The organism is Bradyrhizobium sp. USDA 3397, from assembly GCF_054060965.1.
Window position 1 is genome coordinate 4008316 of sequence record NZ_JBSSDS010000001.1, and the last position, 57671, is coordinate 4065986.

Sequence of the window (57671 nt, forward strand, 5' to 3'; positions counted from 1 at the left end):
GCAAAATTTGTGCAGCACCGTCTGGAAGGCGACCGAAGGCATGGTCGCCAGCTTGTCACGCAGCGCCAAGGTCCGCTCGGCCGTGAGTTCGGTCAGCAGGCGGTCCGGCAGCGGCTTGACCACGTCGTTATCCTCGTCCTCGGGCTCCGCAGCCTGACCGCCGACGGTGATGACGGCGCGCTGGATGACCGGCACCGAGGGCCCCTCGCCATCTGGATCAGGCGAGGCGGCGGGTTCGCCGTCGTCACCCTGCCCCGGCTCGACTACGGGCACTTCGTCCTCGGGCCGCACATAGCCGCGATCGACCGACAGCCTGCCTTCGGCGTCGATACCGACGAACACGCCCGCACGGGCAACGTCGACCGGCTGATAGCTGACGGGTCGATCGTCGAAGGCGGCGAGAGCCGTCTCGATCTCACCCAGTCGCTGGTCAACCCCGTCGGGGAGCTCGTCCACACTGTCATACTCGGCTTCGAGCCTGGCCTGTTCGGCGTTGAGCGCCTCGATGGTTGCCTGCTCTTCAACCGTGAGACCAGCGGACACGCCGTCCAGTTCACGCAGGCCACTGGTATGGCCGTAGGGGAAATCGGCCGCGGCGACCTCGATCCACTTCCAGCCTTCGGCGACGATTATTTCCGCCTCTGCCTTCAACTTCTCAGCAACCAGGCTGTCGAGCAGAGTGACGTCCTCCAACCAACCGCCGTCGTCGGACTGGAAGAGGTCGCGCAGCACCACTCCGCCGGCCGCCTCGTAGGCATCGAGGCCAACAAATACGGCCCTCCGGTCGGAGGCGCGCACCGTCTTCTCCGTCAGCATGCGGCGGATCTGATAGGGCTCCTTCTGCCACGACCCGGAGATCGCCTGCCAGACCTGCTCCTGGCGCGCGTGATCGGCGGTGACGGTGAAGGCCATGAGCTGCTCTAGCGACATGCCGTCCTCGGCATAGACGTCGAGCAGCGCGGGCGAGACCGCGGCGAGACGCAGGCGCTGCTTCACCACATTGACCGAGGTGAAGAAGGCAGCGGCGATGTCCTCCTCGGTCTGCCCCTTCTCGCGCAGCGCCTGGAAGGCGCGGAACTGGTCAAGGGGGTGCAACGGCGCGCGCTGGATGTTCTCGGCAAGCGAGTCGTCCTCGGCCAAAATGTCGGTCGCCGGATTGCGCACGACGCAAGGCACCGGCGCAGACTTTGCCAGACGCTTCTGCTTTACCAGCAGCTCCAGTGCCCGATAGCGGCGCCCGCCAGCGGGAATCTCGAACATGCCGGTCTCGGCGCCTTCGGCGTCGAGGACCGGGCGGACATTGAGGCTTTGTAGCAAGGTACGCCGGGCAATGTCCTCGGCCAGTTCCTCAATCGAGATGCCGGCCTTCACGCGTCGGACGTTCGACTGGCTGAGCACGAGCTTGTTGAAGGGGATGTCACGCGAGGATGAGAGGGTGATCTTCTGAACGGCAGTCGCCATGAGTGATACTCCGCGACGGGCGGCCCAAAGACTCTCTCTGGGCCTCCAACCCGTCACGAAGCGCAGCGCCGCTCTCTTCCTCTCAAGGGCAGCGCCGCAAACCACGATCGAGAAAACGGGAAACGCACGAAGCCGGAGATACGCCGTTCCGCATCTCCGGCTTTCCGGATATCAGGCTGCGCGGTCGAGCAACTTCTTCGCGCGCGCCTCCAGATCGAGTCGTGCGTCCTGATGGGTCTTGCCCCGCGCAACCGCTGTGATGCCTTGCACGAAATCGAACACGCTTTCGGGCTTTCGTCCTTCCTCGGCCAGCACCGTTTCGATGATCTTCGCCGTCTCGTTCTTCGAGAAGCCACGCTTGCGCAGGAGCTCGCTGCGGTCGTCGTCGGTGCGGGCAACGATCATCTCTCGCGCCGCCCTGATGCCGTTGACGAAGGGCATCGCTGAGGAATTGGCAAAGTTGGTCAGCGCCGGCACCGCCTCGTGCGCGAAGCGTGAGGCGGCGTATTTGGAGTGGCGAATGGTGATCTCCTCGAAATCCTCGACACCCCAGAGATTGCGGTTCTGGCAGACGGCGCGGAGATAGAAGCTCGCCATGCCGAGCGTCTTCGAGCCAACCTCGGAATTCCAGCAGTAGAAACCGCGGAAGTAGAGGTCCGGCGACCCATCACGCAGCCGGCCGGCCTCGATCGGGTTGAGGTCGTCGACCAGGAAGAGGAAGACGTCGCGGTCGGACGCGTAGAGCGTCGTCGTATCCTGGCTGACGTCGACATGCGGATTATAGATGCCGGTCGACCAGTCGAGAACGCCCGGGACCTTCCAGCGCGTGTCGCCCGTGCCATTGCCGGCGATGCGCTGAACGGCCTCAACCAATTCATGGTCGAAGATCCGGCCATATTCTGGGCCCGTAACGGCGCGAAGCTCAACGCGACCATCTTCGATCTCCAGCGTCTTGACCTGCTCTCCGCGATGAGAGCTGAGGCCAAATTGGAGGTTGATGCCGGCCAGCGGTGCCGGAAGCTGCCGGAGGTAGGCCGCTGGCGCTCCGACCAGGCTGGCGAGTTGGCCGAAACTCCAGTGGGTCGGTGCAATCGGCGTGTCAGAGCCAGGCAGCACCAGGGCCAGGCGCTCGGCATCGTCGCGGCTGGCTTCAACCCGGATTGCAGCGCTCTCGACGGTTCGGGTCCGACTTCGCTCGGTCCGTCCACTGCGGCATAGAGGTCCGACAGGGATAGATAGCGCTCGTCTGCTGGCCGCGAGAACCATTCCGACGATACTCGGCCGACGCGCGTCCCGCGGGTCACGTCCACCTTGTAGCCACCCACGCGATCGCGGCCGGCGCTCAAAACTTCGACTTGGGTCATGGGTCATCTCCACGACAGGCGCCGGAGGCCTCTCCTCCGTTCTTCAACCCGTCATGGCAAAGCCCGTCCGCCCTCTCACTCTAATGGGGGCGTTGCGGGGCTCCCTCCGCAGAAGGGGTCGGCCGAGACCGGTGGGCTCGGACGCAGGGGAAGGCCTTCCCCTCAAGGGTCTTCCCCGGCGTTCAGAATGTCATCAGAGCAACAGGTCGCGTAACCCGATGGATCTGCTCGGAAAGTTTAGTGCACCGCAAACGAGGCGAACGGAAAACTAGTCCGAGTTTGCGGGTACCTCAAACATTTCCATACGGCAGCTTGACTTGATGTCCCGCACATCGTCTGAACTATCCTTCAGAGATCACCACGTAAGCGATGAAACCAAACGACGCTCGATATCGGCAGCGTCAAGAATACGAAGATTAGCTCGAACCGGTATGTTGTTTTTGAGGAACTGATCTCAAATGCGATCGACTCGTTCCTGATCCGCAAGCACGAGGACGCCTCTGCAGCGGACATGCTGGTAGACATCGACGTCGAGTTTATTCGAGCTGACATGTTTGATGATCGCGAGTCCATGATCGTTTCCTGCAAAGACAATGGATGCGGGTTGGGAGACGATCAGCTAAAGGCGTTTCTGACCAAGGACACCTCCTACAAGGACGACCTTCCGATCTTCGGGATTGGTCAGTGCAAGGGTGCGGGACGAATCCAGTTTTTCCACCATTTCTCTGCTCTCGCGATCGACAGTACCTATCGCAACGAACACGATATTCTGAGGCGCCAATTGCGCTGGTCAGAGCCGCAGAAGCAGATCGACCCTGAAGATTTTAAGACCAGCATAGGAAGTGAAAGCGCGATCGGGACAATCGTACGGCTGGAGCAATTCAAGGATACCGCTCTCACGCGTATTCAGCGCTCAGAGCCGCCCAGCGCCCTGTTCTCCGCGCCGGTTCTGAAGAAGCAAATGCTGGTTGCCTTCCTTCAGAGGTTGGTCGGCCTCGCGAGTCGGCTCGGGAGCTTCGAGATCAGGTTCACCACTCGCCATTGGAAAGAGGGCGAGTAGAGCGAGCTGTTGAGGCATTCCGACTTGCCGAAAGTCACGGCCGAGCGGGAGGCAGAAGTTGAGGAACGTGATCCCAGGAGCGGCGATGGTTTGGGAACGCACCAGAGATTCAAACTCTCTCACTATCAGCTTGATGCGACCATCTTCGACCTTCCAAGGAATGCCATCGCCTTTTGCGCGAAATCTTCCCCGGTAAAGGATATCACCTCTTATTACCTGCGGACCCGAACGGAGCAAAACAATCCGGTCGGCGGATTTCACCACATCGTGCTGGTCGAAAGCGACCACCTCGATCAGCGCGTGAACGAGCAGCGCGACGACTTCGACAACATTCCTGATGAGATACCTAGCGGAGACATGTTTTCAGTCGAAAAGCTGTCTTACGCAGCAATTCACGAGGCGATTGATCCGATCATCGAGGAGATGGTCGTCCCCGCGGATTGGGACAAGGACGACGTTCTGAAGCAAGTCACTGACCAGTTTGGTGTCAGCGAGGCGATGCTCCAAGATACCTCGACACGCATCGTTTATGGCGAAGCGGCCCAGTCGGTCGCTGAGCGCGTTCTAAAAAAATATCAGGAAAGAATCATTGATGAGACCGCGGAGATCTTCAAACTCAAAGAGGAAATTATAAAGGCCGAGCCGGATTCGGAGCAGTTTCGCGCTAAGATCAACGAGCTTTCGTGGAAATATACGTCATCCCTCATAGCATTTGACATGGCGAACCTATCGCAATTGATAGTCCGCCGCGCTGCTATCGTACAGATTCTCGATCTTGCGTGCCGTAAGCAACTCGCGGGACAGGCAGTTGCGGAGGGTGGTCGCCGGAAGGACGAGAAGATCATCCACAGCATCTTCTTTCCGATGCGGAGAGACAGCACGGAGATCGCTGACCACGACATTTGGCTCCTGAGTGAAGAATACCACTACTACGACTACATTGCCTCGGACGTGCCGCTGTCAAGCATCCGCTGGAATGACAGCGAAAGTGTTTTCGAAACTGACATCGACCAGGAGTTTCAAAAGCTGCTTGCCAAGCGAGCGGATGACAATGGTGGCAAGCGGCCAGATATTGCTCTGTTCAGCAAGGAAGGCTCTGCCATCATCGTCGAATTCAAGGCCCCGGGATTATCGACGGACGAACATGTCGGCGACCTTTCAGAGTACGCTCATTTGCTTGCGGCCAAGTCAGGAGGCAGGCTGAGGAAATTCTACGGATATCTTATCGGCGACACTATCAATCCCCTGCGTCTGAGCGGAACTTGGACTCCGTTTTCAGTCGGCCAGGGATGGTTTCAATCAAGCGCCCTCTTGGACCCTCGCACTCGGCAGCCGCTGGGTGAGACCTATTTTGAATTGCTCCACTTCGGTGACGTGATTGAGCGAGCAAAGAAGCGGATTGGCGTATACCAAGACAAGCTCAAACTGAATCTGCATCGGGACCATCATTGAAGCCGCGTTGAGGGCGAGGCAATGAGCTGGGCGAGCGCGCACCATGTGATCTTCCGAAGCATCGTGCGTGGCTAGTGGTATTGGGGTTTGTCTCCCGCCAATGAAAGCTATTCCCTGAGTTGCAGGCCGGCGCTGGCGCCCGTAATTCGTGCCCCTGTTCTGGTCGGTACGTTCGCGGTCGTCGCGGGAATTTTCGTGCCACTGCTTCTGGCCTGCGAAAGGCCTCATGCGTCAGCGCCTGTAGTCGTCGCCGCCGCCATGCACCTTCTCATGACCGGGTGTAAATTTAGAACGGCGATCGATCGTCCTTCTCCCAGCGGGCACGACGCACCTGATACTCGTCTGTCTTGAAGACGACGCCCTCCACATGGTGCACGCTAACGCTGTCCGGCATCACGCGAAGACTTGGCTCCCGCGGATCGGAATCGACCAGTGCTCCCGCCAATGCCGGCATGGCATCGAAGTCGGGCCATGCCGGCGATCTTTCCTTTTCTTCATCAACCTTTGGCGCCGGCGGCACCTCCTCGAATACGGAGTAATCGACTTCCCACCCCTCCGCGGTACTTTGCCCCGTCCTGGCTCTGATCTCGGTCCCGCTCGGAATTTCCATCGCCTCAACGCGCGCAGCCTTGTGGAATAGGACGACGTTGAGCACGTCTCCGGCGACCTGAACCGACGGGAAGATAATGCCATCGATGGGCACAGAGGATTCCGTTGCGAGAAAATCGGCGATGGCTTGAGTTGCCAAATACTCGAAAGGCTCATCGTCGGGCATGACTGGTTGGGTGATACGGCTGCTCAGAGATTTCAGAAATTGCGCTCGTTCCAGCCGGCGCGCAAAATCGACGTCAAAGATGCTTCCACGCATCTGGACATTCTTGAGCGCCGTCAGATCTAACAGCCGGAGTTTTCGGATGATGTTGAATTGCGCCACGGCAACCTTGCTTCCAACCGGAGGCCGCACCTCGGCGATGGCGGCCTTGGGGTCGTTGGCGCCGTAGAACACGGAAATGCCCCGCGCGTTCATGCGACCTGCCGCAGCCAACAGCGCCGGCGGCGAACCGAGCTGGAGGTCGGGCCGGCACATCGCCGCCTCGAGTTTGTCCTCGGACTGGAACACCCGGGCACGAAAGAGTGTATGGAAACCCGTACCCGGCCCCGCATCTACGACAAGCGGCTGCCCCTGCCGCGTCCGTAAAGCATCGACCCCGTCGAAGATGGCCGCCAGATGCGTAGCTGCAGTGCGGCTGAAGAAGCGCGCCTCGGTCTTGAGAGATTTCTCGAACCGACGCCATTCCTCGCGCCAGACATCATCGCTGACTTTTTTCTCCTGATAATAGCTATCGCTCGCGAACTCCGTCTCTTCACCCATGGCCGCGCTGTCGAAATCGCTATGTTCCTCCTCCAGGATTGACTGGACGTCCTGGGCCGCGTCTTCAGGAATTTCGGCGGCGTTTTGAATGGCGTACACGACATCATCGCCATGTCGATTCCATTCGTAACTCAGCTCCTTGTCGCGCTGGAGCATATATTCGTAGTCGTTCGGTTGATCTGATGTTCGATAGTAGTGCTGCTCGAACGCGGTCGCCAAACGCTCGGCCATCTTGCCAAGGCTGTAGGTGCGACGTGTCTTGTCGCAATAGCTGCACTTGGCGCGTTTGCCCATTGCGCGAACTTCATCGCTTAGATACTGCTCGCCAATGCAGGCGTAGCATATGTGCTTCGCTGCGAGGTCGTCACTATCTACCGAATGCACGATATTTTCCACCTTGTTGCGCCATCGTCTCCTACCAAGTCGCTGCCCCCACAGGCAACCTGACCCTGTCCGCAATCCTCGATCCATTTGATTGCGCTACAGAATACGTCAAGCGCTGCGATACGCTGCTGGCATTGCCTCAAGCTGACGAGAATATCTCCGGGAACAAGGCGAGCGCGATCTTTCCTGACACGCTTTGGCGATCGTCTTGCGCCATTGTGCGTGCTTTGGCGATCTTGTTGCGAACACTGTCGATTTCAAGGAGAGCGTCCCTGTTGGTCAGTCGGGCGAAGGTGCGAATGAGGCGCACATAACGCTGTCGTCGATCGACATTGAGAAAGGAGTTGAGCACCTCGACAAGATTCTGCTGCCGCGACCCGACCGGCCGACCGTCGACCAGGGAAAGCATGCAGTTGATCAGTGCATCCACGTCGAGCTCGTGCAGCTCCTTGACGTCGCTCCCCGCAATCTCGACTTTGGCGACGAGTTCGGCAAAGAGGGCCTCACGCTCTTTCCATTTCGTACCTCTCTCTCCGAGCGCGCCGCGCCAGCGTGAGAGAAAGTCATGATGCCAAGGCGGCCTTGACGGGACCGCGTTTGCGCGCCCTCCCTCGATCCAATTGAGGTCGGAAAGCGCGACCAATTTCGAGCGCCACGCGTCTTCATCCAGCCAGAACGCGCGCAAGATGACTTCTTGCCTCTGTTTGGAAAGGGCTATCGTTTCATCGTCCATTGAGAACAAATTCTTGTCGTGGGAGTAGAAAATGTCCTCAAACGAACTGAGTAATCGGCCGCTCGTGGGTGGCTCAAAGTTCCAAGTTAGCCAAATCAGGCGAATGGACGCGTTCTCATAGAAATCCTCGCGTTGCACTATGATGGGGATTTGCGTGGTTGCAAGTTGAACCTCCACGACGAGTGGCATGCCATCATAGATCGCGCGTACGTCCGGCCGCCGTCGGCCATTCTCTAGGATGAGATACTCATCGACAACGACGCTTCCTGCGGTCGTGCGCGGATCGTTGGTCAATAACTCACCTACGATATGTTTTATTTTAGCATGCAGCGGGCTTTCCTGCGCTCCGTCAAATTGCTGCGCGCTAACGATATCGACGCTGGCCGGCGTCCCCGTCCACCAGGGACAAACTTGTGGGGCACCCGGGTGGTGTTTCCAGTAAGGCTGGCCGGTTCCGGCCTTCGCGCGGAGCATAGACGGCATGTCCGCATTTCGTGCAGACGAAACGCGCTTTCCTGTCGAGCCGCGCGCGCGTCGCCGCGCGACGGAGAAGCTGATAATCGTCCTTGCTCATCGCTATGAGCGCATCACTCGTGATGCTGTGCATCGATGCAAGGTCAACCACTCTCTTGAGTGTCCTTCGGAGAATCGCCTTGACCATCTACCGAATCCCCCTTCCTCCGGCGTGATCATTGAGCATTTGTGGGATCGCGCGCTACGGAAAATCGCCTGGGTCTCAAGGAAGTCCGAGCCGACGGCATGACCGACGGCGGGGCGAAGCCGCAACTCGCGGCGCCACCGGTTGTCAGCTGGGCAGCCGGCCGTCAGGTGTCCGCACCGGGAAGAATGGGTTCTTCGCCGAAGGGGCGGTTAATGATCGACAGCGCGTCGGGCGCGGTGAAGACGCGGTTGCGCGCATAGCCGGTACGCTCGTTCAAGATTTTATTCTCGACCAGTTGCTCTACCGCTTGCGAGGCTGCAGGCACCGTAATGCTGAGAAGCGAGGCCAGACGCTTGACGGTCAGCACCGGATAGTGCGGCAGAACATCGAGTGCGCGCAGGCTGGCTGAACCCTGGCGAAACTTCCGCCGCTTCCGCCATAGATCGCCAAGTGCTGACAAAGCGGCGCGGGTCTTCAGGAGCTCATCTGTGGTGCCGACAATCGCATCCGCCATGAACCCGACCGCTTCATGCCATTCGAGGCGCTGCTGAGCCGCCTTGAGCGACTCATAATAAGCTGTCTTGTGGGCTTCAATGTACGGCGACAGGTAAATCGGCATCATGCCTTCGGCGGCCATCATCAATGGCAAAAGCAGACGGCCAACGCGGCCATTGCCACCACGAAACGGGTGGACCGCCTCAAAATGTGCGTGCGCGACCGCCATTCGCACGATGAAGCTCTGGTACATTGCCTGCATGCCCTCGCAGCGCATGTACTTCATCGTGTCCTCAAGACACGCGGCAATGTCCGACGGTGGTGTCGGATTGTAGGTTGAGTAAGCGATATCGCCCCTGCCGCCGATCCAGACGACAACCTGACGAAGATCGCCGGGTTTGTCTTTGTATTCGGCGTCGCCGCGCATGACGGCGCGATGCAGATCCTGCACCAAACCGCTTGTGAAGATTTCCAGTTTCTCTTGTCTGGCCCGAGGCAGGAAGTCATCGAGCGCGAGCGCGTAATCACGCACCTGAACTACCGCCTCGCCCTGCTGGGAATCTTCGCTTTCTTCACCGGACAGCAATTCGTCAAGCGTGCTGTTGGTGCCTTCGATCGCCGAACTGCTGACAGCTTCCCGCCGCGGCAAGATGCGGCTTATAAGGTACGGGTCCTTTAGTTCGGCCGCGAGCGTCTCGGTGCGCACCAGGGCTGCATCCGCCGCCCTGAGCCGGGCAAGGACCGCCCCCACGGCAACGCCATCCTCAGGCGGGGGCAGCGGAACCACGCCGTAATGCGCGGCATGGGGGGCCGGTAGCCGCTTCAATTGTTCCCGCACGGCGTGAATGAGATTCTCGCGGTTCAATGGAAACCTTTCGCAGAGGAGCTAGTATCGGGCACCATAATAAAGGTTATTTATGTATACTTCAATAAAGCGGCTGGCGGGGGATCCTACGTAAGGTTTTTGAGTTCCATCTCTTAGGAACCGCTTGCACGTACTGTCGTTACGACTTATGTTCCGTAACGACAGTACGGGGACATTTCGTGGCCGATCCTACAGTAGTCAGACGAGTAAAACGGCAGCGCGACGTTCGCTTGGCTGAAGGCTGGCAGGAAGTCCGCGTGTGGGTGCCCACCGAACAAGACGCAAACGACATCAGAAACCTCGCCGCCGATCGCAGGGCAAAAGCCAAAGCGCTCGCCGGCCTCGACGAAGGAATTAAGAGCATGCCCCCAGAAACACTGCACCGTATTGCCGAGGCGATCGCATCCCAAGGCTCGGCAGCCTACACAACTCCCTCCGGGCCCGTACTGGACCTCCTCACCAAACTCGCGGAAGAGGACGACCTCGCGAGCTTCTCACGGGCCTTCATTCTTCTGGCGCGCGCCGAACCGGCTAACGCTGCTTTTGTCGCGGGAGCAGTGCCGGCAAAGATTTCCAACTTCCTGATCAAGCACCGCGGCGTCAAGGCGACCGCGCTGATTAAGTGGACGGAGTCCAATCCGGATTGGGCTGAGAAGCTCAAGAACGCACTGCGTGATCCCGATCTATTTGTTCGGGTCATCGAAGGCTTCGCCTCTGCGATCAAGCAAGGTGCCGCCGCTCACTAGATCTTTGACAAGGAACCGGCGGCGTTTCAACAAAGCGGCGCCGGTTTCCTTGTGACTCGGATGAGCCTTCACATTGAATGCGCCTTAGGGCGACTCGCCTTGCCATGCTAGACTGGGCGATGCCCTTTCCAGTCACCCCCACAACCGGAGACGATCCCCGCCAGTTTCTGGTCCAAGACCCGACGGGGGTTCGCCATCCGATTATCTCCTTGCTGGCAATCGACAACCACACACACCGCGTCTCTGGTCTCGGCACGGCGTTCCGTATCGACCCCTTCGGAGGATATCTGACCGCGCAGCACGTGCTTGAAACATGGCTCGGGCCTTCGCGCCCGCGGTCGACGGTTGTCGGTCTTCTCAACCCGGGGCTTGTCTATGGGCGTGCCCCGATCGGGGTCGACGGGATGGTGATGATTGCGTCCGCGACCGCCTTTCGCACCCCGCCAGAAGACATTGCCCTTGATCGGCTGCTCAACCGTGACTCGAGCCGCATGTCACTCGACTGCATGATGCTGTCGTTCAAAGCAGACAACACGCGCTTGAACGCAGTACGCGATTTCCTTCCCCTGCGGCTGACCGGGAAATGGCCCAAGGTCGGCGATGAGGTCATGGCGATGGGATTTCCCGAACTGCAATCGATACGGGACCGCGAGATCGACGCGGATGTTCTCGCCGAGCGCATGTATGGTTCTATTGGCCGCGTAACCGCAGTGCTGCCGAGTGGCCGCGAACATCGGCCTTGGCCGACATTTGCGGTCGACAGCCATTGGCCCGGCGGTATGAGCGGCGGACCCGTGTTCAACCAGGACGGAGAGGTGATCGGCCTCGTCAGCTCAAGCGACGAGCCGGGAAGCGACGGTGCGCAATCCTACGCCTTTTGGTTTGCGCCGATCCCGGGTCTTCAACGCAACCTCCCTCACGTCGACCCATCGAACCCAGGATGGGTGCGCGGTTGGGCGGTGGTGCGCAACGCTCCCTGGCATGTTGCGGCAATGACCAACGACCGCGCAAGGGCAGAGGAAATCTGCGCGACGCTGGCGTCGGACTATTCGGTTCGCTTTGGCTCCCTGAGGGCTGGCTCAGATGACTTTATTGGTTCGGCCGATTAGGCGGGTCAGCTAGATTGGAAGCCGACCAAGTATGCCGATTTCACCAAGTCGTGGGCTCGACCTTTCCCACGCACGCATTCAAGTCAACGATGCCGACATGAGCAAACCATTTGATCTTCTCAATCTCTATGCCCGCTTCAGCCGCGAGCGAAAGATTTCCGTAACGGCACCCCAGACAGCCCAGGAATTCCTCGCGGCGATCGGCGCGCAGCTCGACAAGGCATTGACCGATGACACCCTAATACATGGCCAACGAACAGCGGCAATGTTCGAAGCCATGGTGGTGGCGCTTGGTCATTACAAGCTGATGAAGGTCGAAGATACCGGGCGCGTCTATCCTGTCGGCAGATATCGGGCGCCCGATTTCCGGATCGTACTGGAAGACGACGAGCAATGGCTGGTCGAAGTCAAGAACGTCTACGAGGCGGATCCGGTCCGGCAAGAACGTCAGATCATGACACCGTCTTATTTGTCCTCGCTCGACAGCTACGCGCGGGCAACACGAGCCACGCTCAAGGTAGCCGTCTATTGGGCCAGATGGGGCATCTGGACGCTGGTGTCCCCGCACGATCTGCTGAACGAAAATGGCTACCTCAAGCTCGACATGAAACATGCCGTCCGCTTCAATGAGCTGGGCAGGCTCGGCGATATGACAATCGGCACAACGCCGCCGCTCACACTTCGGCTAACCGCCGACAAGCCCAACGCCATCGGCCCCGACGGAATGGCGCCTTTCACGGCTGGAGAGGTCACGATGCTCAGTGAGGATCGTGTCCTCACGCGTACGGACGAGCAAGAGATCGCGTGGATATTCATGAATCTCGGGGAATGGGCCGAGCAGGAGACCAAGGCCATTGTGACTGACGGAAGATTGTCGGCGATCGAGTTTTCTTGGCTGCCCGACGAACGGCTCAACGAGGACACTGAGAGATTTGAAATAATCGGCACGCTGAGCCGGATGTTTTCCCGCCACTATTCGCAACGGGCCAACGGAGAACCGGATTCAGTGCAAATTGAACTTGAACATCGGCCCAACTGGTTCGCGCCACTGATATCGTCCGACTACAAAAGTGATGCGTTGCCGCTATGGCGCTTCGTCCAGCAGCCGCTCGCGGTGAAGACGGCAAATAAGAGTTGAGGTATAGAAACGCCGCGCGGAGCTTGACGGCTCAGTTTGCTGTACTCCTGCCGATGAATCTCGGTTTCGTCGGATCACGCAGCGACTCTGCCTCGTGAGCCGACAACAGCGCCGAGAACCAAGAGTGCAGCATAAGACAAGCACCAGCCAATGATCGCAAATACAATGCCCGTGAGGGTCGTCGGAAGCGCGGGCGCATAGGCGCTCCAGGCTTGCGCCATGATCGGCTTGTCGTAGTCGACCGCTACCGCCAGGATGGCCGCAGGCGTGACGCCATTCGCCAAAGCCGATTGCTGCTCGTTCAGCCGCTCCAGCCTTCGAACATATTCCGTCATTCGCTGCGCCTGGTCGCGCACCAGTTGTTCTGGGTTTTTCGCCATGACACCGAGTGCGCCCGATCGGTCATAACCCGAGCGGCGGGAGTCCTCGTCGAAGTTGCGCACAATGACTGTCAGCTCGTCGGCTGCGCCACCGAGCCGCTGCCTATACTGTTGCAGAAGCTCAGGAATCTGCGCAAACAGCAAGGCACCCAGAAGCGACAAAACCGCAAAGAGTCGTTGCATTGCACCACTCCTTCTGGCGTCGAGACCACCGCTTTGAAGGTTTCAATAACCTCGATTCGGTCATTCGGGTCCAATCACAAGAAGTGGTTGTCGGCCCGCCCTTCCGCCCCAGTCGGCCGAGGGCGTTCAGCCCGTTTTGGAGACCTGTAGCGGGCTCTATGCACCGATTAGCTTCGCTCGAGAGCAATCGAAATGTTGGACGATGTGCTACAATATGCGGCGGGAATGGAAGCTGTGTCACCAGTCGAGAATTCAGGATGAACCCAAAGCGCAAGGTCGCGCAAATTGACCGTCTGGCTGGTGCAGTTGGCTACATCGCCACCGATTTCGAGAGGTTTGCCGGACTATTTCTGGACGCCCTGCTCGAGGTGCCTCTGAACCATCAAGGGACCAATCTGGTCGGCTATGCCGTTGGCGGCGTGGTCGACACAGTCAGCGACGACGGCCGGATAGTCGCCGAGTACTCTGATGCTCGTGGTTATTTTGAGCGCCCGATGGCCAAGGCGGATAACGATCTGAGAAAGGCGCTCAATCGCAAACCGTCCGCACGGGACATCTTCCTGCTGTCGGGCCAGCGAAAGCGGCCTCAAGTCGCCCAGGAGTTCGAAAGCGCCGTCAGAACGTGGCCGGAAATGGAGGGCAAGACTCTGCACCTGTGGGGCGCGGAGGAGATCGCGACCCAGCTGATCGAAAAGCTGATCTTCAGCGACACTGTTGTTCGAAGGCTCGCTCCATACCTGCCCGAGCTACAGAGGATCCAGGATGAAGAGGCGGTGAGCCGCCTGGTCCCCGCCCCGGATCGAAGCCGCATTGTTCGCCCAGATGTCGACGCCGACATCTCGCGGCGCCTGTCGGAAAGTCCAGTGGTGACCATCAGCGGTATCGCCGGGCTCGGCAAGTCAGCGGCAGCTGCCGCTTACGCCACGGACCACGAAGACCAGTACGACCTCGTGATCTGGCTAGACGCGGGGGAAGTCCGTCGGCCCGAGGATCTCCAGGCCCTCCCTTTGGTGCGAGGCGGCGAAACCCGGAACGTCACGGTGCTGCTGCGCACCGGGGCCTGTCTGTTAGTAATCGATGACGCCGAACCCGGTCTTTCGACGGTGCGCCTTGGTGAACTTTGCGGGCCCCGCTCACGGATCATCCTCACGCAGCGGTCGGCACAACCAGGCTCATACGAACTGCCAATGTTAGTTCGTGGGGAGGCACAGAGCCTGCTCGACCGGGATGGCGCGATGTGCCCAGCTGATGTGTTTGACATCATCTGGTCCACGGTGGGCGGCCATCCGCTGACCCTGGGTCTGATCAGCGCTGCCGTGCGGCAGGGCGCCACATGGGACGAGATCGTTCTTGACTGTCGGGCTGTCGGCGAACTGGAACATCATGGCCAGCGCCTCGCCGACCGGCTCCTGGGGCGCCTGCGTCCTGCCCTCGAGCGCGAGCTGTCTGTCTTCGCCTGGGCCGAGCAAGCAACTTGCGGGCAGGACTTTCTCGAGTATGTCGTCCAGCCGCTCGGCATTCGCAAGCTCCGCAGCCACGGGCTTACAGCTGCTGACCGAAGCGGGATTATTCGGCTCCACGATGTCGTGTACGCGGCGCTGAGCGGCGGCGGCTGGTGTCCCCCGGAGCGGCGCGTCGAGCTGGATGCCGCGCTGGAGGCCTATCTGCACGTCGCGGCGAGTGAGCCTGGTCTGCGTCTTTGGACGATCGGGCGCATCCTCCTCCCTAAGCTCAAGAAGCTGATTGCTGCAGGAGCTCGCTCCGCCGCGTTCCGTTACGCGCTGCTCACGGTATCGGATCATACCGAACTGCGGCCCGAACTCGCGGGCGACCCATTGGCCGACGCCAACGCGCTGGCAGGACGCACGCCGGCGCCTTTGGCGTTAATGGCAATTATCGAAGCGATCGAGCAGCTGTTCCTCTACGACAAGCTGGAAAGCGATGAGATCGCTAAGGCCCGGCTGCGGGAACGCCTGTCAGCCTTCGACACACTTACCGGACTTCCCGGGCTCACCGACAGGCAGGCTGCCGAAGTGCAGCATCACAAGGGTAAGGCGCTCAAGAGACTTGGTGACTCCGCCGCCGCGGCCGAACTCTTTGAGCAGGTGCTGAGCGGGCCCTCGCCCATGCACGAAACCCGCCTGCAGTTGATCGATATCTACCGGGGCAATCCCGCCAAAGTGGCTCGGGCGATTGAGCTGGTGGATGAAATCCTCGCTCGCGCTCCCGGCGAAGATAACGTGACTTACTCGGTTCTCCTGGGTGTGATCGAGCGCTTGCCATGGGGCTCAGGCAACTGGCGAGCAGGCCTTATCCGACGCCATGCAGACGCAATCGAGCGAACGATCGTCGAGGCAGCGAATGTCGGCGTGCTGCAAGCGATTCGTGCGTTCGCTGCGCTCGGGCGCTACCTCTCGACCGAAGAGCCGGTCATGTTTGGGCGCATCTTCAAGCAGCTCTCCGAGCCCGCGCTAGAAGGCTTGCAGACCGACAGCGATCGTTTTGCGTGGGCTGAGGTCTATTTCGAGGCAGCCCGCCTGCCGGGTGCCGACGCTTCCGGCTTCCATGCCAAGGCCCTCGCCCTCCATGAGTCCCTGGTCCGACCACAGCTTTTCCACCTCCAGCGGCGCGCCGAACTCCTGATCGAAATGGGTCGGCCGGCCGGAGGCGAGGCCGTCCTGCGGGAGCGGAAGGAGCTTGAGACGAGCGAGTGGCTCCAGAGGCTCATGGCGCGCGCGCGGCGTGCGCAGGGAGACGCAGCCGAAGCGTTGGTCTGGATCAACAAGGCACTGGATCGACTCCGGGCGGACCATTTTCGCAGCGAATTCTTGGAACTGCGTTATGACATCCGGACCGACCTTGGCGACGCTCACGCCACCGAGGATCTCGTCGAGGCTCGTGTAGCGAGTCAGAAGGACGTCGAAGCGGCCCGGCTAGATATGCGGCTCAACGACGCCGGACTTGGACGGCAAGTGGGATCACGACGATCTACTTGACCGACGCATCCCAATCCGTGTCGCCCGCTTCTCGACGCAAGTGGAAAGCGTTCGACACTGATTGACGGGTGTTGCTTTTAAGAACCAACGGGAAGCGCCTCGAACACGTTACTTCAACTACTTTCGCCGAGGAGACCGGTTCTGCATAATCGATCCGTGACAAGTTCCGGCAAAGGCATCGAGAAACGTTGAGCTAGGCCCCCCAAGCATCGATAATTTGTGCGAGCGGAAACGGGGCTTTTTCTTTCGACCACTCATGGAAAGGCGCCGCCGTCTGGCTATAGGGGCTGGGATCGGGCCTATCGAATTGCACTCGCGTCGGGATGTGGAACGCGCTGCCGAAGACAATCGCTTCGCCTGACGACAATATCGTTACCTGATCGAGCAAGCGCCGGGCTTGCATCGGGATGATGCGACGGAAATGGTCGATGTCGTCCGGATTCTGGAGACGATGGCTGATGAAGTTAGCGCACTGACTGATGATAGTCTGGCTAATCTCGCTCGGACGTTGGCTGGCGATGATGAGCGACAGGCCGAACTTGCGCCCTTCCTTTGCGATACGCTCAAAGGTCAGTCGCGCCAGTCGATGACCCCGATCTTCGTCCGCGCGAGCCGGTCGGGCATAATTATGCGCTTCTTCGAGGACGAGAACCCACGGATGTTTGTAGCGTGACGCAGCGGGCAAGCGTTCCCGCGCCTCCAGCAACACGCGCCCGATGACGGCACATGCATAGGGCAGCACTTCGTTGCTCAGCATCGAAAGATCGAGCACCGACACCTTTGGACCTGTCGTAGCCCCCAATCCGAAACGAGCGAACCAGGCGGACAAACTAGCGATAGCAGTGTCAGCGTCTTCATAGTTGAGGAACGCACGCCACCTTTGGTCATCAAGGCGGGTCTTCAAACGCAGCTTCAGCGTGGTGAGATGGGCGTCCACCCGGAAGGTGTCCTCCTTCGATACGGCGCGGTTGATCAGTGATGGATCGGTTAATGTCGAGCGCGCGATCGGAAGTGGAGAGTCCGCAGTGCGCGCGCCAGCCTCCGCTGTATCACGCCCACCGACAATCTTGGATCGGATGGCGTCCTTGAGCTTCTCTGCTTCGGCCGCGATCACAGCCTGATTGTTCATGACCTCGGTGTTGTAGTCGTTGGCGGAGCGATGTGAGGTGAACAGTCTGTCGAACGCCGTGGTGTCGATATCGGTGTTCGCAAGATGGCCGGTAACGGCGTCACAATAGGAACCCGCCGCCTTCTTCTTGATCTTTGTAAGTTCGTTGAGAAGTTGATCGAGCGCGCTCATTGCATTCTGCAATGAACCGAGACTGGCCGCAGCTGTGGCGTTGCCGCCCTTCGCAATCGCCCACCAGTCTTTCAACACGGGTTCCTGTGTCTGTTCCGCCGCGCTCAGCCATGCACAAATCTCCTCCGCGTTCAGGAACCAGAGCGGGACGCTGAACTCTTTGCCATTGAGATAGATGCGATCCGGCATACGAACCGCTGCTTTTGCGGCAGGAAAGGCTTTGGCGTATTCGCCATTAATATCGAGAATGAAGACATGCGGCTCCTCTGCTGCGCCGTCGAGCGCCTTCATGGCCTTCTGAATGAGGCTCGACACCGAGAATGACTTGCCTGACCCGGTGTTGCCGACGATGGCCAAGGGCCTCGAGAACAGGTCATTGTAGGACGCCCGGACGACGTTACGCGCCTGGCCCGTCGGAAATCCGATCTTCAAGTCGCAGTCAAAGTCCCTCGCATCATAACCCTCCGGCCTGTTGCGACGGGGCGGGATTTCGAACACGGCGCGCAAGATGTCAGGTGATCCGATTTCCGCCGGTGTATCGAGTGTTGGCAGAATGGATATACCCGGACTGAAAGACGGCTCATTATCGGCATGCTCGATGGTACCCAGCAACTGCACGCTGGCGGTCCGACGCGGCTTCATGAGTTCCAGGCTCAGTTCATCGCCGCTGGTGGGATCGAAGCTCTCACGTGCCTCAAGATCAGTAATGATGCCAATGACGGTTTCGCCCGCCCCCAACGAAAAGGTCAGATACGCGTTGATCGCGATCGCAGCCTGAACCCCATCAAGGGTCGCGCGCAGGGCCGATCTGGTTTCGGGCAGCAATTCCACCTTCACCCGGAAGCCTTGAACCGAGACAATATGGCCGACGAGACGTGGATTATCCATCTCACGCCTCCGGAGCGGGTTCAGCGGGCGTCGCGGACGAAGCTATTTGCTTTTCGAATCGCCGCAGGCGCAGGAAGTCGTCCAGCCATTGCACGTCGGGCATTACCGAGCGGGCGAAATCATCAAACGTCGCGTGTTTGAACTTGCTAGCAGCAAAGGCGGCATCCGTCGGGCACAAGACGAAGGCGCGCTTGCCGAGGTCCTTATAGCGGCGTACCCGCTCGATGACCGGGCTGGCTGGATTAGGTTCGACCACGAGCATCACCAACGACGGATTCATGAGCGCATTCTCAATGATGCGACTAACGTGATCATCGCCAAAGCCGTAACCGAGAACGAGCAGGAAGGTCTGGGGGACACCGAGGCGCACCTGAAAGGACCGGAAGAGATGCGCATAGGGCATCGTCAGGGTCTGCGCGAACTTGTTAGCAGTCGGCAGGATTCCAACCGATGGCGTTCCGCCGGTCAATTTGACGAGCACTGCTGCCTTTTCATCCCGGTTCAAACCTGCATAGGTTCGGAACGGGACGAGGTCGGGGTGCCGCGCGCGCATCTCACCGTCCTGTTCAAACCAATGAATGGATCCGTGCAGTTTGTAGAAGTGCAGGAACTTGTCGAAGCGCCGCACTCGCCCTTCGGCAACCTCACCCGGATAATAGACGTCGAGCCCATAAACCGATGGATCGAAGCGAGCGGCTGCTCGGCCGGTGAAGCCGTCGAAATATTGGATGCCTAGCAACTCCAACGCCTGCTCGAACAGCGTGTCGTAATTCAGCGTGAAGAGATGAGTTCGGCCAAGATTGCTGTCACGCGCGACGAGCTTGGACAAAAATGCGAGCTGCGGCGCGATCTCGCTTGCCGACTTCGCTTTGGCGGTGTCAGGCAAAGACAGGGCGCATTCCGAGAAGATCGACATGCGCAGCCGATCAACAAACCATTGGAGGTCATCAAGGCTTGGAGCTGGCGTGCCCGGCCAGGTGACGCCAGAAAATGGTGCGTCCTTTGAGTTACCAACGACGAGGGAATTGGCAACGAATGATAGCCACTGCTCGAACCCCATGGTGGGCTCATCGAGTAAGTCGGCCAATGAGACGGCATCCCGACGCGCCTTGATGATAGGGCCGACTGAGGCGGGCACGTCGGGGAGAGCCTCGATCGTCTCGAAGACGGCGGTTTCAAGATTCACCATGGTCTTCCCGCCAGCCGAAACCGACGTGCCAGATCCCGTCAGAACGACGAGATTCTCCATACGCAGCCATTCGGAGATCAGCGCCTGGAGGCGAATGCGCCCTTGCTTCTGATCAAGCCCAAGCAGCAGGTCGCCTGCGTTGCCGTCCTCAGTCAGGCCGATGAGCTGATACTCGATGGGTTCAGGCGCTCCTCCTGTCATGCATTTCCCCTACAAGTCGCCGCGCAATGGATTGATGATCTGAAGTCCAGCAAAGTCTTTTTCGTTGTCCGTCACCACCACGCAGTCATTGGCACCCGCGACAGCGGCAATGATCATATCGAGTCCGCTGCGAGGCCGTCCGACGGCCTTCCCTTCCGCCATCAGCCGCGCCCAGACCAGGCCTGCTTTGTCGTCGAACGACAAAATACGCCCCGCAAACAGCGCTTGCGGTCCCTCTTGACCAACGAACCAGGCGTCGAGCGCATCGCGCTTCTTGCCGTGCGGCTTCTCCAGAATACCGCGTCGGATTTCGGCGACTGTTAGCGAAGCAATGAACAAATCCTCATCGCGCTGCTGGCCTATCCAGGCCAACAGTGACTCTGACGGTTTCGGCTTGACGATGTTGCTGATGACGTTGGTGTCGAGAAGATAGCGCGTCACAGATCGGCCTTACGCCCTTCTTCACGGGGGCGCGTCAGGTCGAGATCGGCGCCAACGAGCGGCGAGCGACGCAACGCACTCAAGATGCCGCCGGGCTTCGGCGGCTCGCCAGAAACGGCCTGCTGCACCGCGCGTCGGAGATGCCCGGCGTCCGGCCCTTCCTCGGTCAACTTCCGGGCGAGCGTTCTGATGAGATCGCGATCGGTCTCGAGTGCTTGGAGCTCGAACCGCACGATGCCGCGCTTGGTCAGCCTGGATCGGTAATTTTCGATCGCCCTTTTCTGCGCACTATTGCTCACGGATCGCCTCCATGGTATATCTGGATATATAGCCGAATCTTCCGCTTGCCGCAAGACTGCGAGGCCTCATTTGACCTCAGCAGCAGTAATAGAGGTCGGTAGTGTTGTCCGACGTCGCGCTCAAACAGATTGCATCTAGCGGAGGCGATCACGCGAATATTTTTCGTGCGCTCCACTTTGCGATTTCCCGATCCGCTACGCTTCCTATCTCGGATCAGCGCACGACTACGACACAAGTCACTGATATCGCTAGATATTTTCTCTTGCGTTGCGGCCGCAACTCGCCATCTTTGTCGAGGTGCGGAGCGATCCGCGCAACGGCAAGGACGCGGCGATGGCGCGATCGAGAGGAACGACAGCCGAAAAGCTTCGCGTGGTCGCAGATGCGGCGCCCGAAGCCACGGTCGCATACGTCGCATCTACGCCCGATCCTCGCCTTATTAATTTGGTGCGATTGCTCGCCCGGCAAGCTGCGCGGGATTTCATCCAGGCCGAAACGGACCGCCGGAAGCGTGACCGCCTCCCGGACTAAGGAGGCGTCATGAAGATTGCACTTTACGCCCGCTACTCGTCCGACAATCAGCGCGACGCATCGATCGAAGATCAGTTGCGGCTCTGCCGCCTCCACGCCGAGAAGCAAGGTTGGACGGTGGTCGACAGCTACACGGACCGGGCGATCTCCGGTGCATCGCTACTTCGCCCCGGCATCCAGGAACTGATCAGCGACGCCATGCGCGGGAAGTTTGCGGTGGTGCTTGCCGAGGCAATGGACCGACTCAGCCGCGATCAGGAGGACATTGCCGGGCTCTTTAAGCGCATGGCCTTCGCCGGCGTGCGGATCGTCACCCTCTCGGAGGGAGACGTCACGCATCTGCACGTCGGGCTGAAGGGCACGATGAACGCCTTGTTCCTGAAGGACCTCGCTGACAAGACGCGACGAGGTCTGCGCGGCCGCGTCGCGGACGGTAAGTCGGGCGGCGGGCTGTGCTTCGGTTATGACGTCGTCAAGCAATTCGCCGCTAATGGCGAGCCGATCCGAGGTGACCGCACCGTCAACGGGGCCGAGGCGGCTGTCGTTCGCCGTATCTTTGCTGACTACCTTGCCAGCAAGTCCTCGCGCACAATCGCTTTCGAGCTGAACCGCGAAGGTGTGCCTGGACCGCAAGGCGCTGAATGGGGGCCATCGACCATTCACGGCAACCCAAAGCGCGGCGTTGGCATCCTCAACAACGAGCTCTATGTGGGTCGCCTCGTGTGGAATTGGCTCCGCTATCTTAAAGACCCCGATACCGGAAAGCGCGTTTCTCGGCTGAATCCTGAATCCGAATGGGTGATCCAAGAAGTCCCCGAGTTGCGCATTGTCGATCAGGAAATGTGGGATGCGGTCAAGGCGCGTCAGCAGACGCTCGCCTACGAGCCTTCAGCGCCTGGCGAGAACAGGCTTAATGAGCGCCATCGGCCCAAATACCTCCTCGCCGGCCTCGTGAAGTGCGGATGCTGCGGCGGCGGGTACACGATGATTTCGAAGGACCTGCTCGGCTGCGCAACGGCTCGCAATAAGGGAACGTGCAATAATCGTTTGAACATCCGGCGCGATGCGCTGGAGACCTCTGTGTTGAGCGGCCTTCGCACGCATCTGATGGAACCAGAGCTGTTCAAAGAGTTCTGCGATGAGTTTACCCGCGAGGTGAACCGGCTGCGGATTGACCGAGGAGCGGACCTTGCGGCGATGAGGAACGAGCTTCCGCGCATTGAACGTGAACTTGGAAAGCTGGTGGCCGCCATCAAGGCTGGAGGTCCGATCGAGGCCATTGTCGAGGACATGAAGCGGCTCGAGGCCAGAAAGGTGGAGGTACGAGAGAAGCTCGCGAACGCAGAAGAGCCGCCGCCTCTCCTACATCCCAACATGGCGGAGATCTATCGGCAGCGTGTGGCCGCGCTGTACGAAAGCCTGCAAAGCGAAGACGAGAAAGGGGAAGCAGCGGAGGTTCTCCGTACCCTCGTCGATCAGGTGACGCTGATGCCCGAGGCGGAGGAACTCGCGATCGTGCTGCGCGGCGACCTAGCCGCGATCCTGCGGTTTGCGGCAGGCAAAAAGAACCCCGACTTCCTTTCGGAGGCCGGGGCTCTGAACGGCTTGCTATCGCAAGCGTCGGTGGTTGCGGGGATAGGATTTGAACCTATGACCTTCAGGTTATGAGCCTGATGATTGCCGAAAGGGCTATTCTAACACGCTGGCCCGCACGCCAGTCCATCTCCCAGAAGTCTGCCTCGAGTGGGGTGGCTTCCTTGAAGATCGCAATCAGCTCTGCCTCGCGGGCCGGCGTGGCGTAGAGGTCGGCGAGATGCTCCATGTGCGCCCGCGCTTTTGCAGCGACCTCCTGGTACGGCACGCCGGCGTCCTCGGCGATCCAAACGCGATAGCAGTTCGTCGCAGCGGCCGCATCGGGTCGCGAGGCGAGTCGCGTTGCGATCTCCGCGTACCCACACACAGGGGGCAAGCGCCACCTTGAGTGCCAGCCGTTCCTGCGTCGAGCACGTAGTGTGTATAGGCCAGCGTCTCGACCGCCTGCGGGGTTTGTTCAAGGTCGCTCGGGACAGACTCGACCTATGACCCCGTCATTACGAATGCCTTCTTTTAGAACCAGACTGCCTTTCCGTCACCGCGGTAGCTACATGGTAGCTAGCAGTCGTGGGCTTCGAGCGAAGGCTAGGATAACTTATTGATTTCGCTGGTACAGTTGGGTGGGCTCGAACCACCGACCTCCTGTTCCACAGACAGGCGCTCTAACCAACTGAGCTACAACTGCATCCTTGCGCGCCGCGCCTTGGGCTGCCTGAAAAGGCTTGATGCCTGAGGGGGCTGGACGGGGCGGAAACTAGGTGCAACGGCCCGGTTTGGCAAGGCCGCAGAACCCGATATTTCCCCTCTTCAGCGCGAAGAAAACAGGTCGATTGGCCGGGCGGGATCACCTCTCCCCAGCGGGGAGAGGTCGGATTGCTCTGGTGCGCGAATGCGCGCCGGAGCGATCCGGGTGAGGGGCCGCGGCGGCCGGTGAGACCTGAGCCCCTCACCCGGACCGCGCCGGACGATGCTTCGCATCGCCGGGGGCGGGATCACCTCTCCCTTTGGGAGAGGTGGACGGAGTGCTGGGCGCGACCCGGTCGACCCATTTCCAAAAGAAAAACCCGGGCCTTTCGGGCCCGGGTTTCGCTGGCTTACATCGATCCGACCGCTCAGGCGGCGGAAGGGTAGTACTTGGAGGCGCTGGCCTTGATCGGCTCGGCGGTCTCATTGGCGACGCGCTGAGTGAGCTCGACCAACTCCTTGGCCTGGGCCTGGAAGGTCTCGAGCTGCTTGCGGGCGTGGCCGGTCCACAGCTCCATCGCTTCGGTCGGCGACTTGGCGCCGAACAGCTGCTGGGCGAAGTCGAGCTGAGCGCTCGAATTGGCCTTCATGAACTCGACCAGCTTGGCGGTGTACTCGCTCGCGCCCTTGGAGGCCGAGGTGAACACGGCCTCGACGGTGCCGTTGTGGGTCTCAGCGGCGTCCTTGAACTTGGCGTAGTTCTCGCGGGCCTGCGCCGCGCCCTTCTCTGCGAACGCACGCACCTGCTCGGGAACCTCGAACGGGATGATCGAGGCAGAAAACGGATCAGTCGCACCTGTCATGTTGGTCCCTCACGCTAATTGAAAAAATGGAGTGAGCCTTTCTGGCGCGCCCGCCGGCCCCGACCATGGGCCCTGCGCATTGAGCGGGTACGAAGACTGGAAACGCGAAACAAAGGTGATGGCTCGCCCAGCGCCAGCACTATGGCTGCCTATCATGTCAACATTGTGCATCGCAACGCGGCAGAGCGGTGCGATGCGAAATTTAATCTCGGGATGGGTGAGGTTCCGGAGGTCGGGAACCGGGGGTTGAGGTAGTGGGATGCGCCGGGCAACAAGCTTTTACCCTCCCCTGGAGGGCGAGGGTCGGCTCATATTGAGCGTAGCGAAATATGAGCCGGGGTGGGGTGATCTCTCCCCGCGGGGACCGCCCGTGGCGAGAGACTGTCACCCCACCTCGTCTCACATTCGCTACGCTCATGTGAGCCGATCCTCCCCCTCCAGGGGAGGATGGGCACCGCGGGTGCTGCGCGCGCCTATGCCCTCCGCTTCGAATCCCTTGGATGCAACGTTGGCTCGGCTTGCGGGGTTGGCGGGATTAAGGTTATCGCCGCTTGGGGGTCCGTCGCGGGGCTTTGAACCGTGGACCTAGTCGCGCCTTCCGGGCGATACTAACCCTTTCTTAAGGCTGTCATTCCCGGCAGCCGCCACTCGTGAAGCGTGAGATGCAGCCGGCCTGATGACGCGTTCGGATTTCCAGTTGCGAGGGGTGGGCGATCCGCGGCTGGCCGTGCATGCGACCTCTGCCCTGCCGGTCTGGCTGTGGTCGACCGACGGCGCGCGCGTGCTGTGGGCCAATCCGGTCGGCGCAAAACTGTTCGGCGCAGCCAACAGCGCCGGCCTCGCGGACAAGGTGTTCGGCCCCGCCGACAGCCACCGCCGCCAAATCGTCAGGCTCGCCCCCCAGCTGCCGGCGAACGGCGCAATACGGCTGCAGCGGCTGCGCGGCTTCGGCGCCCGGTTAGGGGCGCTGATGACCTGCGGCTGCGCGCGGCTCGACTTTGCCGATGGCGGCCATGCGGTGCTCGTCATCGCGATGGACCCGACGCTGCGCACCATGCCGCTGGTCGAGCGGCTGCATCGGCTGGTCGCCGGCGCCAAGGTGCCGATGGCGGCGTTCGCGCCGGACGGGCTGTTCGTCGGCGCGAGCGAGGCCGCGCGCTCCCTGCTCGGCTTTCGCGATCTATTCGAGGCCGGCCTCGACCGCGCCCGCAGCGATGCGCTGGCAAAAGGCCGCGCCGCGACGCCGATCGGCATCGGCCAGATGGTGCTGCAGCGGGTCGGCAGCGGCGCCGATATCGGCCTGGTCGCGCTGATCGAGCCGGCCGCCGCCACGGCGGCGCGCGAGGCCGCGCCCGACGTGACGCCCGCGCAGCCTCCGGCCGCGGTGCTGGAGGACGCACAGCCTGCACCGAACGAGGCGCCGTCTGCGATCGCGCTGTTCGACGCATTCGCCGAGCCTGCCGAACCACCCGCCGAGACGATTGCGCCGACGCCCGAGCCGGTCGTCCCCGCGGCGGCCAAAACTCCGGTTGAAAACCAGCCGCAAGCCATTGTGTCGCCGCAGCCCGCGCCGATCAATGCAGGCATGGTCGAGCCGACTTCAGACCAGCAGTCGGGCCAGCAAGAGCCGCCCGCACCGCGTCAGCATCCGCTGCGCTTCCTCTGGCAGATGGATGAAGAGGGCCGCTTTGTGCTCGGCTCCGATGACTTCATCCGCCTGATGGGCACGCACACGGCCGCCGGTTTCGGCCGCCCCTGGCGCGAGATCGCCGAGGAATTTTCGCTCGATCCCGAGGGGCGCGTGGCGAAGGCGCTGGAAAGCAAGGATACCTGGGCCGGCATCACAGTGAACTGGCCGGCCGACGGCGGCGAGCATATTCCGGTCGAGCTCGCGGGCCTGCCGGTCTACGACCGCAACCGTCAGTTCGCCGGCTTCCGCGGCTTCGGCGTCTGCCGCGATCTCGACGCGCTCAACCGGCTCGAGGCGCTCAGGCGCTTCGAGCTGCTGGTCGACGCGCCGCCCCAGGGCCGCTCCATTGAGGCCGTCGCGTCCGATGCGGAGGCCGAGCCTGAAGCGGCGGCGGAAACAGTGGCCGAGAGCGAAGCAGAGGCACCGCCGATCGCGCCATCCGAGCCTGAGCCGCAAGCCGAGCCCGAACCGCAAGCCGAACCCGACCTGCCAGAGCCCACAAGCGACGTGACTTCACACCCAACCGAACTGGACACGCCCGTGGAAACGCCTCCCAATGTCGTGCCGTTCCGCGTCGCCGGCGATACGCGGCCGCCGACGCTGACGCCGGTCGAGAACAGCGCGTTCAACGAGCTCGCGCGGCAATTGTCCGAGCGGCTCGAACGCGAGCGCGAGACCATCACGACCGACGCGGCCGGACCAGTGGCGGAGATCAGCGCCGAAGCATCGGAGCCGGAGCCGCCGCAGGCCGCAGCCGAATGGCTGACCGAGCCCGCACCGCCGCCGCGCGGGATGAGCGCGCGCGACCGCACACTGCTCGACCTGTTGCCGACGGGCATCCTGATTTACCGGCTCGACCGCCTGCTCTACGCCAATCCCGCCTTCCTCGCGCGCATCGGCTATGACAGCCTGAACGCGCTGGAGCATGCCGGCGGGCTGGATGCGCTCTATGTCGAGCCGGGCGTGTCGGCGGCCAGCAGCACCACGCAAGGCGGCACGCCTGTGACGATCAGCGCGACGGTCGCGAACGGCGAAGCGCCGCTGGCGACGACGGAAGCGCATCTCCACACCATCGACTGGGACGGCGACAGCGCGCATGCGCTGATCTGCGCGCTGCCGCAGGCGGCGCCGATCGCCGCGGCGGCTGCCGTCGCAGAGACCTTGGTGGCCGCAGAGCCTGACGCCGCGGACGCGGAGCCCGCGGCCGGCGATGCCGATGCCGAGGATCTCGCCGCCATCCTCGACACCACAGCCGAGGGCATCGTGATGTTCGATGCCGAAGGCAACATCCACGCCTGCAACCGCAGCGCGGAGGCGCTGTTCGGCTATGACGGCGAGGCGCTGCTGCAGCAGAATTTGCTGACGCTGTTCGCCCCCGAGAGCCAGCAGATCGTCGCCGATTATCTGGAAAGCCTTAAGAGCCAGGACATCTCCAGCCTGCTCGATCACGGCCGCGAGGTGCTGGGCCGCGAGAAGAAGGGCGGCGTCATCCCGCTCGCGATGATCATGGGCCGCACCCGGCCCGACGGGCCGAACTTCTTCGCCGTGTTCCGCGACCTCTCGCACGCGAAGAAGGGCGAGAGCGAATTGACGAAGGCCCGCCGCCTCGTCGACGGCGCGGCCAACGCCAAGGCCGACATGCTGGCGCGGATCAGCCACGAGATCCGCACGCCGCTCAACGCCATCATCGGCTTTGCCGAGGTGATGATCTCCGAGCGCTTCGGCGCGCTCGGCAACGAGCGTTATGGCGAATACATGAAGGACATCCGCGCCTCCGGCGAGCGCGTCATCGCCATCATCGACGACCTCCTGGAGCTGTCGCGGATCGAGACCGGCAAGCTCGACCTGAATTTCGCGAACTTGAACCTGAACGACCTGGTCGAGGCCTGCGTGACGGTGATGCAGCCGCAGGCCAACCGCGAGCGCATCATCATCCGCACCTCGCTCGCCCATGCGCTGCCGCAGGTGAGCGTCGATGCGCGCGCGATGCGGCAGATCACCATGAACCTGATCTCGAACTCGATCCGGCTCGCCAGCGCCGGCGGCCAGGTCATCGTCTCGACCGCGCTGACCGATCGCGGCGAGATCGCACTGCGCATCCGCGACACCGGCCATGGCCTTTCCGAGCGCGAAGTCGCCGCCGCGATGGAGCCGTTCCGCACCCCGCCGCCGGGCGATGCTGCCGACAGCTCGGCGCTGAGCCTGTCGCTGACGAAAGCGCTGGTCGAAGCCAACCGCGCCCGGTTCAACATCAAGAGCGCCGGCCACGGCACGCTGATCGAGGTGGTGCTCGCGCCAGCGCTGGCGGGGGCGTGAGGTGTTCTCCCTCTCCCGCTTGCGGGAGAGGGTCGGGGAGAGGGTGTCTCCACGACGGGACAATCCCCGAGAGGAAAGAGCCCTCACCCGACGCTTCGCGTCGACCTCTCCCGCAAGCGGGAGAGGTTGGCCCGCCGCACGATCAACCTACCTACTGCCGGTTTGCAGACGCGCTTAAGCCGCCCGCACCGTCTCCAAAAACCTGCTCACCTCGAGCTTCAGCCGGCTGCTGTCGTTCGACAGCGATTGCGCCGCGGACAGCACTTGCGAGGAGGCAGATCCCGTCTCGGTCGCGCCCTGGCGCACGCTGGAGATGTTGGCGCTGACCTGCGTGGTGCCGGCGGCGGCGCTTTGGACGTTGCGCGAGATCTCGCTGGTCGCGGCGCCCTGCTCTTCCACCGCGGCCGCGATGGTGGAGGAGATTTCGGACAGACGCTCGATGGTGCCGCCGATGGTCTTGATCGCACCGACGGAATCTTGCGTCGCGACCTGGATGCTCGAGATTTGCTGACCGATGTCGCCGGTCGCCTTCGCGGTCTGCTCGGCGAGCGCCTTCACTTCCGAGGCAACCACGGCAAAGCCGCGTCCGGCCTCGCCCGCGCGCGCCGCCTCGATGGTGGCGTTCAGCGCGAGCAGATTGGTCTGGCCGGCGATGGCGTTGATGAGCTCGACCACGTCGCCGATGCGCGCGGCCGCCTTGGACAATTCGCTGACGCGATCGTTGGTCTGCCCGGCCTGGGTGACGGCCTCGCCCGCCATGCGCGCGGAGGCCTGCACCTGACGGCTGATCTCGTTGACGGAGGCGGTCAGCTCCTCGGCCGCGGACGCCACCGACTGCACGTTGGTCGCCGCTTCCTCGGACGCCGCCTCGACCAGCGTGGCGAGCTCGGTCGAGCGGCTGGCGGTCGTGGTCAGCGACGTCGCCGACGCCTCGAGCTCGTTGGCCGCCGACGATACGGTCTCGACGATCTCGCCGATCGCGCCTTCGAAATCGTCCGCCATCCTGATCATGTCGGCGCGGCGGCGCTCGGCGGCGAGCTTATCCTGCCTGATCTTCTCTTCGGCCTCCTCCTGCGCCTTTCGCTCGGCGTTGACCTTGAACGTCTCGACGGCTTGCGCGATCTCGCCGATCTCGTCGGGACGGCCGAGGCCGGGAAGAACGATGGCGAAATTGCCGTTGGCGAGCTCGATCATCGCCGCGCGCATCGCGGTCAAGGGCCTCGAGACCGAACGTCCGATGAAGATGCCGAGGCCGAGCACGCTCGTCGCAATCAGCGCGATCGCGACCGCAATCCAGAACTGGATGCTGGTGCGCTCGGCCTCGTTGAGACGGTCGGCGTCGGCGCGGATGCGGTCGACCGATGTCGAGATCTGCTCGATCACCGGCTCGACCGAAGCGAAGGCCTCGGACATCGCCTTCGATTCGGCCGCCAGCTTCAGCGCGGTCTCCATCCAGGCGGAGAAGTCGCGCTGATAATCGGCGAGCTTCTGGCGCAGCTCGGCCTTGGCGCCGTCGGCGATGGCTGCCGCGTCGAGGCCTGCGGCAAATTCGGACGCGCGCTTCTTCATCTCCTCGCCATATCTCGCGTTCCGGCGCAGCATGAAATCCTTTTCATGCCGGCGCATCATCAGCATGATCACCTTGAGCTCGGAATTCTGGAACTGGTCGACCTGGCTTTCGATGCCGTGGACGGAAGCGCGCAGGCGGCCTTCGAGCCCGGACTTCTCGTCGAGGCCGAGCCGCTGCCGTTCCTCGACCACCGCGGCGAAGCGGGCCTGATAGGTCTTGAGCGACGCATTCATCGCGTCGATCTTCTGCGCCAGCTCGGGCTGGCCGAGCGCTGCGATCTTGCCGCGGAGCGTCTCGATGTCGAGCGCCACCTGCCGGCTGATCTCGACCTGGCGCTGCGCCCTGGCCGGATCGCTGCGCAGCAGAAAATCCTTCTCGGCGCGGCGCGCCTCGAGCAGCTCGACCGCGATCCTGTTGTTCAGCTCGAACACGGTGCGCGCATCCTCGGCCGCGTCGCGATAGACGCCCATCCTCCGCTCGCCGTAGAGGTGAATGCCGCCGATCAGGACGACGCCGATGACGCCAATGACGCCGATCGCGGTGATCTTGTGAGTGAGTCGCAGGGACGGGAGCCGCATCGTGAACCAAGCTGGTGGTGAGCGATGCTGTTGATGAAGCGATATCAGGTAAAAGCTTCCGTTAATTTGCGGACACGTATTAATACGTGTACTCCCCAAGAATGCTCGCTGCTATGCACGGTGAAATGCACAGGCCGGGGCCGGCCGCCCCCTGGCCGCCGCCGGTGCACAGGTCAAGACGGCACGCTGATCGGGGTGGTGCGCGCGCCAGCGCCGACAGGGGCGTAGCGTCAACCAGGCGAGTTTTCGGCGCTGCGGCGCCCCGCGTCGCGAGCCGCCGCGCATCGCTATGCGACTTGTTCCCGAGCGGAACCGAAGGCCGCGTCGCGGCTTGAACTCGTGGCGTTCCTGTTCGTCCATTTTCAACAACGCGAATTTGCACTCGCCACGTCACCGCAATGTCCGAGCGACTGAAATCGGGGGCATCCAAGAAGACCCCTCCCCAGGGGAGCGATGCTGTTTCCGACCGAAAGCCGCTGCCTTCAGGCGCTTCGGCCCGCATGAATGCCCGTGTGGTTCTCGCGCTCGTGCTGGTCGCGCTCGCGCTCTGGACCGCGGCTGGATTTCTGACCGCGCTGATCTGGGCCGCGATTCTCGCAATCGCGCTTTGGCCGCTCTACGTCAGGTTCGCCCAACGCTTCGGCGCAGGGCCGACCACGCTGACCGCCCTGGCCTTTACGCTCATGGTCGCACTCGTTCTGATCGCGCCCATGTCGCTCGCGATCTACCAGATCGCGCAGCAGGGAGAGGCGTTGGTCAGCTCGCTGAAGAAGGCCGGCGAGAGCGGGATCGAAGTCCCGGATTGGCTTGCCCGCTTGCCCGTCGCCGCTGAGAGTATCGAGCAATGGTGGCGCACCAACCTCTCCGACCCCAAGGCGGCAAGCGAGTGGCTGAAGACGGTCAGCGCCGACAATGCATCGGATCTGTTTCGAACGTTTGGCGGGCAGCTACTCCACCGGCTGTTCATGATGTTCTTTTCGCTGTTGGCTCTGTTCGTGCTGCTCCGTCATGGCCGGCTGATCGCGAGCCGCTTTCTGGAAACGTGTGACCGGCTGTTTGGCGAAGCCGGCGAAGGTCTCGTCGCGAAGATGGTCGCGACCACCCGCGGCACCGTGAACGGCACGGTGCTGGTCGCCGTGGGCGAGGGATTGCTGATCGGCGTCGGCTATCTGGTCGCGGGCGTGCCGAACGCCGTCGTTTTCACGATCCTCACGGCGGCATTTGCGATGATCCCGTTCGGCGCCTGGCTGGCCTTCTCGGCCGCGGCGCTGGTGCTGGTGTCCGGTGGCGGCAGCGGGCTGGCGGCCGCAGGTGTGTTCTGCTGGGGCTCGATCGTGATGCTTGCCGGCGATCATTTCGTCTGGCCCACACTGGTCGGCGATTCGGCCCGGCTGCCGTTTCTCCTCGCTTTCGTCGGCATCTTCGGAGGCCTCGCCGCCTTCGGCCTCCTCGGCCTGTTCCTGGGTCCCGTGATCATGGCCGCCTTGCTGACGGTCTGGCGAGAGTGGATATTCCGTCCCAATGTTCGGGAGCAGTCGGGCTGAGCCGTCCGGCTTCGCCAACCCTCGCACGCCGCGGAACTGAAAAGGCACGGCGCTTCAATCGCGCCGTGCCTTCGCATGCGAGTCGCGTTGGATCAGTGATAGATCTCGAACAGGCCGGCGCCGCCCTGGCCGCCGCCGATGCACATCGTCACCACGCCCCACTTGGCCTTGCGGCGGGCGCCTTCCTGCAGCAGATGGCCGGTGAGACGGGCGCCGGTCATGCCGAAGGGATGGCCGATCGCGATCGAGCCGCCGTTGACGTTGTACTTGGCGGGATCGATGCCGAGCTGGTCGCGGCAATACAGGCACTGGCTGGCGAAGGCCTCGTTGAGCTCCCACAGATCGATGTCGTCGATCTTGAGGCCGGTGCGCTTGAGCAGCTTCGGAATCGCGAACACCGGGCCGATGCCCATCTCGTCCGGCTCGCAGCCGGCGGTCGCCCAGGCAACGAAGCGGCCGAGCGGCTTGAGGCCGCGCTTCTCGGCGTCCTTGGCTTCCATCAGCACCACCGCGGCGGCGCCGTCGGAGAGCTGGCTGGCATTGCCGGCGGTGACGAACTTGCCGGGCCCCTTCACCGGTTCGAGTTTTGCCAATCCTTCCATCGTGGTGTCAGGGCGATTGCATTCGTCGCGATCGACGGTGTAGTCGACGATGCTCTCGGCCTTGGTCTGCTTGTCGACGACCTTCATCTTCGTCTTCATCGGGACGATCTCGTCCTTGAACTTGTTCGCCTGCTGGGCCGCGGCCATGCGGCGCTGCGATTCCAGCGAGAACTCGTCCTGATATTCACGGCTGAGCTTGTAGCGCTCGGCGACGATGTCGGCGGTGTCGATCATCGCCATGAAGATGTCGGGAGCGACCTTGAGCAGCTCCGGATCGATAGATTCCTTCGGCGTGGCGCCGCCGGGAATCGAGATGCTCTCGACGCCGCCGGCGACGATGCAATCGGCGCCGTCGGAGCGGATCGAATTGGCGGCCATCGCGATGGTCTGCAGGCCCGACGAGCAGAAGCGGTTCACCGACACGCCGGCGGTGGTCTTCGGCAGGCCGGCGAGCAGCGCGGCCTGGCGGCCGATGTTCGGCGCGCCATGGGCGCAATTGCCGAGATAGCAGTCCTCGACATAGTCCTTCTCGACGCCGGCGCGGTCCACCGCGTGGTGAATGGCGTGGGCCGCGAGCGACATCGGCGGCGTGATGTTGAACCCGCCGCGGCCGGATTTCGCCAGGCCCGTGCGCGCATAGGAAACGATGACGGCTTCACGCATTGTTTTCTCCCTTGTCGAACGATTTGGAACGGAGCGTCCTAGCGCCATTGGTACACAAAGTCAGGAGGTCGCGGGGAAAATAAAACGCCGCCTCCGGTGAAGGAAGCGGCGTTGTTCCGCGGGTCGGAATATGTCTGTGGAAGGCGATGGAATTCGACTCTGTCGGCTCGCTGTGTCACCTCTCCCCGGCGGGGAGAGGTCGGATTGCGCCAGCAATCCGGGTGAGGGGCCGCAGCAATCTGTGAGAGCCTAACCCCTCACCCGGATCGCATCTTACGATGCGACCCGACCTCTCCCTTCGGGAGAGGTGAAGCTCAGAACGTCAGCGCCTTGGCCTGCTTGACCTGCGGCAGGGCCTGCACCTTAGCGAGCACGTCGGCCGGCACCACGCCGTCGACCTCGACCAGCGCAATGGCATCGCTACCGGGGGCGACGCGGCCGAGATGGAAGGTCGCAATGTTGATCTTGGCGTCGCCCAGAAGCCCCGCGAACTTGCCGATGAAGCCCGGCTTGTCCTCATTGGTGACGTAAATCATCGACTTGCCGAACTCGGCATCGACGCGGATGCCCTTGATGTCGACGAGGCGCGGCTTGCCGTCGGCGTAGACGGTCCCCGAGACCGACCGCTCCTGCCGCTCGGTGGTGACCGTGACGGTGATCAGGCTCTCATAGTCGCTCTGGGCGGCGCGGACGATCTCGTCCACCACCATGCCGCGCTCCTTTGCGACGACCGGCGCTGACACCACGTTGACCTCGCCCAGCATCGGCCGCAGCAAGCCCGACAGGACCGCGGAGGTGATCGCCTTGATCTTCATCTCGGCGACGTGGCCCTCATAGGTGATCTCGACCTTGAGGATGCCGCTCTCGGTGAGCTGTCCCGCGAACGAGCCGAGCTTCTCGGCGAGCGCGATGAACGGCTTCAGCTTCGGCGCCTCTTCCGCCGTGATCGAGGGGAAGTTGACCGCGTTCGAGATCGCGCCGGTGAGCAGGTAATCCGACATCTGCTCGGCGACCTGCAGCGCGACGTTCTCCTGCGCTTCGGTGGTGGAGGCGCCGAGATGCGGCGTGCAGATCACGTTGGGATGGCCGAATAGCACGCTCTTGGTCGCGGGCTCCTCGACGAAGACGTCGAAGGCGGCGCCGGCAATGTGCTTGGTGTTGAGCGCCTCGACCACCGCCTGCTCGTCGACGAGACCGCCGCGGGCGCAATTGATCAGGCGCACGCCCTTCTTCATCTTGGCGATCGCGGCCGCGTCGATGATGTTCTTGGTCTTCTCGGTCAGCGGCGTGTGCAGCGTGATGAAGTCGGCGCGCCTGAGCAGATCGTCGAGATCGACCTTCTCGACGCCGATGTCCTTGGCGCGCTCCGGCGACAGGAACGGGTCGAACGCGATCACCTTCATGCGCAGGCCGAGCGCGCGGTCGGCGACGATCGAGCCGATATTGCCGCAGCCGACGACGCCTAGCACCTTGCCGGTGATCTCCACGCCCATGAAGCGGTTCTTCTCCCACTTGCCGGCCTGCGTCGAGGCGTCGGCCTGCGGGATCTCGCGGGCGAGCGCGAGCATCAGGGTGATGGCGTGCTCGGCGGTCGTGATCGAATTGCCGAACGGCGTGTTCATCACGATGATGCCCTTGGCCGTCGCGGCCGGGATCTCGACATTGTCGACGCCGATGCCGGCGCGGCCGATCACCTTCAGCCTGGCCGCCTTCTCGAGGATCTTGGCGGTCGCCTTGGTCGCGGAGCGGATCGCAAGGCCGTCGTAATTGCCGATGATCTCGGCCAGCTTGTCCTTGTCCTTGCCGAGATTGGGCTGGAAGTCGACCTCGACGCCGCGATCCCTAAAGATCTGCACGGCAGCGGGCGAGAGCGCGTCGGAAATGAGAACTTTGGGTTTGGTCATGGGATTTGTCCTTCACCGTCCCTGAGGGAGGATCGGCCCGAGGGCCGGAAATGCGTGAGTGACTTGGAAGCTTGTTGGTCTCCCTCTCCCCGTTCTTACGGGGAGAGGGTTGGGGTGAGGGGCAGCCACAGGCGAAGTGCTCGTGGAGAGAGCCCCTCACCCGGATCGCTGCGCGACCCGGCCTCTCCCCGTAAGGACGGGGAGAGGCGAAGAAGAAACTTACGCTGCCTTGGGCAGAGCGGCCTTGGTCTCGGCGAAGGCCCAGTCGATCCACTGCGTCAGCAGCTCGACGTCCTTTGCTTCCACCGTCGCGCCGCACCAGATGCGCAGGCCCGCCGGCGCGTCGCGGTAATAGGCGAAGTCGTAGCCCGCGCCTTCCTTCTCGACGAGGGAAACCAGCTTCTTGCTGAACTCCGCCTGCGCGTCCTCGGACAGCGAGGTGATCGCGGGATCGGTGAACTTCAGGCACACGGAGGTGTTGGAGCGGATCGAAGCGTCCTTGGCGAGGAAGTCGATCCAGGGCGTCTTCGCCTTCCAGTCCGCCAGCACCTTGGTGTTGGCGTCGGCGCGCGCGATCAGCGCCTTGAGGCCGCCGATCGACTTGGCCCAGTTCAGCGCATCGAGATAATCCTCGACGCAGAGCATCGACGGCGTGTTGATGGTCTCGCCGACGAAGATGCCTTCGTTTAGCTTGCCGCCCTTGGTCATGCGGAAGATCTTCGGCAGCGGCCAGGCCGGCTTGTAGGTCTCGAGCCGCTCCACCGCGCGGGGCGAGAGGATCAGCATGCCATGCGCGGCCTCGCCGCCGAGCGCCTTCTGCCAGGAGAAGGTGACGACGTCGAGCTTGGCCCAGTCGAGCGGCTGTGCAAACGCGGCGGAGGTGGCGTCGCAGATGGTCAGGCCTTCGCGGCTCGCGCTGATCCAGTCCGCGTTCGGAACGCGCACGCCCGACGTCGTGCCGTTCCAGGTGAAGACGACGTCGGTCTTGGGATCGACCTTCGACAGATCCGGGATCTCACCGTAGGCCGCATTTAGCTTGGTGACGTCCTTGAGCTTCAATTCCTTGACGATGTCGCTGACCCAGCCCTCGCCGAAGGATTCCCAGGCGAGCGTGGTGACGGGACGTGCGCCGAGCAGCGACCACAGCGCCATCTCGACCGCGCCGGTATCGGAGGCCGGCACGATGCCGATGCGGTAATCGGCGGGGACCTCGAGCACTTCGCGCGTCAGGTCGATCGCGAGCTTGAGCTTGGTCTTGCCGATCTTCGCGCGATGCGAGCGGCCGAGAGCTGCGTCCTTGAGATTTTGGGCGTTCCAACCGGGGCGCTTGGCGCAGGGGCCGGAAGAGAAATGCGGCACGGTCGGCCGCGAAGCGGGCTTCGCTACAGTCATGATCTACCCTTCCAGATAGTAAGCCTCCCGTTGGGGGGAGGTGTCCCGCCGCGGCTGATACGGGAATCGGGAAGGTCCGTCAAGGAAGTTCCGGGGCCTCACGCGCCAGTGATGGCGTTTCCGGTGCAATATCGGGGGATTCGACAACAGCGAGCGCATTCAGCAAGTCCGTGGCATCGCTGATCAATTGCGCCGCCTTGCGGCGGCTTCCGACCTTCAAAATGCATTTTTCATTGGCCTGCACGACGTAGTCGTTGCCGACCTTGATCATCGAATAGCTTGTCATCGAAATATCCCGAACCGAGCGAGCCCGGTGTCAGATGCCCCCGTAGCACCCTTCGTTCCTTCATCAATGTGAACGACGGAGCGGTAGTTTACCGGCTCTTAACACGACTGAATGAAAAGCCCGCTTTTCGCCGGCTGCGCAGCGCTCGCGTCGCACTGCCTCAAAAGCGGACAGTCATGCCGACGTGACTCGCCGCAAAGCCGAGCCGCTTGTAGAAGCGCTGCGCATCGACGCGCGTCTGATGCGTGAGCAACTCGACCAGATTGCAGCCGCGCGCCTTTGCTTCCGTCACGGCCCATTGCACCAATTGCTCGCCGATGCCGCGGCTGCGACACTCGGTGGCAACGCGAACATCCTCGAGCAGGCCGCGCGATCCGCCTTGCGAGCTCAGGCCCGGGAGGATCGCGAGCTGCAGGCAGCCGACCACCCTGCCCTCACTCTCGGCAACCACCAGCGTCAGATTCGGATCGCGCGCGATCCGCGCGAATGCGTCGTAATAGGCGGCCGGCAACGGATCCTCCACGCGCTCGCGCGCGCGGCCGAGATGATCGTCCGCGAGCATCGCCACGATCGCGGCGACGTCCTCGCGGCGCGCGGGACGGATAGAGACCGCTTCGGCATTCATGTCAGGCGACTCCGCACCTCAGCGCGCCGGCGGAAGGCCGAGAAACGCTTCGACGTCGCCGATCCAGCGGCGGACGGAGGCATAGCGGCCGAGGTCGAAGCCGCCTTCATGCGCGAGGCGCGTATAGGCGAGCAGCGACACGTCGGCGAGCGACACCTCGTCGCCGGCGAAGAAGCGGCTGGCGGCGAGATGCTGCTCCATGCGGTCGAGCGCCGCATAGCCGCGCTTGACCTTTTCAGGATCGAGCTCGGAGGAATCCTTGCCGAGATAGACCATGAGGAAGCGGCACACGGCGATATAGGGCTCGTGGCTATACTGCTCCCAGAACAGCCATTCGTCCATCTTGGCCGCCGTGAAGGCGTCGCGCGGAACCAGCGCGCTGTCGCGGGCGAGATAGCGGATGATGGCGTTGGACTGGGCCAGCGTGCGGCCGTCGTCGAATGCGACGGTCGGCACCTGGCCGGCGCCGTTCATCTTCAGGAATTGCGGCGTGCGCGTCTCGCCCTTGCGGGTGTCGACCTCGATCCACTGGTAGGGCAATGCGAGCTTGTCGCAGACCCACTTCACCTTGAGACAATTGCCGGAATTGCTGTCGCCGTAGATCTTCATCGCTGCCGCCCCACTTTCGGGACGACAGAGCATCAGGACGAAGCGAAGCTGTCAACAAGAAGCGGACGGCTCAGAACTTGTAGCCGAGGCCGAGGCGCGCGTTGTTCAGCGTCACCTGCGTGTTCATGACGGGAGAGAATCTCACATATTCATATTCGATGCGGGCGAACAAGCCGTCCCAAACGCAGTATTCGAGCCCGAGGCCGGCGGTCCAACCCACGGCGTAAGTGTTGGTCCTGTGCTGACCTTGCGTGCCCGACTGCGCAGGAACCGGGCCCCACGTTCCAAGTGTCGTCGTGGTGTTGCCGAAGAAATCCGTCGTCGTCGTGTCCTGTCGCATCGACACGCTGCTGGTCACGGTGCGCGACACGTCCATTCGCCCGACGGCAGCGCCCATGAAGGCATAGGGCATGAAGCTGCCGCCGTCCCAGCCCACACGGCCGCGGAGCGTCACCATGTCCTTGACCTGGGCCGCCGCGGCACCCGTCAGCGTGACGGCATAGTTGTTGGTGACGCCGGGGGCCCGCACCTCACCAGGCGGGTTGACGATGACGAGCGAGTTGGATCCCGACGTCAATGTCGCCATGTTGTTGAAGTAGCTGTAGGTGCCCTCGAGACTGAGAACGGCATCATACCATTGCCAGTTGCGGCCGACGAAGCCACCGAAATTGGTGCTTTGAGTGTTGGTCTTGTTCAGCAGCGACCACGTCGAGGTCGGCCCCTGGAGTACGCTGTCGCGGAAGATGTAATTGGTCAGGCCGACCACGCTCTGGCTGAAATCCGTGGCATCTGCGGTATAACCGCCATGACCGCCGACATAGAAGCCATTCCAATTGACGGAGGTCTTCGACAGACCGTCGGCGAAGCCGCCGCGCAGCACGGGCAGGTCCGGCATGTCGGCCGCTTGCGCGGCAGACACCGTCCCCAACATCGCCGCTGCCAACACCAGCCTACGCATCACCACGCTCCATCGGACTCGAACTGTTGCGATGATCATCGCCTGTTAACCTTAACCAATGGTTGCGCCGGGCGCTTTCTGCGCACCTCGCCATGAAAAATACGCAAAGCAAAACGGCGCGGGATGATCCCGCGCCGTTAAGGAGTCCTAACCGATCAGCTTGCGATCAGCCCTTGGTGACCAGCGGCGGCGGCACGTAGGCCGGCGGGCTGTTGAGATCCCAGCGCACGCCGAGCTTGACGTCGTGCGAGGTGATGTCCCTGACCTTGATCGTGGTCGGGCCCGAGGCGCTGTTGTCGAACAGGCGGTAGTTGCCGGGCGCGGCATCGCCGAGGTTCATGTAGCTGTAGGCCAGTTCGACGGTGAAGCCGGGATTGACCTTGTAGGCAAGACCGGCGTGAGCGGCCCAGGCGAGGTTCCACTTTCCGTTGTCGGCGAAGTAGGCGACGCTGTTGTTGAGTAGCGGGCTGTAGGACACGCCGTCGTCGCGGAAGCCGCTGAGCTTGTTGTAGGAGCCGCCGACGCCCGCGCCGATGAACGGCGTGACGCACCACCAAGTGCCGAGGTCGACATAGGCGTTGGCCATCACGAGCCACTCGGACTTGCTGCCGCTGTAGTTGTTGACGCCGACGAAGCCGGGTCCCACGACATTGTCGCTACCGTGCAGATTGGCCTTGCCCCGGTACTGGCCGATCACGTCGGCGCGGAACCAGTTGTTGAAGCGATAGCCGACGCCGAGGCCGAACAGCGGCGAGGAGTCGAAGCCGAGGCCTTCCGTCGTCTTCGAGTACCCGGCCGGCAGGGCGCTCTCGATGCGCTTGGCGCTCTGGTTGGTCATGCCGATGTCGCCGCGCAGATACCAGCCGCCGAAGTCGGCGGGCGGAGCCGGCGGCGCGTACATCGGAGGGGGGGCGGCGATCGGCATATCGGCGGCGAACGCCATCGACGAGATCAGGGTTGCCGCACCCGCGGCAAGGAGAGACTTAACGCTACGCATTGCTTCGTCCTTATGGCCGGTGAGGCTGAATACGAGCGCCTCACGTTCTGGAAACTCACGGGGGGACGATGCCAGCAAATGTTTAAGCGCCACTTAACCCTAATTTTTAAGGTTGATTTTTTCTCACCCTACACGCGCGCGCCGTGCGAGCGTTGCAAAAATGCCGCGCCAAATGCGACATCGGCGCCGAATTCCCTAACGATGTGTGAAGCCGCAACGCGGCAAGAGAGGATGCGTTAACGCGCGTTTCGCGGCAGCTTGGGCAGGAACACCGCGAGCAGCCCGATCGCCGGCAGATAGGCGCAGACCTGGTAGACGAACTCGATCGAGGTGTGGTCGGCGAGCTTGCCCAGCACGGCCGCGCCCAGGCCCCCGATGCCGAAGGCGACGCCGAAGAACACGCCGGAGATCATGCCGAAGCGGTGCGGCACCAGCTCCTGCGCGAAGACGATGATCGACGACGTCGTCGAGGAGATGATCAGGCCGATGGCGACGCTGAGCACCGCGCTCGCAACGAGCCCGGCATAGGGCAGCGCCAGCGTGAACGGCAGCGCGCCGAGGATCGAGATCCAGATCACGATCTTGCGGCCGAAGCGGTCGCCCAGCGGACCGCCGAGAAACGCACCCACGGCGTTCGCCGCGAGAAAGACGAAGAGATAGATCTGGGCCGCCTGCGTCGAGACGCCGAAACGGTCGATCAGGTAGAAGATGTAATAGCTCGACAGGCTCGAAACGTAGAGCTGCTTGGAGAACAACAGCACGACGAGCACTGCGAGCGCTACCGCGACACGGCGCGAGCTCGGCGCGCCGGGCTGGCTGTGGACGGGCGCCGCTTTCTTCGTCGCGATCTGCGGCGCGTACCAGCGCCCGATGCGCCAGAGAATCAGGATGGCGAGGAACGCGATGGAGGAGAACCAGGCGATGCTGCCCTGCCCGAACGGCACCACGATCAACGCGGCAAGCACCGGCCCCATCGAGGTGCCGAAGCTGCCGCCGAGCTGGAACACCGATTGCGCAAAGCCGTAGCGCCCGCCCGAGGCGAGCCGCGCGATGCGCGCCGATTCCGGGTGAAATACCGCCGAGCCGAGGCCGACCAGCGCGGCGGCGACGAGGATGACGAGATATTGGTGCGCGACGCTGAGCAGCAGCAGGCCGAAGAAGGTCGAGGCCATGCCGACCGCGAGCGAATAGGGCTGCGCCTTCTTGTCGGTGTAGTGCCCGACCACCGGCTGCAACAGCGAGGCCGTGAACTGGAACGCCAGCGTGATCATGCCGATCTGCGCGAAGTCGAGCGCGTAGGCGTCCTTTAGGATCGGGTACACCGAGGCGATCAGCGACTGCATGGTGTCGTTGAGGAAGTGCGAGACGCTGATGCCGGCGAGCACGATATAGGCCGGCCCCGCCGCCTTGGGGGCGGCCGGCGCCAATTCGGCGACGACGACGGGCTCGGTCAGCGTTTCCTCTGAGACGACGACAGGCTTGTTCAAGGCGGCAATCCGGCGCGGCAGATTGCCGCGAGGTGCTGATTACGACGCAAGCGGCGGCGGGACCATCGTCAATCGCAAATGGCTGGGATGCGTATCTTACCCTCTCCGCGAATCCGATATCGTAGGGTGGGCAAAGGCGCCCCTGCGCCGTGCCCACCATCTTTCCGATATGCGACAGACGCGTGGGCACGCTTCGCTTTGCCCACCCTACGATACTTGTAGCCCGGATGGAGCGCAGCGTAATCCGGGACCTTTATCGCCCGTCGCACGAATCCCGGATTTCGCTGCGCTCCATCCGGGCTACGATCGCGCCCTACGCCGCGGCCTGCCCCAATGCCGAAACGATGGTGTCGACGACGTCCTCGACGAGGTGACGGTCCTCGCCTTCGCCCATGACGCGGATCACGGGCTCGGTGCCGGAGGAGCGGATCAAGAGGCGGCCGTGGCCGTTGAGGCGCTTCTCGCCGTCGGAGATCGCCGACTTGACGTCGGAATCATCGAGCGGCCTGCCGCCCTTGTGGCGGACGTTCTTGAGGATCTGCGGTAGCGGATCGAAGCGGTGGCAGACCTCGGACACCGGGCGGCGCAGCTTCTGCACCACGGCGAGCACCTGCAATGCGGCGACAAAACCGTCGCCGGTCGTGGCGTAGTCGGACAGGATAATGTGGCCGGACTGCTCGCCACCAAGATTGTAGCCGCCGTTCAGCATCTGCTCGAGCACGTAGCGGTCGCCGACCGGCGTGCGCACCAGCTCGAGCCCCTGCCCTTGCAGGAAGCGCTCCAGCCCGAGATTGGACATCACGGTGGCAACGATGCCGGGACGCGAGAGGCGTCCATCCTCCTTCCAGCTCTGCGCGATCACCGCGAGCAGCTGGTCGCCGTCGACGACATGGCCGCGCTCGTCGACCAGGATGACGCGATCGGCGTCGCCGTCCAGCGCAATGCCGATGTCGGCGCGCATCTCGCGCACCTTCTTCGACAGCGCCTCCGGCGAGGTCGAGCCGCAATCCTTGTTGATGTTGAAGCCGTCGGGCTCGACGCCGATCGGCACCACGTCGGCGCCCAATTCCCACAGTGCCTCGGGCACCACCTTGTAGGCGGCGCCGTTGGCGCAATCGATCACGACGCGCAGGCCCTCGAGCGAAAGGTCGCGCGGCAGCGTGCGCTTGGCGAATTCGATGTAGCGGTCGTGCACGCCGTCGATGCGGCGGGCACGGCCGAGGCTCGCGCTCTGGGCGAGCCGCTTGTCGAGGGATTCGTCGAGCAGCTGCTCGATCTGCCGCTCGACGTCGTCGGAGAGCTTGAAGCCCTGCGGGCCGAACAGCTTGATGCCGTTGTCCTCGAACAGATTGTGCGAGGCGGAGATCATGACGCCGAGATCGGCGCGCATCGACTTGGTCAGCATCGCGACCGCCGGCGTCGGCATCGGGCCGACCAGCAGCACGTCCATGCCGACCGAGGTGAAGCCTGCCACCATGGCGTATTCGATCATGTAGCCGGACAGACGGGTGTCCTTGCCGATCACGACGCGGTGGCGGTGGTCGCCGCGCTGAAACGCAAGGCCCGCGGCCTGGCCGACCTTGAGCGCGAGCTCCGGCGTGATCAGTCCGTTGGCGCGGCCCCTAATCCCGTCCGTCCCGAAATATTTGCGGCTCATATCGTCCCCCAAGCAGCAACCAGGGACTCCCCTCTACAACCACGGGCTGCCCCAACGGGACCCGCATCCCTGATTTGCCGAGGTCTTATAAAGCTATCGCGGCTAACTTGGCTTCAAAAAATGTGATGAATCATTACGGAACCGGCGCCGCGACCGCCCCCGATAACACATTGTTAACATTGCAATTCCAGCGTGACCAGCGAAAAGCGGTGGAACTCGCCTTAATCCGAGCGCTTCACATGGCCGTCCGCGCGGCTGGGCGCCGGCTGGGTGACGTTAACGGGATCGGAGCCCGGGAAGGTCTCCTCCAGCCCTTCTTCGAGCGCCTCCTCGAGATCATGCTTCTCCTTGATCTCTTCCGGCGAAGGTCCTGCGTGCGGCTTCGTCATGACGCTCTCCCTGGCACTCTCCTTCCAAAACGTTCTGCAAACGATTTGGCTGTGCATCCAACCATGCTAGATGACCCCGAAATCTTCCGATGCAAGACTGTTTGGTACGTGACGGGCCGGGGAAACGACATGAAGCATATTACCTGTATCGACGATCTTCGCACGCTGCATCGGCGCCGCGTGCCGAAGGCATTCTTCGACTATTGCGACCGCGGCTCCTACGCGGAGGAGACGCTGCGCGCCAACCGCGAGGACATGCAGGCGATCAAGTTCCGCCAGCGCATCCTGGTCGACGTCTCCAAGCGCGACACCTCGACCACGATCCTCGGCGAGCCGTCGACGATGCCGCTGATCCTCGCGCCGGTCGGCCTGCTCGGCATGCAGCACGGCGACGGCGAGATCCACGCCTGCCGCGCCGCGCAGGCCGCCGGCATTCCGTTCACGCAATCGACGATGTCGATCTGCTCGATCGAGGACATCGCCGCCAGCGTCGAGAAGCCGTTCTGGTTCCAGCTCTACGTCATGAAGGACCGCGGCTTCATCAAGGAATTGATCCAGCGCGCGATCGCAGCCAAGTGCAGCGCGCTGGTGCTCACGGTCGACCTGCAGGTGATCGGCCAGCGCCACGCCGACATCAAGAACGGCATGACGGTGCCACCGGAATGGTCGCTGTCGAAGCTGCTGGACTTCGCCAGCAAGCCGGCCTGGGTCTCCGGCGTGCTGCAGGGCAAGCGCCGCACCTTCGGCAACATCGCCGGCCACGTGAAGAACACCGAGGATCTCAACCGCCTCGCCGAATGGACCGCCTCGCAGTTCGACACCTCCTTGAACTGGAAGGACGTCGAGTGGGTCCGCAGCATCTGGCCGGGCAAGCTGATCATCAAGGGCATCCTCGACGTCGAGGACGCCGAGGAAGCCGCCAAGACCGGCGCGCAGGCGCTCGTGGTCTCCAACCACGGCGGCCGCCAGCTCGACGGCGCGCCGTCCTCGATCGAGGTCCTGCCCGAGATCGCGGACGCGGTGGGCGACAGGATGGAGATCATGTTCGACGGCGGCATCCGCTCCGGCCAGGACGTGATGCGCGCGCTGGCGCTCGGCGCAAAGTCCTGCATGATCGGCCGCGCCTATGCCTATGGCTTAGGTGCCGGCGGCCAGGCCGGCGTCGCCAAGGCGATCGACATCATCCAGAAGGAGCTGCTCACTACGATGGGCCTGTGCGGCGTCAACCGGGTGGACGAGATCGACGATCACGTGATTGCGGTGTGAGCGCGTCTGCCGGGATGCCGCAGCAATAATCACGGTCGTCCCGGACAAGCGCGCCCAAAGCGCGCGCCGATCCGGGACCCATAGCCACAGGCAGGTGTGGCTATGGGGACTCGGATTGGCCTGCTTCGCGCAAAAACTTTTCCCTGTGGTTATGGGTCCCGGATCTGCGCTGACGCTTGTCCGGGACGACGGCGGTGTTTGAGGCGGCAGGTGCGCGTCTCACAGCCCCTCACATCGGCGGCGTCAGGCCGTCGCGGCCGACGCTGACGCGGTTGGTCTCGAACGAGCCGTCGGGCAATTGCTTCATGAAGGCGATCACCTTGGCGCCGGGCTTCAGCTCGGATTTGTCGCCGGGCACGAAGGTCACGACCGGCGTGTCGTCGGCGACGAACACCTTCTTCTCGCCGTCCTTGTACTTGACCAGCAGCGTGTGACCGTCATTGCCGACGACGCTCTCCGCGACGGTCGCATTGGTCATGCTGGAGTTGGGCTTGAGGTCCCAAGGTCGCGAACCTTCCCCGGTGCCGCGCATGCTTTCCGGAAACACGTGCACCTCGACGGCGTTCTGGCTGCCGTCCGGTCCCGGCACGGTGGTGGCGCCGATGAACGAGCCCGGCTTGATGTCGGCGAGTGAAATCTTCGTGACGCCCGACACGTTCACGTCGGAGGCGAGGCGAAGCTTAACCTCTTCACCGCTGCGCGACTTGACCTGCATAGTGTCGCCATTGACGCTTTCGATGGTGCCGCGCACGCGCGTCGGCACCGGCGCTCTCTGGGCGAAGGCGCAGTAGGTCGAGACGACCACCATCGCGACGGCGATCAGTGGACGTGTGAAGGTTGCACGTTGAACAGTCATGACGGTCTCCGTTGCCCCCAGGAATAGAGAACTCCGAAAGACCCTGCGCTATTCTCTCAAGACTTCGTGAGATCGGCCTCAACCAATGCGCGCAGCTCGGCGGTGACCTCGGGGCGCCGCCCGAACCACAGCTCGAAACCGCGCACCGCCTGATGCAGCAGCATGCCGAGCCCGTCGGCGGTCTTCAGGCCGCGCGCCGCCGCCGCGGCGAGCAGCGGCGTCACCAGGGGAACGTAGACGAGGTCGCCGACGACGGCATCTTGCGGCAGGCGCGCGAGGTCGACGTCGAGTGAAGGCTGGCCATGCATGCCGAGCGAGGTCGTGTTCACGAGAAGTTTTGCGCGCGGCAGCACGTCGCCGATCGCGTCCCACGGCAGCGGATGCACGTTCGATCCGAACTGTTGTGCCAGCGTCTCGGCCCGCGCCATGGAGCGATTGGCGACATGCACGCAGCTGATGCCGCGTTCCAGCAGGCCGAACACGACCGCGCGCGAGGAGCCGCCGGCGCCCAGCACCAGCGCCGCCTCGGCCATGTCCCAGCCGGGCGCGCTGGCGTCGAGATTGTTGATGAAGCCTTCGACATCGGTGTTGGTTGAGCGCAGCTCGCCGTCGGCGAACCACAGCGTGTTCGCGGCGCCGACGGCCCTGGCGCGGGCGTCGGGCGTCGACAGCGCCAGCACGGCTTCCTTATGCGGGATGGTGACGTTGGCACCGACGAAGCCGCGCAGCGACAGTCGCAGCACGAAATCGCGCAAATCCTCGGGCGGCACCGCCTCGATGACATAGCCGCCCTCGAGATCGAGCGTGCGCAGCCAGTGATGGTGGATCAGCGGCGAGCGCGAATGCGCGGCCGGCCATCCGATCAGACAGGCTGCAGGGGGCTTGGGCGCGGTCATCTTTCCCTCGGGTCGTTTCCGAGGCGATCCATTTCGCGTCGCGCCCGCTCTGTCAAGCGCGCGTGGTCAGCTCGCAGCGGTCTCGTCGGCGGCCCGGCCCTTGATGTCGGCGATGGCGCGCTCGAGGCTCGTGCGGTAGCGCGCGCGCGGCGGCGTGACGCCATGGGTGAGCAGCGCGCGGCGGACCGCGGGCGAGGCCCCCGTGATGAACAGCCGGATGCCCTGGCGGTGCGCCTTGGCGGCGACGCGGCCGATCACGTTGGCCGCGGTCGAATCCAGGAACGGCACCGCGGCGAAATCGACCACGAAGGCCTTACGCCTGTCGGCAATGCCGTCGAGCACGCTGCCGATCGCCGAGGCCGCGCCGAAGAAGAACGCGCCGGTGATGCGATAGACCAGCACGTCGCGGTCGACCGCAAGCGCGGGATCGTAACGCACACGGTCGCCGTTGCCGTCATCGGGGCGATCATCAGCAACCAGTGGCGTCCGCTCCTCGATGCCGGTCATCTCCGCCATGCGATGGATGAAAAGCACCGCGCCGAGCGCGAAGCCGACCAGGATGCCCTCGGTGAGATCGCGGAAGATCGTGAGCAGGAAGGTCGCGAGCAGCACCACGGCATCGCCCCATGACGAGCGCACGAGCGTCGCGAATTCGTGCTTCTCCGCCATGGTCCAGGCCACCACGACCAGCACCGCGGCGAGCGCGGCCAGAGGGATGTAGCTTGCGAGCGGGGCCGCGACCAGCATGAACAGCAGCAGGAACACCGAATGCAGCATGCCGGCGAGCGGCCCGCGCGCGCCGGCGCGGATGTTGGTCGCGGTGCGCGCGATCAGCCCGGTGACGCAGATGCCGCCGAACAGCGCCGAGCCGATATTGGCCGCGCCTTGCGCCACCAGCTCGCAATTGGAGCGGTGACGGCGGCCGGTCATGCCGTCGGCGACCACCGCCGACAACAGCGATTCGATCGCCGCCAGCAGCGCAAACGCGATCGCATCCGGCAGCACCGCCCTTGCCTTCTCCAGCGAGAATGCGGGCAGCGCCGGCGAGGGCAATTCGCGCGGGATGCCGCCGAAGCGCGAGCCGATCGTTTCCACCGGCAACGAGAATATCGCGCACACGAAGGCGGCGAAGACGACCGCGATCAGGATGCCGGGCCAGGAGGGACGCCAGACCCGCAACGAGGCGATGATGGCGATGCTGACGATCGCGACCAGCACTGCGGATGGATTGATCGTGTTGAGGCCGCCGGCGAGCGCGACGAGCTTCGGCACGAACTCGCTCGGCTCCTTCCCCGCGAGCGTGATGCCGAAGAGATCGCGGAGCTGGCTGGCAAGGATGATGACGGCGATGCCGGCGGTGAAGCCGACCGTGACCGGATAGGGAATGAACTTGATGTAGGTGCCGACCCTGAGCAGCCCTGCGCCGATCAGGAACAGGCCCGCCATCATGGTGGCGAGGATAACTCCGTCGACGCCGTGCCGCTCCGCAGTCGCCGCGACCAGAACGATGAAGGCGCCGGCAGGGCCGCCGATCTGGAACCGGCTGCCGCCGAGTATGGAGGCGATGAAGCCGCCGGCGACGGCGGTGTAGAGGCCGCGGTCCGGCGTCACGCCCGAGGCGATCGCGATCGCCATCGACAGCGGCAGCGCGACGATCGCGACTGTGAGGCCGGCGAAGACGTCGGCGCGGAAATCCGCAAGGCCGTAGCCTTCGCGAAAGACGGTGACGAGCTTCGGCAGATACAGTTCGGCAAAGGTCGGCTGACGCAGCTGGTGCAGCCGTCCTGCCTGATCGCTCGTGATGCTCATGTCAGCAAAGTGCTCCGCTGGCCCCACAATGCTCCGAAGCATCGTGCGTCCTAAGGTGCGACGATGCGCTAGCCCATCTTGATCCCGGGCACGATCAACGCGCGATCATGCTCCGACCCGGCGCGGCGGCCCCGGCTCTTTCAAGCGAACGCCACGTCCGCCGCCGTCGCTGCGGGCCTGCTCGCCGATCAGCTCGACGCCGGCCCGGTCGAACGCCTCGACTACCTTGATCAAGGTCTCGACCACGCCACGAACATTGCCGGTGGAGGCCTCCATCCGCTGGATGGTCGGCAGCGACACGCCGGCGAGCTCGGCCAGGGTTTTCTGGTCGATGCCGAGCAACGCGCGGGCTGCCCGCATCTGGAACGAAGTGATCACCTTGGCCTCAGTTACGAGCAGTTATAAGTGATATCTAGAACATATACAATGATATAAAATACATCATACGGTGGCGAAAGCAAGGGAGGCGTCGTCCATAGCCTCCGTCATTGCGAGCGTAGCGAAGCAATCCAGAATCTTTCCGCGGAGGGATTTCTGGATGGCTTCGCTGCGCTCGCAATGACGGAGTGTGGTGCAGTGGCATACGAGAATCTCATGTCCCGGACGCGCTGCAACGCACTTGGCGTTGCTGCGCGGAGCCGGGACCCAGAAATTCCAAGCACGCTGATACATGGGCCCCGGCTCTGCAGCGCACCGCTGAAGGAGCGCTGCGCTGCGTCCGGGGCACGAGATCGCCTACCCGATCACGCCGCGTGCTGATGTGCGGCGATGATCTGGTCGGCGGCGCGGCCGGTGACTTCGGCCATGTGGTCGAACTGGCGCGTGAAGCTGCCGGCGCCAGCGGTGGCCGAGCGCAGCTCCACGATCAGCTCGCCGATCTCCGCTTCCGGCATCATGGCGCGGACACAGTCCCAGCCGGTCCAGCCCTCGCGGGTGTCGAAGCCGAGAATCTGGCCGCGCCGCGCCGACAGGATCGCGTTGATCTTGGCGGTGGCGTCGGTCGGGCAGACGATCTCGACCATGTGGATCGGCTCCAGCAGCACCGGCTGGCATTGCGGCAGGCCTTCGTTGAGCCCGACCCGCGCGGCCGTGCGGAAGGCGAGATCGGAGCTATCGACGCTGTGATAGGAGCCGTCGGTCAGCGTCACCTGCACGTCGGTGACGGGGAAGCCGAGCGGACCGCGCGCCAATCCATCGACGACGCCCTCCTCCACCGCCGGGATGTAGTTGCGCGGCACCGCGCCGCCCACCACCTTCTCGGCGAACTTGAAGCCGTCGCCGCGCGGCAGCGGCGTGATGTCGAGCACGACATCGCCGAACTGGCCGTGGCCGCCGGACTGCTTCTTGTGGCGGCCGCGCTGGGTGATCGGCTTGCGGATGGTCTCCTGATAGCCGATCGCGGGCGGATGCGAGGTGATCTTGACGCCGAAGCGGTCGCGCAAGCGCTCGCTGGCGACGCGCAGATGCATCTCGCCCTGGCCCCACAGCACGGTGTCGTGAGTCTTGGCGTTCTGCACGATCATGAGCGAGGGATCCTCCTCATGCAGGCGCGTCAGCGCCTGGCCAAGCTTGACGTCATCCTTGCGGTCGGTGGCCGCGACCGAGATCGCGAGCACCGGCGGCGTCGGCTCGATCGTGATCAATGCCGCGGGCGCCGTCTTGCCGCTCGAAACTGTGTCACCGGTCTTGACCGGATCGAGCTTGGCGAGGGCCACGGTCTCGCCGGCTTCGGCCGAGGCGCGCTTGGTGTCGTAGGCGCCGTTGACGGCGAGGATGCCGGAGATGCGCCCAGCACCGCCGGATGAGGATTGCAGCGTGGCGCCGTCGTCGAGATGGCCGGCGAGCAGCCGCGTCAGCGACAACTTTCCGCCGTGCTGCGAATGCAGCGTCTTGAAGACATAGCCGAGCGCGTCCTTGGCCTCGGATACGCCAAGACGTTTTGCGGTCTCCGCAACGCCGGGCGCCTCGTGACGCAACGCCTTCATCAGGCGCAACACGCCGTTTTCGCGCACGGCGGCGCCCAGCAGCACCGGGCAAATCAGCCCTTCCCGCAATTCGCGGGCGAGATCGTCGAAGACGGCATCGCGCGGCGGCTGGATGTCCTCGAGCAGCTGCTCCATCAGCGCATCGTCGTGGTCGGCGAGCTTCTCCAGCATCGAAAAGCGGGCTTCCTTCTCGCGATCGAGATTGCCGCCCTCGAGCGCGATCACCTCGGAGGCCTTGTGCTCGCGATAGATGAAGGCGCGCTCCAGCGCGAGATCGACGAAGCCCTCGATCAGCTCGCCCTTCCAGATCGGGATCTGGCGCAACACCAGCGGCACGCGCGAGGCGGGCTGCAGCATCGCCAGCGTCTCGCGGATGCGCTGGCTGGCGCGGTCGATCTTGTTGAGGAACAGGAAACGCGGAATCTTCAGCTCCTCCAGCTCGCGCAGGATGATCTGAAGCTGCGGCAGCTTCTTCTCGTCGGCCTCGCAGACCACGATTGCGGCGTCGACCGCCGGCAACGCGGCGCGCATGTCGTGGGCAAACTCGACGGAACCGGGACAATCGAGGAAGGTGTAGCTATCGCCCATGAAACTCGTGGTGGCAGCAGTGAGGCCGACGGTCATCTTGTGATGACGGGCCTCGGGCGTGGCGTCGCCGACGGACGTTCCGGCATCGACGCTGCCGGCGCGCGGGATTGCACCCGTTCGCGCCAATATTGCTTCCAGAAGTGTGGTTTTACCGCTTTGGAAAGGGCCCACCAGCGCGATGCACCGTGGACCTCGGGGACTTCTGACGTCTTGTCCCATTTCGCCGCCTCCTTGGTGTGGAGCTCGGCCCGTGATTGGGTCGGCAAACGCCGATGCTCTGCCCCTCCCCGAGATTTGGCAAGCATCAAACGTCGCTGCGGTGCGTCGTCAGCAAAATCGCGCCGCTTCGCGCGGCGCGATCACACGCAGAAGTGTCAACGGCCCGGACGGAGTTCCAGGCTCTCGAGGCCGGCGGCGATGTTGAGGCCGACCTGGCCCTGCACGCTCAGCGGCTGCAGCGCGATCGAATTGTTTGAGCCGCCGACCAGCACGTTGCCCCCCAAGCCGACACCGACCGAGGCGCTGCCCTGCGCGCCGACGTAATTGCCGGAGAGGTCGCCGGGGCCGAGCCGGTCGACCGGCGCGAACACGCCCCAGGCCAAAGCCGTCTCCTGGGTGATGCCGATGTCGAGGCCCACTTTCCGGATGGTTGCGACGTAGCGGTCGTCGGGCAAGCCGTCGGCGCGCAGCACGCAGCCGAGATGAGTCACCGACCCCACGATGAAGCCGACGCTGGCGCCGCCGCGGCATTCGAGCACGCCGACCCGCGCCATCCGCTGCTGCGCGCCGGTGTTCACGACGGAGGCCGTGAGGCCGGCAGCGGTGAGTGCGGCGAAGAGGAACGAACGGCGCATGAATGTCTCCGGCGAAAAGTGTGATGCGAGCAGAGAGAGCGCCCCACCCGTGTTGCGGGTCTATGCCACAAGAGCCGCGGCCGTGCCAGATCGCGTGCAACTAAAACCGGATTCGCGGAGAGAGCCCCTCACCCCACCCTCTCCCCGTAAGAACGGGGCGAGGTAGTGAGAGAGCGACACGTCCCTCACAGTGCAAACTCGCCGGCCTTGCTTAACCTCTCCCCGCCCTTCTGCGGGGAGAGGTCGGATTGCGCAGCAATCCGGGTGAGGGGCCGCGCACAACGCGACCAGAAGCAAAAGTCCATCCGACTCAGCTCATAAAAACAACAAAAAAGGCCCGCCGCGGCGGGCCTTTTCATTGGCACTGTCTTCGGCTTTACCGCAGATTGCCGCAGAAGCGCTGGATGCGCTTGCAGGCGTCTTCGAGGTCCGAAGTCTTGGTCGCGTAGGATATACGGAACGCCGGTCCAAGGCCGAAGGCCGACCCCTGCACCACGGCGACGCCTTCGGTCTCCAAAAGCTCGGTGACGAAGTCCTCGTCATTGGCGATCACCTTGCCCGACGGCGCGGTCTTGCCGATCGTGCCGGCGCACGACGGATAGACGTAGAACGCGCCTTCGGGACGCGGGCACTCGATTCCCTTGGCCTGATTGAGCATGGAGACGACGAGGTCGCGCCGCTCCTTGAACACCTTGTTGTTGGCGGGGATGAAGTCCTGCGGACCGTTCAGCGCCTCGACCGCGGCCCATTGTGCGATCGACGAGGGGTTCGAGGTCGACTGCGACTGGATCGTCGACATCGCCTTGATGAGCTGCGCGGGACCGCCGGCGTAGCCGATGCGCCAGCCGGTCATGCAATAGGCCTTCGAGACGCCGTTCACGGTGAGCGTGCGGTCGTAGAGTTTCGGCTCGACCTGCGCGACCGTGGTGAACTGGAAGTCGTCATAGACGAGATGCTCGTACATGTCGTCGGTCATCACCCAGACGTGGGGATGCTTCACCAGCACGTCGGTGAGCGCTTTCAGTTCCGAACGCGTGTAGGCAGCTCCGGTCGGGTTCGACGGCGAGCACAGGATGACCCATTTGGTCTTCGGCGTGATCGCGCGCTCGAGCGCCTCGGCCTGGAGCTTGAAGCCGGTCGCGGCGGTGCAGACCACCGGCACCGGCTCGCCGCCCGCGAGCGCGACCATCTCGGGATAGCTGACCCAATAGGGCGCGGGAATGATTACCTCGTCGCCCGGATTGATGGTCGCCATCAACGCGTTGTAGAGCACCTGCTTGCCGCCGGTGCCGACGATGATCTGGTTCGGCTTGTAGGCGACGCCGTTCTCGCGCTGAAATTTCGCGATGATGGCTTCCTTCAGCTCGGGAATGCCGTCGACCGCGGTGTACTTGGTCTTGCCGGCCTCGATGGCGCGGATCGCCGCCAGCTTGATGTTGGCGGGCGTGTCGAAGTCGGGCTCGCCGGCACCGAGGCCGATGACGTTGCGGCCCGCCGCTTTCAGCGCGCGTGCTTTATCCGTGACCGCGATGGTCGCGGACGGCTTCACACGGTCGAGCGCAGCGGCAAGGAAGGACATCATCATCTCCTGGCGAGCGTCGTGAAGCCCTTCGCCTCACGACTCCAATTGTGGGAATGAGCCACCCTAAAACGTGTGCCGCTGGGCCGCAAGAAACTTCGGCCCGATCCCGGAAAAGTTTACGATTTGGAGTGGTTCAAGCCACGATTTCCCGCAATTTTGCGCAACATTGCCTCCGGAATTGCTCATATCCGACAAGGCCTGTCCTCGGAGCAATTCTGGATGGTGCACGTCTCCAGGAAACCGCTCGTCGTCATGCCCGGGCTTGTCCCGGGCATCCACGTTCTTCGTGCGGCAAGTGAGTCGTGGATGGCCGGGTCAAGCCCGGCCATGACGATGCGGAAACACTGGCGTCCTAATCTCGATCGTCTATGCGGTAGCCTACGTAGAGCGATGTGTCCGCAGATTGACGTACATGTGAACTGAACTGCATCGTCGCGGAAACGATCTTCCTTGCCATTGCAGTGCGGTAGGGTTTTCGAGTTTTTCTATCGGACGGCACTTGCGGCGGATTCGCATCGGCATCATTGTTTAGCCGCCTCGCGGGGCAACGGGCGCCGCGTCTTCTCGTCCTCGGATTTCGAACGCCAGAATGTACAAGCTCTATTCGATGCAACGCTCGGGCAACAGCTACAAGGTCCGCCTTGCGCTGGCGCTGCTCAACCTGCCTTACGAAGCAGTGGAGGTGGACATTCTGCGCGGCGAGAGCCGCACGCCGGATTTCCTGTCCAAGAACCCGTCGGGGCAGGTGCCGCTGCTCGAGGTCGGCGAGGACCGCTATCTCGCCGAGTCCAACGCCATCCTCTGGTACGTTGCCGTCGGCACGCCGCTCGCGCCGGAAAACCGCATCGACCGCGCCGAGGCGCTGCAATGGATGTTCTTCGAGCAGCACGCGCTGGAGCCCAATATCGGCGCGGCCTATTTCTGGCTGTCGCTGGTCAAGGGCGGCCGCGACCTGCAGACCCATTCGCTGGAGGACTGGATGGAGCGCGGCTATGGCGCGCTCCAGGTGATGGAGAACCACCTCAAGACCACCCCCTACTTCGCTGCGCGCCAACTCACGGTCGCCGACATCGCGCTGTACGGCTACACCCACCTCGCCGACCGCTGCGACTTCGACCTCCAGGCCTTCCCGGCGATCCGGGACTGGCTGAAACGCGTCGAAGCCACGCCCGGCTTCGTGACCATGGACTGGCGCCCGGCCGACATCGACGACCCCGCCAGCATCGCCGCGAACGCCTGACGACGCGTCCGCTCCGGCGAATAGCGGGTATAAAGGTAATATTTGCCGCAATCTGGCCATTTTCAGCGCTAAGGCCGCCGCAATCTTGCCGGTTGAAACTGGGAAAATTCTGGAAAGTCGCGGGTGATTCGCTCGCGTGTTGAAGGATTTAGACCATGATGCGGGCGTCCGGCACGGCAGGCTTTCAGAGCCCATCCGCTACCGTCGCGTCTTCCCGGCTCACCCATGCGGTCGCGGCTTCGCTCGCCGTCGCCGCGCTTTCGCTGTGCCTGATCGTCACCCTGACGGTGTTGTCGACCAAGGCGACCATGGCGATGGGCCTGCCGGTCTGATTCCCGTTTCATCCTGGACCAGCCTTCAGGGCGCCGTGCGGCCCGCGCCGACCGGCATCGCGACAGGACGTCGATGAAATCACCTGTGGTAGTCGTTGCAATCACCCTGACTGCGGCCATCCTGGTCGCCTCGCTGCTGATCATCGTCGGCACGCGCAAGGGCACGGGCACGTCGACGCTGCATGCGCCGACGCTGCAGCAGCGCGCGCACATGGTCTAAAATCATCCGAAAGCCTTACGCTTGCGCGCAAGCGCGCCTTAAGCACGCCGCGCGAAATCGCATCGCGGTCACGCAACAATCAGCCAGTGTTGCGGCCTTACCTCGTTCGGAAGGAGCGAGACAGGTCCATGCGGTTCGGATGGCGTGCGATCTCCGGTCCGGCGCTGACGGCAGCGACCCTGCTGCTGGCGATTCTGCTTGATCGCTTCGTCCCCGCGCCCTCGCCCGCCCCGCTGTTCGTCGCCATCGCGGCTCTCGCCGGCGCGCTCGCAGGTCTCGCCTCCGCCGTGACGACCGCGATTGTCGCGGTGATCGGCGGGGCGCTGTTCTTCCTCAACCGCCACGGCGTCTCCGGCCATGGCGCCGCCGATCTGGCGCCGCTCGGCCTCCTGGCCATCACCGTTTTCGGAACCGCCGGCATCACCGGGCTGATGCGCGAGCGGCTGCTCGGCAGTTTCGCGGCCGAGCGCCGCAGCCACGCCATTGCCGCGCGGCTGTCGGCCGCGCTCGACAAGGTCGATATCGGCATCGTGCTGCTCGATGCCGAGACCCGGGCCGAATTCATCAACCGCGCGTTCCGCGACTATTTTGCGGTGCCGGACGAGGTCGCCGAGGCGAAGCCACCCTTCATCGCGCTGATGTATCACGGCCGCGACACCGGCGCGTTCGCGCTGCCCGAGGACGAGCTCGGCACTTTCATCGCGCAGCGCATGGAGATGGTCCGGGTCGGCGATGCCACGCCGATCAACGTCGCGCTGCGCAACGGCGAGGTGCTGCGCTTCGTCTGCACCGCACTCGCCGACGGCGGGCGGATGCTGAGCTACACGCCGGTGACCGACCTCGTGCGCCACACCGATGCGCCGGCGCGCGCCGACTACTACCGCTCGCTGCGCGATCCGACCGGCCGCAAGCTGATCCAGTACTTGCGCGTTGCGGAGTAGAGCGTGTTGAATTCAAGCTCTGCTGGTCGCTGGAGGTTCACCTCTCCCCAGCGGGGAGAGGTCGGATTGCGCAGCAATCCGGGTGAGGGGCCACGGCGTTCACTGAGACCGTAACCCCTCACCCGGATCGCATCTGCGATGCGATCCGACCTCTCCCTTCGGGAGAGGTGAACCGAATTCTGAGCCGGCACCGATTCAACCAATCCCCATCTCCACGCGATTGATCGGCCATACGATCATCACGTATGAAGGGCATCCCTTCATCGCGCACCTCCGAGATCGCGGAAATTCACATGTCGCTCATCATTCGCGCCGTCACCAGGCAGGATTACGATCAATGGCTGCCGCTGTGGGACGGCTACAACGCCTTTTACGGCCGCTCCGGTCCGACCGCGCTCGCGCCCGAGATCACTGGGATGACGTGGCAGCGCTTCTTCGATGCTTATGAGCCGATGCATGCGCTGGTCGCCGAGGACAACGGCCGCCTGATCGGGCTGACGCATTATCTGTTCCATCGCAGCACCACCGCGATCGAGCCGTCCTGCTATTTGCAGGACCTGTTCACATCAGAGGCCGCGCGCGGCAAGGGCGTCGGCTCGGCGCTGATCCATGGCGTCTACGAACGGGCGAAGCTGGCGGGATCGCCGCGCGTCTACTGGCAGACGCACGAGACCAATCTCACGGCGCAGCGCCTGTACGACAAGGTCGCGGAGCGCTCCGGTTTCATCGTCTATCGCAAGATCTTCTGAGTCGTGCCGGGAGCCTGTGGATAACTCCACCTGTCACCCGCGCGTAACACAGCAAGGCTAGGCTGCCCCTGCGTCTGGTCAGGCCCCCCGTCACCGATCATGCGCCCCCAGCGGTCCCCGTCAGTCGCCGCGTCTGACAGGGGCCGCATTTTTTTGCTGGCAGCGCTACTTGGCAGCGTTACTTGGCGCCGCGCCCCACGGTCTGCATCACCTCGAAACCTTCGAACTGGGGATGGCCTAGATAAAGCGGCTTGTTGTCGCCCGCTTTATGATGTGCCGCGCGAAACGCTTCCGACTTGGTCCAGGCCTCAAACGCCGCATAATTCGCCCACACGGTGTGCGAGGCGTACAGCGTGTGGTCCTCGGCTTCCGGCCCGCGCAGCAGGTGAAACTCGACGAAGCCCGGCACCTTGTCGAGATGGGTGTCGCGCGTGAGCCAGACCTGCTCGAAGGCAGCCTCGGAGCCCTTGGCGACGCGAAAGCGGTTCATGGCGATGTACATGGGGTGGTGTCTCCTGATGCTCGGCTCATCATGTCGTCATTCCGGGACGCGCCGCAAGGCGCGGGCCCGGAATCCATTTTTCTGCAGAACGCGTCGAGAGATGGATTCCGGTTCGCGCTCCGCGCGCCCCGGAATGACGGCTTAGCCAACCAGTCCGCGCATCGGCCGTGCTCCTGCGCTGTCGGGGAACACCGT

At 63.2% G+C, this 57671-nt stretch carries 46 protein-coding genes, 2 tRNA genes and 2 pseudogenes (2 of these 50 only partly in view); 15 read left to right on the forward strand and 35 right to left on the reverse strand.

Annotated features, from left to right (window positions below):
• Nucleotides 1-1461, reverse strand: the 5' portion of a protein-coding gene (locus ACVWYQ_RS18380) for a ParB/RepB/Spo0J family partition protein (RefSeq protein ID WP_456726238.1). The gene continues 690 nt to the left of window position 1, outside the view; only the first 1461 of its 2151 coding nucleotides appear in the window; it begins with the start codon at nucleotides 1459-1461; the stop codon falls past the left edge of the window.
• Nucleotides 1462-1632: 171 nt separating this feature from the next.
• Nucleotides 1633-2825, reverse strand: a pseudogene (locus ACVWYQ_RS18385) (DUF932 domain-containing protein).
• Nucleotides 2826-3336: 511 nt separating this feature from the next.
• Between ACVWYQ_RS18385 and ACVWYQ_RS18390 the strand changes: the two are divergent.
• Nucleotides 3337-3885, forward strand: a complete 549-nt coding sequence (locus ACVWYQ_RS18390) for a hypothetical protein (RefSeq protein ID WP_456726239.1) — start codon at nucleotides 3337-3339, stop codon at nucleotides 3883-3885.
• Between the two features lie 24 nt (nucleotides 3886-3909).
• A complete protein-coding gene (locus tag ACVWYQ_RS18395) occupies nucleotides 3910-5337 on the forward strand; it encodes a hypothetical protein (protein ID WP_456726240.1) in 1428 nt (475 codons plus the stop codon).
• Between the two features lie 286 nt (nucleotides 5338-5623).
• On the opposite strand, the gene ACVWYQ_RS18400 is transcribed toward ACVWYQ_RS18395, so the two are convergent.
• The 3 genes from ACVWYQ_RS18400 to ACVWYQ_RS18410 all read right to left on the reverse strand — a co-directional run bounded on the left by ACVWYQ_RS18400 (nucleotide 5624) and on the right by ACVWYQ_RS18410 (nucleotide 9847).
• Nucleotides 5624-7105 (reverse strand): RES family NAD+ phosphorylase, encoded by a 1482-nt coding sequence (locus tag ACVWYQ_RS18400; protein ID WP_456726241.1) that lies wholly within the window; start codon nucleotides 7103-7105, stop codon nucleotides 5624-5626.
• 127 nt (nucleotides 7106-7232) lie between these two features.
• The gene (locus tag ACVWYQ_RS18405) at nucleotides 7233-8309 is read right to left on the reverse strand and encodes a DUF6035 family protein (protein WP_456726242.1); all 1077 of its coding nucleotides are present in this window, start codon (nucleotides 8307-8309) and stop codon (nucleotides 7233-7235) included.
• 341 nt (nucleotides 8310-8650) lie between these two features.
• Entirely contained in the window at nucleotides 8651-9847 is a 1197-nt protein-coding gene (locus ACVWYQ_RS18410) for a Fic family protein (protein ID WP_456726243.1), read from the reverse strand.
• A gap of 179 nt (nucleotides 9848-10026) precedes the next feature.
• On the opposite strand from ACVWYQ_RS18410, the gene ACVWYQ_RS18415 reads away from it, so the two are divergent.
• The 3 genes from ACVWYQ_RS18415 to ACVWYQ_RS18425 all read left to right on the forward strand — a co-directional run bounded on the left by ACVWYQ_RS18415 (nucleotide 10027) and on the right by ACVWYQ_RS18425 (nucleotide 12840).
• Nucleotides 10027-10593 carry a hypothetical protein gene (locus ACVWYQ_RS18415; protein ID WP_456726244.1) on the forward strand — a complete coding sequence of 189 codons (567 nt, stop codon included), beginning with the start codon at nucleotides 10027-10029 and terminating at the stop codon, nucleotides 10591-10593.
• A 209-nt stretch (nucleotides 10594-10802) separates the two neighbouring features.
• Complete coding sequence (locus tag ACVWYQ_RS18420) at nucleotides 10803-11702, forward strand: S1 family peptidase (protein WP_456726245.1); 900 nt, start codon at nucleotides 10803-10805, stop codon at nucleotides 11700-11702.
• A 97-nt stretch (nucleotides 11703-11799) separates the two neighbouring features.
• Nucleotides 11800-12840: a hypothetical protein gene (locus ACVWYQ_RS18425; protein WP_456726246.1), complete on the forward strand. Its 1041-nt coding sequence runs from the start codon at nucleotides 11800-11802 to the stop codon at nucleotides 12838-12840.
• Between the two features lie 74 nt (nucleotides 12841-12914).
• Here the strand turns inward: ACVWYQ_RS18425 and ACVWYQ_RS18430 are convergent, their stop codons facing one another.
• A complete protein-coding gene (locus tag ACVWYQ_RS18430) occupies nucleotides 12915-13403 on the reverse strand; it encodes a DUF2937 family protein (protein WP_456726247.1) in 489 nt (162 codons plus the stop codon).
• A 257-nt stretch (nucleotides 13404-13660) separates the two neighbouring features.
• Between ACVWYQ_RS18430 and ACVWYQ_RS18435 the strand changes: the two genes are divergently transcribed.
• On the forward strand, nucleotides 13661-16399 hold the full coding sequence (locus tag ACVWYQ_RS18435) for a hypothetical protein (RefSeq protein ID WP_456726248.1): 2739 nt from the start codon (nucleotides 13661-13663) through the stop codon (nucleotides 16397-16399).
• Nucleotides 16400-16592: 193 nt separating this feature from the next.
• On the opposite strand, the gene ACVWYQ_RS18440 is transcribed toward ACVWYQ_RS18435, so the two are convergent.
• Genes ACVWYQ_RS18440 through ACVWYQ_RS18455 form a run of 4 tightly spaced genes read right to left on the reverse strand, consistent with a single transcriptional unit; the run spans nucleotide 16593 to nucleotide 20717 of the window.
• Nucleotides 16593-18587, reverse strand: coding sequence for an ATP-binding protein (locus ACVWYQ_RS18440; RefSeq protein ID WP_456726249.1), 1995 nt, complete (start codon nucleotides 18585-18587; stop codon nucleotides 16593-16595).
• A 1-nt stretch (nucleotide 18588) separates the two neighbouring features.
• On the reverse strand, nucleotides 18589-19977 hold the full coding sequence (locus ACVWYQ_RS18445; RefSeq protein ID WP_456726250.1) for an SIR2 family protein: 1389 nt from the start codon (nucleotides 19975-19977) through the stop codon (nucleotides 18589-18591).
• Nucleotides 19978-19986: 9 nt separating this feature from the next.
• The gene (locus ACVWYQ_RS18450) at nucleotides 19987-20418 is read right to left on the reverse strand and encodes a PIN domain-containing protein (RefSeq protein WP_456726251.1); all 432 of its coding nucleotides are present in this window, start codon (nucleotides 20416-20418) and stop codon (nucleotides 19987-19989) included.
• On the reverse strand, nucleotides 20415-20717 hold the full coding sequence (locus ACVWYQ_RS18455) for a hypothetical protein (protein ID WP_456726252.1): 303 nt from the start codon (nucleotides 20715-20717) through the stop codon (nucleotides 20415-20417). The genes ACVWYQ_RS18450 and ACVWYQ_RS18455 overlap by 4 nt, the downstream gene beginning before the upstream one ends.
• A 541-nt stretch (nucleotides 20718-21258) precedes the next feature.
• Between ACVWYQ_RS18455 and ACVWYQ_RS18460 the strand changes: the two genes are divergently transcribed.
• The gene (locus ACVWYQ_RS18460; RefSeq protein WP_456727195.1) at nucleotides 21259-22917 is read left to right on the forward strand and encodes a recombinase family protein; all 1659 of its coding nucleotides are present in this window, start codon (nucleotides 21259-21261) and stop codon (nucleotides 22915-22917) included.
• Here the strand turns inward: ACVWYQ_RS18460 and ACVWYQ_RS18465 are convergent.
• From ACVWYQ_RS18465 to ACVWYQ_RS18480, 4 genes and pseudogenes are all read right to left on the reverse strand, one after another.
• A tRNA-OTHER gene (locus ACVWYQ_RS18465) sits at nucleotides 22874-22961 on the reverse strand. The genes ACVWYQ_RS18460 and ACVWYQ_RS18465 overlap by 44 nt on opposite strands.
• A pseudogene (locus ACVWYQ_RS18470) lies at nucleotides 22946-23313 on the reverse strand (thiaminase II/PqqC family protein); the annotation flags it as partial. The pseudogene ACVWYQ_RS18470 and the gene ACVWYQ_RS18465, both read right to left, overlap by 16 nt.
• Before the next feature lie 137 nt (nucleotides 23314-23450).
• Nucleotides 23451-23527 (reverse strand) — tRNA-His (locus ACVWYQ_RS18475).
• A 427-nt stretch (nucleotides 23528-23954) separates the two neighbouring features.
• Entirely contained in the window at nucleotides 23955-24389 is a 435-nt protein-coding gene (locus ACVWYQ_RS18480) for a phasin (protein ID WP_157287940.1), read from the reverse strand.
• A gap of 676 nt (nucleotides 24390-25065) precedes the next feature.
• Between ACVWYQ_RS18480 and ACVWYQ_RS18485 the strand changes: the two genes are divergently transcribed.
• Complete coding sequence (locus ACVWYQ_RS18485) at nucleotides 25066-28395, forward strand: PAS domain S-box protein (protein WP_456726253.1); 3330 nt, start codon at nucleotides 25066-25068, stop codon at nucleotides 28393-28395.
• Nucleotides 28396-28569: 174 nt separating this feature from the next.
• On the opposite strand, the gene ACVWYQ_RS18490 is transcribed toward ACVWYQ_RS18485, so the two are convergent.
• Complete coding sequence (locus ACVWYQ_RS18490; RefSeq protein ID WP_404543944.1) at nucleotides 28570-30543, reverse strand: methyl-accepting chemotaxis protein; 1974 nt, start codon at nucleotides 30541-30543, stop codon at nucleotides 28570-28572.
• Between the two features lie 500 nt (nucleotides 30544-31043).
• Between ACVWYQ_RS18490 and ACVWYQ_RS18495 the strand changes: the two genes are divergently transcribed.
• Complete coding sequence (locus ACVWYQ_RS18495; protein ID WP_246732555.1) at nucleotides 31044-32087, forward strand: AI-2E family transporter; 1044 nt, start codon at nucleotides 31044-31046, stop codon at nucleotides 32085-32087.
• A gap of 92 nt (nucleotides 32088-32179) precedes the next feature.
• On the opposite strand, the gene ACVWYQ_RS18500 is transcribed toward ACVWYQ_RS18495, so the two are convergent.
• The 11 genes from ACVWYQ_RS18500 to ACVWYQ_RS18550 form a co-directional block, all read right to left on the reverse strand.
• Nucleotides 32180-33352 carry a thiolase family protein gene (locus ACVWYQ_RS18500; RefSeq protein WP_271538953.1) on the reverse strand — a complete coding sequence of 391 codons (1173 nt, stop codon included), beginning with the start codon at nucleotides 33350-33352 and terminating at the stop codon, nucleotides 32180-32182.
• A 314-nt stretch (nucleotides 33353-33666) separates the two neighbouring features.
• On the reverse strand, nucleotides 33667-35256 hold the full coding sequence (gene serA, locus ACVWYQ_RS18505) for a phosphoglycerate dehydrogenase (protein ID WP_404543946.1): 1590 nt from the start codon (nucleotides 35254-35256) through the stop codon (nucleotides 33667-33669).
• Nucleotides 35257-35475: 219 nt separating this feature from the next.
• Nucleotides 35476-36648, reverse strand: a complete 1173-nt coding sequence (locus tag ACVWYQ_RS18510) for a phosphoserine transaminase (RefSeq protein WP_404543948.1) — start codon at nucleotides 36646-36648, stop codon at nucleotides 35476-35478.
• 79 nt (nucleotides 36649-36727) lie between these two features.
• The gene (locus tag ACVWYQ_RS18515) at nucleotides 36728-36934 is read right to left on the reverse strand and encodes a hypothetical protein (RefSeq protein ID WP_271538957.1); all 207 of its coding nucleotides are present in this window, start codon (nucleotides 36932-36934) and stop codon (nucleotides 36728-36730) included.
• 160 nt (nucleotides 36935-37094) lie between these two features.
• Nucleotides 37095-37559, reverse strand: a complete 465-nt coding sequence (locus ACVWYQ_RS18520; RefSeq protein WP_271538959.1) for a GNAT family N-acetyltransferase — start codon at nucleotides 37557-37559, stop codon at nucleotides 37095-37097.
• A gap of 18 nt (nucleotides 37560-37577) precedes the next feature.
• Nucleotides 37578-38168 carry a glutathione S-transferase family protein gene (locus ACVWYQ_RS18525; protein ID WP_404543950.1) on the reverse strand — a complete coding sequence of 197 codons (591 nt, stop codon included), beginning with the start codon at nucleotides 38166-38168 and terminating at the stop codon, nucleotides 37578-37580.
• A gap of 70 nt (nucleotides 38169-38238) precedes the next feature.
• Nucleotides 38239-39126 (reverse strand): outer membrane protein, encoded by an 888-nt coding sequence (locus ACVWYQ_RS18530; RefSeq protein ID WP_275508046.1) that lies wholly within the window; start codon nucleotides 39124-39126, stop codon nucleotides 38239-38241.
• 166 nt (nucleotides 39127-39292) lie between these two features.
• Nucleotides 39293-40123, reverse strand: a complete 831-nt coding sequence (locus tag ACVWYQ_RS18535; protein ID WP_157286559.1) for an outer membrane protein — start codon at nucleotides 40121-40123, stop codon at nucleotides 39293-39295.
• Between the two features lie 236 nt (nucleotides 40124-40359).
• Nucleotides 40360-41610, reverse strand: a complete 1251-nt coding sequence (locus tag ACVWYQ_RS18540; protein ID WP_404543953.1) for an MFS transporter — start codon at nucleotides 41608-41610, stop codon at nucleotides 40360-40362.
• 313 nt (nucleotides 41611-41923) lie between these two features.
• Nucleotides 41924-43267 carry a phosphoglucosamine mutase gene (gene glmM, locus ACVWYQ_RS18545; protein ID WP_157286558.1) on the reverse strand — a complete coding sequence of 448 codons (1344 nt, stop codon included), beginning with the start codon at nucleotides 43265-43267 and terminating at the stop codon, nucleotides 41924-41926.
• A 221-nt stretch (nucleotides 43268-43488) separates the two neighbouring features.
• Entirely contained in the window at nucleotides 43489-43656 is a 168-nt protein-coding gene (locus ACVWYQ_RS18550; protein ID WP_167361667.1) for a hypothetical protein, read from the reverse strand.
• A gap of 129 nt (nucleotides 43657-43785) precedes the next feature.
• Between ACVWYQ_RS18550 and ACVWYQ_RS18555 the strand changes: the two genes are divergently transcribed.
• On the forward strand, nucleotides 43786-44922 hold the full coding sequence (locus ACVWYQ_RS18555) for an alpha-hydroxy acid oxidase (protein WP_157286557.1): 1137 nt from the start codon (nucleotides 43786-43788) through the stop codon (nucleotides 44920-44922).
• Between the two features lie 229 nt (nucleotides 44923-45151).
• On the opposite strand, the gene ACVWYQ_RS18560 is transcribed toward ACVWYQ_RS18555, so the two are convergent.
• From ACVWYQ_RS18560 to ACVWYQ_RS18590, 7 genes are all read right to left on the reverse strand, one after another.
• Nucleotides 45152-45778 carry a hypothetical protein gene (locus ACVWYQ_RS18560; RefSeq protein WP_271538969.1) on the reverse strand — a complete coding sequence of 209 codons (627 nt, stop codon included), beginning with the start codon at nucleotides 45776-45778 and terminating at the stop codon, nucleotides 45152-45154.
• A gap of 56 nt (nucleotides 45779-45834) precedes the next feature.
• The gene (locus ACVWYQ_RS18565) at nucleotides 45835-46674 is read right to left on the reverse strand and encodes a shikimate dehydrogenase (protein ID WP_404543957.1); all 840 of its coding nucleotides are present in this window, start codon (nucleotides 46672-46674) and stop codon (nucleotides 45835-45837) included.
• A gap of 66 nt (nucleotides 46675-46740) precedes the next feature.
• On the reverse strand, nucleotides 46741-48483 hold the full coding sequence (locus tag ACVWYQ_RS18570; protein WP_404543960.1) for a SulP family inorganic anion transporter: 1743 nt from the start codon (nucleotides 48481-48483) through the stop codon (nucleotides 46741-46743).
• A 105-nt stretch (nucleotides 48484-48588) separates the two neighbouring features.
• Nucleotides 48589-48861, reverse strand: coding sequence for a helix-turn-helix domain-containing protein (locus ACVWYQ_RS18575; protein WP_338122806.1), 273 nt, complete (start codon nucleotides 48859-48861; stop codon nucleotides 48589-48591).
• Between the two features lie 365 nt (nucleotides 48862-49226).
• Nucleotides 49227-51275 (reverse strand): elongation factor G, encoded by a 2049-nt coding sequence (locus ACVWYQ_RS18580; RefSeq protein WP_404543962.1) that lies wholly within the window; start codon nucleotides 51273-51275, stop codon nucleotides 49227-49229.
• Between the two features lie 155 nt (nucleotides 51276-51430).
• Entirely contained in the window at nucleotides 51431-51910 is a 480-nt protein-coding gene (locus ACVWYQ_RS18585; protein WP_404543965.1) for a DUF992 domain-containing protein, read from the reverse strand.
• Nucleotides 51911-52286: 376 nt separating this feature from the next.
• Nucleotides 52287-53489, reverse strand: a complete 1203-nt coding sequence (locus ACVWYQ_RS18590; RefSeq protein ID WP_036009490.1) for a pyridoxal phosphate-dependent aminotransferase — start codon at nucleotides 53487-53489, stop codon at nucleotides 52287-52289.
• A gap of 592 nt (nucleotides 53490-54081) precedes the next feature.
• Between ACVWYQ_RS18590 and ACVWYQ_RS18595 the strand changes: the two genes are divergently transcribed.
• The 5 genes from ACVWYQ_RS18595 (at nucleotide 54082) to ACVWYQ_RS18615 (ending at nucleotide 56974) form a co-directional block, all read left to right on the forward strand.
• On the forward strand, nucleotides 54082-54732 hold the full coding sequence (locus tag ACVWYQ_RS18595) for a glutathione S-transferase family protein (protein WP_404543968.1): 651 nt from the start codon (nucleotides 54082-54084) through the stop codon (nucleotides 54730-54732).
• Nucleotides 54733-54887: 155 nt separating this feature from the next.
• Nucleotides 54888-55064 carry a hypothetical protein gene (locus tag ACVWYQ_RS18600; RefSeq protein WP_162832045.1) on the forward strand — a complete coding sequence of 59 codons (177 nt, stop codon included), beginning with the start codon at nucleotides 54888-54890 and terminating at the stop codon, nucleotides 55062-55064.
• 73 nt (nucleotides 55065-55137) lie between these two features.
• The gene (locus ACVWYQ_RS18605) at nucleotides 55138-55284 is read left to right on the forward strand and encodes a hypothetical protein (RefSeq protein WP_271538982.1); all 147 of its coding nucleotides are present in this window, start codon (nucleotides 55138-55140) and stop codon (nucleotides 55282-55284) included.
• 128 nt (nucleotides 55285-55412) lie between these two features.
• Nucleotides 55413-56225, forward strand: coding sequence for a PAS-domain containing protein (locus tag ACVWYQ_RS18610; RefSeq protein WP_404543970.1), 813 nt, complete (start codon nucleotides 55413-55415; stop codon nucleotides 56223-56225).
• Between the two features lie 293 nt (nucleotides 56226-56518).
• Nucleotides 56519-56974 carry a GNAT family N-acetyltransferase gene (locus ACVWYQ_RS18615; protein ID WP_404543973.1) on the forward strand — a complete coding sequence of 152 codons (456 nt, stop codon included), beginning with the start codon at nucleotides 56519-56521 and terminating at the stop codon, nucleotides 56972-56974.
• 178 nt (nucleotides 56975-57152) lie between these two features.
• Here the strand turns inward: ACVWYQ_RS18615 and ACVWYQ_RS18620 are convergent, their stop codons facing one another.
• Nucleotides 57153-57476 carry an antibiotic biosynthesis monooxygenase family protein gene (locus ACVWYQ_RS18620; RefSeq protein WP_036009456.1) on the reverse strand — a complete coding sequence of 108 codons (324 nt, stop codon included), beginning with the start codon at nucleotides 57474-57476 and terminating at the stop codon, nucleotides 57153-57155.
• A 141-nt stretch (nucleotides 57477-57617) separates the two neighbouring features.
• On the reverse strand, nucleotides 57618-57671 hold the final stretch of the coding sequence (locus tag ACVWYQ_RS18625) for a DUF1501 domain-containing protein (protein WP_404543975.1). 1164 nt of this gene lie beyond the right edge of the window; the window shows 54 of its 1218 coding nt (coding positions 1165-1218); its start codon lies beyond the right edge, outside the window — the gene reads right to left on this strand; its stop codon occupies nucleotides 57618-57620.

Excerpts from the sequence above, each read along its gene's own strand:
- ACVWYQ_RS18570 (WP_404543960.1), bottom strand. The coding sequence starts at position 48,483 with ATGAGCATCACGAGCGATCAGGCAGGACGGCTGCACCAGCTGCGTCAG.
- ACVWYQ_RS18500 (WP_271538953.1), bottom strand. The coding sequence starts at position 33,352 with ATGCGTGAAGCCGTCATCGTTTCCTATGCGCGCACGGGCCTGGCGAAA.
- ACVWYQ_RS18615 (WP_404543973.1), top strand. The coding sequence starts at position 56,519 with ATGTCGCTCATCATTCGCGCCGTCACCAGGCAGGATTACGATCAATGG.
- ACVWYQ_RS18550 (WP_167361667.1), bottom strand. The coding sequence starts at position 43,656 with ATGACGAAGCCGCACGCAGGACCTTCGCCGGAAGAGATCAAGGAGAAG.
- ACVWYQ_RS18490 (WP_404543944.1), bottom strand. The coding sequence starts at position 30,543 with ATGCGGCTCCCGTCCCTGCGACTCACTCACAAGATCACCGCGATCGGC.
- ACVWYQ_RS18610 (WP_404543970.1), top strand. The coding sequence starts at position 55,413 with ATGCGGTTCGGATGGCGTGCGATCTCCGGTCCGGCGCTGACGGCAGCG.
- glmM (WP_157286558.1), bottom strand. The coding sequence starts at position 43,267 with ATGAGCCGCAAATATTTCGGGACGGACGGGATTAGGGGCCGCGCCAAC.
- ACVWYQ_RS18510 (WP_404543948.1), bottom strand. The coding sequence starts at position 36,648 with ATGACTGTAGCGAAGCCCGCTTCGCGGCCGACCGTGCCGCATTTCTCT.
- ACVWYQ_RS18515 (WP_271538957.1), bottom strand. The coding sequence starts at position 36,934 with ATGACAAGCTATTCGATGATCAAGGTCGGCAACGACTACGTCGTGCAG.
- ACVWYQ_RS18480 (WP_157287940.1), bottom strand. The coding sequence starts at position 24,389 with ATGACAGGTGCGACTGATCCGTTTTCTGCCTCGATCATCCCGTTCGAG.
- ACVWYQ_RS18530 (WP_275508046.1), bottom strand. The coding sequence starts at position 39,126 with ATGCGTAGGCTGGTGTTGGCAGCGGCGATGTTGGGGACGGTGTCTGCC.
- ACVWYQ_RS18595 (WP_404543968.1), top strand. The coding sequence starts at position 54,082 with ATGTACAAGCTCTATTCGATGCAACGCTCGGGCAACAGCTACAAGGTC.
- ACVWYQ_RS18600 (WP_162832045.1), top strand. The coding sequence starts at position 54,888 with ATGATGCGGGCGTCCGGCACGGCAGGCTTTCAGAGCCCATCCGCTACC.
- ACVWYQ_RS18620 (WP_036009456.1), bottom strand. The coding sequence starts at position 57,476 with ATGTACATCGCCATGAACCGCTTTCGCGTCGCCAAGGGCTCCGAGGCT.
- ACVWYQ_RS18495 (WP_246732555.1), top strand. The coding sequence starts at position 31,044 with ATGAATGCCCGTGTGGTTCTCGCGCTCGTGCTGGTCGCGCTCGCGCTC.
- ACVWYQ_RS18445 (WP_456726250.1), bottom strand. The coding sequence starts at position 19,977 with ATGACAGGAGGAGCGCCTGAACCCATCGAGTATCAGCTCATCGGCCTG.
- ACVWYQ_RS18390 (WP_456726239.1), top strand. The coding sequence starts at position 3,337 with ATGCTGGTAGACATCGACGTCGAGTTTATTCGAGCTGACATGTTTGAT.
- ACVWYQ_RS18535 (WP_157286559.1), bottom strand. The coding sequence starts at position 40,123 with ATGCGTAGCGTTAAGTCTCTCCTTGCCGCGGGTGCGGCAACCCTGATC.
- ACVWYQ_RS18555 (WP_157286557.1), top strand. The coding sequence starts at position 43,786 with ATGAAGCATATTACCTGTATCGACGATCTTCGCACGCTGCATCGGCGC.
- ACVWYQ_RS18585 (WP_404543965.1), bottom strand. The coding sequence starts at position 51,910 with ATGCGCCGTTCGTTCCTCTTCGCCGCACTCACCGCTGCCGGCCTCACG.
- serA (WP_404543946.1), bottom strand. The coding sequence starts at position 35,256 with ATGACCAAACCCAAAGTTCTCATTTCCGACGCGCTCTCGCCCGCTGCC.
- ACVWYQ_RS18605 (WP_271538982.1), top strand. The coding sequence starts at position 55,138 with ATGAAATCACCTGTGGTAGTCGTTGCAATCACCCTGACTGCGGCCATC.
- ACVWYQ_RS18560 (WP_271538969.1), bottom strand. The coding sequence starts at position 45,778 with ATGACTGTTCAACGTGCAACCTTCACACGTCCACTGATCGCCGTCGCG.
- ACVWYQ_RS18590 (WP_036009490.1), bottom strand. The coding sequence starts at position 53,489 with ATGTCCTTCCTTGCCGCTGCGCTCGACCGTGTGAAGCCGTCCGCGACC.
- ACVWYQ_RS18520 (WP_271538959.1), bottom strand. The coding sequence starts at position 37,559 with ATGAATGCCGAAGCGGTCTCTATCCGTCCCGCGCGCCGCGAGGACGTC.
- ACVWYQ_RS18485 (WP_456726253.1), top strand. The coding sequence starts at position 25,066 with ATGACGCGTTCGGATTTCCAGTTGCGAGGGGTGGGCGATCCGCGGCTG.
- ACVWYQ_RS18430 (WP_456726247.1), bottom strand. The coding sequence starts at position 13,403 with ATGCAACGACTCTTTGCGGTTTTGTCGCTTCTGGGTGCCTTGCTGTTT.
- ACVWYQ_RS18580 (WP_404543962.1), bottom strand. The coding sequence starts at position 51,275 with ATGGGACAAGACGTCAGAAGTCCCCGAGGTCCACGGTGCATCGCGCTG.
- ACVWYQ_RS18405 (WP_456726242.1), bottom strand. The coding sequence starts at position 8,309 with ATGCCGTCTATGCTCCGCGCGAAGGCCGGAACCGGCCAGCCTTACTGG.
- ACVWYQ_RS18425 (WP_456726246.1), top strand. The coding sequence starts at position 11,800 with ATGAGCAAACCATTTGATCTTCTCAATCTCTATGCCCGCTTCAGCCGC.
- ACVWYQ_RS18460 (WP_456727195.1), top strand. The coding sequence starts at position 21,259 with ATGAAGATTGCACTTTACGCCCGCTACTCGTCCGACAATCAGCGCGAC.
- ACVWYQ_RS18440 (WP_456726249.1), bottom strand. The coding sequence starts at position 18,587 with ATGGATAATCCACGTCTCGTCGGCCATATTGTCTCGGTTCAAGGCTTC.
- ACVWYQ_RS18525 (WP_404543950.1), bottom strand. The coding sequence starts at position 38,168 with ATGAAGATCTACGGCGACAGCAATTCCGGCAATTGTCTCAAGGTGAAG.
- ACVWYQ_RS18565 (WP_404543957.1), bottom strand. The coding sequence starts at position 46,674 with ATGACCGCGCCCAAGCCCCCTGCAGCCTGTCTGATCGGATGGCCGGCC.
- ACVWYQ_RS18435 (WP_456726248.1), top strand. The coding sequence starts at position 13,661 with ATGAACCCAAAGCGCAAGGTCGCGCAAATTGACCGTCTGGCTGGTGCA.